Origin of the sequence: Lachnoanaerobaculum sp. MSX33 (genome assembly GCF_000512995.1) — a bacterium.
In the GTDB taxonomy this organism is placed as follows: Bacteria; Bacillota; Clostridia; order Lachnospirales; family Lachnospiraceae; genus Lachnoanaerobaculum.
The window spans coordinates 115,343-173,013 of sequence record NZ_AZXX01000062.1 but is presented as its reverse complement, the minus strand read 5'-3'; the positions used below and the strand labels follow the sequence as shown (position 1 = coordinate 173,013).

Here is a 57,671-nt window from a genome sequence, read left to right as displayed (position 1 = left end):
TCTTAAGAATCGTGAAATAGCGGAATTACTTGATATGTCCATAAATACCGTACTTTCAAAGTACAACAGGACTGTCAGGAAGATGCAGAAATACTTGGAAGAGGAGGGCTTTTGATGAAAAGAGAGGAAATTGAGAAGAAGCTCGACACTGCTGTATCGGGAATGATTCCCGAGGATATGTTTAAAAAAATTTCTGAAAATATCGTTTCTGTCGACGCAGAAAGGATTGAAAAAGGAATGAAGAAGAAATTTAATATATTCGGTAAGGGATTTGTAGGAGTGGCGGCTGCCGCTTGTGTGCTGTTTGCAGTAGGAGTTGTAGGAGTACCATATTACGGAAATAATTTTGTGCCGGATTCACATGTGGATATTGACGTAAATCCGGGAGTTGAAATTGTAACAAACAAAAAGAACAAGGTTTTGGAAGTTCAGCCTACAAATCAGGACGGAGCCGCTGTAATTGACGGTATGAATCTTAAGAATACGGAGCTTAAGGTTGCAGTTAATGCACTTATAGGTTCAATGGTTCAAAAGGGTTATATCCAAAATGACAATACAGGTATTTTGGTTACCGTAAGAAATGATAATGAAGATAAGGCAAACAAAGTTAAAGCAGAGGTGTTAAACGATATAAATACTGCGCTTTCAACAAATTCGGTACAGGCAACAGTTATAAATCAGACTGTAAAGAGTACTGTGGATGCTAAGAAGTTTGCCGCAGAAAACAATATATCCATAGGAAAGGCGGTATTTGTACTGAATCTTGCCGCTAAAGACGGTTCGTTGGATGCAAAAGAGCTTGCAAAGATGAAAGTAAGTGAGATTGCAAGTCTGGTTGTACAAAAGGGCATAGATATCAGAGATATAGTTGATTATGATTCTGATGACAGTATCTGGGAAAATATTGCAGATGCTATTGAAGATATAGATGAGGATGCAAGAGAAAAAGGAATCGCTACAAGTGCTGCTGTAGAGAACAATACTGCAGCCGCCACAACAGCACAGCCGGCAGAAACACAGCCTGCACCTGCAGCAACAACAGCGGCACAGACAGAAGTACCTACACAGCCGGCGGCACCTACACAGGCCGCTACACAACCACAGACGGCGGCACCTACACAGGCCGCTACACAACCACAGACGGCAGCACCTACACAGGCTGCAGCCTCAGGTATTTCGGCAGACAGAGCTAAGCAGATAGCACTTTCTCATGCGGGCGTAAGCGGTGCAAGCTTTACAAAGGTGGAGCTTGATACGGATGACGGCGTAAGAGTTTATGAGATTGAGTTTAAGGTCGGAAATGTAGAATATGACTATGATATCGATGCTGCAAGCGGTGCGATAATATCAAGCAGCTCTGAGATTGATGATTAAGTATATATTAAAAAGTTATAGTAAAATATAGTTATAAAAGTAACGATAGGATATATATTGACAAACAACTAAAAAGGATTTACATTGTATACAGATGCTCCTAACAGGGAAGACGGGATCTTTATATTGTATCTGACTTGGAAGGTGGTTTGTGAATGTATAAGATTGTGCGAAGGCACATTTATTTGAGTACCCAAAGCCACCGAGGCTTTGGGTTTTTTTGATACAAAAATCTATTATTTATAAAGGGGAAATATGGATAACAGAGTAGCATTGATGGCAATAATTGTGGAGGACAGGGATTCTGTAAAAGAACTCAATGATTTATTGCACGAGTACGGGGATCATATTATCGGAAGAATGGGAATACCATATCACAAAAGAGGTATAAGTGTGTTGTCGGTTGCTCTCGACGCACCTAATAATCTGATTTCAAGTTTGTCAGGTAAAATCGGAAAATTACCCGGGGTAAGTATTAAAACCGCTTATTCAAATGTGGGTGACGCAAATGGCTAAAGATATATCACTTTATAAGACGGACTTTAAAAATACCGAATATGACAGATATTTGGAAATCGATAAAAGCATTGCACTGATAGATAAGCTTGAAAAAGAAAGAAGCCTTGACCTTGAAGAATACAAATATCTTGTAGAAAATTTGAATGAAGAGGTATTTGACTATATCAGTAAAAAGGCAAGAATTATAGGCGATGAAAATTACGGTAAAGATGTTTATCTCAGAGGCCTCATAGAGATAAGCAATATTTGCAAAAACGACTGTTATTATTGTGGAATAAGACATTCAAACAGAAATTGTGACCGCTACAGGCTCACAGAAGAAGAAATACTTGAATGTGCGGATGAAGGATATAGGCTCGGTTATAGAACCTTTGTAATGCAGGGAGGTGAAGACGGAAAATTTGAACCGGATTATATATGTAGTATTGTAAAGAAAATCAAGGAAAAGTATAAGGACGTTGCCGTTACGCTTTCTTTGGGAGAATATGAGAAAGAAGACTATCAGAAAATGTTTGACGCAGGTGCGGACAGATATCTTTTAAGACATGAGACTGCGGATAAAGAACATTACGAGAAACTTCACCCTAAGCAGATGTCATTTGAACACAGAATGAACTGTCTTAAAGATTTAAAAGATATTGGATTTCAGGTAGGATGCGGATTTATGGTGGGTTCACCGTATCAAAGCTCTTTTACATTGGCAAAGGATTTAAAGTTTATAGAAGAGTTCGGACCGCAGATGTGCGGTATAGGACCTTTTATACCGCATCATGATACTGCATTTAAGGACGAAAAAAGCGGAAGTATTCAAATGACTTTATTTTTGATAGCCATACTTAGAATAATGAGACCGAATATGCTAATACCTGCAACGACTTCTTTAAGTACACTGGACAATCTGGGAAGAGAGAAGGGAATACTGGCAGGTGCAAATGTGGTGATGCCGAATCTTTCACCGTTAAAAACAAGAAAAAAATATGAACTATATGACGGAAAAGTATGTACAGGAGATGAAGCCGCTCACTGCATCGGATGTATTACCAACAGAATCAACAATATAGGTTACGGAGTTGCAAAAGTAAGAGGAGATTATAAATGTTTAAATACGATGTAAAATCAAGAAATGCCGAAGAATTTATAAACCATGAAGAAATATTGGAGACAATTAAGTTTGCCGAGGAAAATAAAAATAATATTCCTTTGATAGAAGAATATCTTGAAAAAGCAAGACCGAAAAAAACGGAGAAAGGTATTATAGCCAAAGGGCTTACTCACAGAGAGGCATCAGTACTTCTTGCCTGTGAGGACAAGGAAATCATAGAGAAGATTTATGCTCTTGCAGGAGAGATAAAGCAGACTTTCTACGGAAACAGAATAGTAATGTTTGCACCCCTCTATCTTTCAAACTACTGTGTAAACGGATGTGTATACTGTCCATATCATGCAAAGAACAAGAATATTGCGAGAAAAAAACTGACTCAGGAAGAGATAAAGAATGAGGTAATTGCACTTCAGGATATGGGACATAAGAGACTTGCCATAGAATCGGGAGAAGATCCTATAAACAGCCCTATTGAGTATATACTTGAATCTATAAAGACTATCTACAGTATAAAGCATAAAAACGGTGCTATAAGAAGAGCAAATGTAAATATTGCGGCTACCACAGTGGAAAATTATAAGAAGCTTCATGAAGCCGGAATCGGAACATATATACTTTTCCAGGAGACCTATAATAAAGAATCCTATGAGAGCCTTCATCCTACAGGACCTAAGCATAACTATATCTACCATACCGAGGCTATGGACAGAGCTATGGAAGGCGGAATTGATGATGTAGGCCTTGGAGTACTCTTCGGACTGGAGTCATATAAATACGAGTTTGCAGGACTTTTGATGCATGGGGAACATTTGGAAGCTACATTCGGAGTAGGACCTCATACTATAAGCGTACCGAGAATTAAAAGAGCCGATGATATAGATCCGGATACTTTTGATAACGGACTTGATGATGATATATTTGAAAAAATTATTGCATGTATTAGAATAGCGGTTCCTTATACCGGAATGATTATCTCCACAAGAGAGAGTCAGGAAGTAAGAGAAAGAGCTTTGAAGGTGGGAATATCACAGATAAGCGGTGCTTCAAGAACTTCAGTCGGCGGATATACTGAGGAAATCAGACCTACAGATTCGGAGCAGTTTGATGTATCCGATCAAAGAACTTTGGATGAGGTAGTGGATTGGCTTATGGGAATGGGACATATACCTTCATTTTGTACCGCCTGCTACAGAGAAGGCAGAACAGGTGACAGATTTATGAGCCTTTGTAAGAGCGGACAGATCATAAACTGTTGTCATCCGAATGCTCTTATGACACTCAGCGAATATATGACCGATTATGCATCCGATCAGACCAAAGAGCATGGAATGAAGATGATAAAATCGGAGATTGAAAAGGTAAGCAATCCGAAGGTGAAGGAAAGAGCGATTCAGTATATAAATGAAATTGAAACTACAAATGCAAGGGATTTCAGGTTCTGATATGAATAGTACACCGATGGGAGAGAGAGCGACTATTTGCCTTTTCGGTCGCTGTAATGTTGGAAAATCAAGCTTGATAAATGCTATAACCTCACAGGACATTGCAATAGTATCCGATATCAGCGGTACCACAACAGATCCTGTAAAAAAGAGTATGGAGCTTTTGCCTTTCGGACCTGTGGTACTTGTGGATACACCGGGACTTGACGATAAGAGCAGCCTTGGAAATTTAAGAGTGGAAAAGAGTCTGGAATATATTGACAGGGCAGATCTCATACTATTTGTGGTGGATGCAGGTAGTGAGTTCAGTGATGATGAACTTGAATTTTTAGAAAAGATAAAAGAAAAGAGATGTCTTGTTGTAGGAAATAAATGCGACTCTATAGCAGATGAAGAAAGAAAAGATGAAAAGATTGATATATATGTTTCAGCATTAAATAATATCAATATAGATAAGCTAAAAGAAATTATGTCTGAGGTTCTCGGCAAAGAAAAGAAAGAAAAGACCATACTTGGTGATATGATGAAGGAAGGTGATATTATAATGCTTGTAACACCTATAGATTCATCGGCACCGAAGGGCAGACTTATTTTACCGCAGCAGCAGGTAATAAGAGAAATTCTTGACAGACATGGTATTGCGGTTGTGGTTCAGGTGAATGAGATAGAAGCGACATTAAAAAAGTTTAATGATATTGCATTGGTTGTATGTGATTCACAGGTGTTTAAGGAAGTGGATGAATTGATACCGCAAAGCATACCTCTTACTTCATTTTCAATAATATTTGCAAACTATAAGGGCGCTCTTTACAATCTTTATAATGCCGCAAGAGTGATAGACACACTTAAAAAAGGAGATAAAATACTTATAAGTGAGGGCTGTACACATCACAGACAATGCGAGGATATCGGAAGTGTAAAGATACCGAGGCTGGTCAGAAAATTTACCGGACTGCAGGATGAAGATGAGTTGAAGTTTGAACTTTCAAGCGGAGGAGAGTTCCCAAAAGATCTTTCAGTATATAAGATAATAATTCATTGCGGTGCCTGTATGTTAAATGAAAACCAGATGAAGTCAAGGATGAAGTATGCAAATGAAGCTACAATACCTATGACAAATTACGGTATATCAATAGCTTATATGAACGGTATACTTGAAAGAGCGATGAAACCTCTTGAAGGAAAATTTTAGATAATAAAAACGGATGAGTTAACAGCTCATCCTTTTTTTATCTAAGGCTTAATAAAGAAAGCGAGTCTTCATTTCTGAATTGAAGAGAAATCTCCGTTAGTTCATCGGGAGTTTCCTTCATATCTCTGCTCATCCAGAATATCAGATTGTTGTAAATTCCGCCTATAATATAAGAAAGCTCATATTGCTTTGTGAGCGGAAACTGCGCGGCAAGTTCACTGAACTGAAATCTCTTTGAAAGCACATCCAAAAGCAGGAATGAGAGATTTGCATAATGAATAAGCAAAATTTCATTTTTGTAATTAAAAAAAGCGGTATATATTGAATGTATATACAGTGTAAAATCAATGCTTGAAAGGTTTGTATATCCGTCAAGCGATTCTTTTAAAACCATATCAAAAAAGAATGATATAATATCTTCCTTGGATTTAAAATGTCTGTAGTAAGATGATCTGTCCACACCGGCTTTTTTGGCAATCTCACCGATTGAAATTTTAGTATAATCTTTCTCAAGCATAAGTTCCAACAGTGCTGTAGCCATGTAGCCCATCATCATTTCATGTGTAGTATTTTTTCGTCTCATATATTTCTCCATAACAAAATACAAATGAATTATAATATCAGAAAAAATAAAAGGCAATATATATCCTTTATTTTGGATATATATTGCCTTTAAAGAGGGATGTATAAATATTTATCAGTCTTCTTTCTTCTTTGTAACTCCGGCAACCATTCCCATAGCTACGAGTGAGCCTAAAAGCATCATTACACTTCCTGTCATGTCTGAAACATCGGCAGTCTTAGGAACATTAAGTTTGCCTCTTGTGTTCTTTCTTGCAGAAGGACCTGTAGGTGAAGGTACCTTTGTAGCTTCGCCTGCTGTATTCTGAGTTGCAGGTGTTACACTTGGAGCCGCAGGTGTCTGGCTTGGAGTTGTAGCAGTGTAATTGTTGCTTGAAGAACGTCTGCCTGAACCGCCGCCTGAACTTGAACCGCCTGAGTTCTTTCTTGAGTTTGAGCCTGTAGCAATTACAGAATTAGATGGTGTTGCAGGCATAATTGTAGCTGTAGAAGATGTTGCTCTCGGTGTTGAAGGTGTAGCAACAACAGGTGCGGCAGGTGCAACAGTTGTAGTTGTAGTAACACTGTCTATTATAAAGATATACTGTGCATTTGAGTTCTTTGCTTTTCTTCTCACAAAGATTGCATCATTTGCACCGAGGTTTTGAACGCTCTTTCCTGAAGGAAGAGTAAGAGTAAAGTTTCCCGAAGCGTCAGGAGTAGCTGTTGTATTTGAAAGAGCTACTATATTTGAGCTTGCATTAAATATAGCATTTGCAGCTGCAGCTGTGATAGAACCTGATACCTTTGGAGCAACAGTATACTCATATGTATAGTCGTTTAAGCTCTGAGCAACTGTGTTGGAGTATAATGAGCCTCCTGTAACCTTTGCTGAAAGTGTAGTTGCACCTGCTGCAGGAATCTCAACAGTAATCTGTGTATCATTATTTATGATTTTGTTTGCTGTAGCGTTAAATGTTGAAGAGCCTACTGTTGAAGATACTTTAACACCCATCTGCTCAGAGTTGTGGAAAAGTGTCTGCCAGATTCAAATATTAAGTAATCTTTACATTTTTTGGTTATAATCTTATCTTTTTTTTATAACAATATTGGGATATAATAAGATAAGTAGTGCAAATTTACTATTTTAACAATGGGGGTCAATATGTCAAAAAATAAAAATGCTCTCGGAGTACTTATGCTGTTGCTCGCGGCTTTGATATGGGGATCGGCCTTTTCAGCACAGAGTATAGGAGCAAGATATGTAAATGCTTATACATTCTTGGCAATAAGGAGTTGGATATCCTTTATTGCGATGATTCCTGTGGTATGTTTTTTTAAGAGTAAAAAAAATTCAAACATACATACAATAAATAAGTCTTATAAAAAGACATTAATTATAGCTTCACTATGCTCAGGATTCTTTCTTTTTATTGCAAGCGCTATGCAGCAGATAGGTATAAAAGAATCCAATGCGTCAAAAGCCGGATTTATCACCGCATTGTACGTGATTTTTGTTCCGATTATTTCAATTATATTCTTTAAGATGAAAGAAGGAATTAGACTTTGGATAAGTGTTGTACTGAGTGTTGCAGGACTGTTTTTACTATGTATACATGACGGATTCAATTTAGAGTACGGAGACGCAATTCTTTTATTCTGTGCATTTTTATTTGCCCTTCAGATAATAACGGTGGCTCATTTTGTAAAAAAAGTGGACGTCTTGGATTTGTCTATATTTCAATTTTTGGCGGTGGCAATTTTTTCAAGTATTGTGATGATTGCCGCCGAAATGCCGTCAGCAGATATGATACTTAAGGCAATACCGGCACTTTTATTTGTAGGAATTTTCAGCGGAGCATGCGGATATACATTGCAAAATGTAGGGCAGCAATATGTAAGACCAAGTATTGCAAGTCTTTTGATGAGTTTGGAGAGTGTTTTCAGTGCGATATTCGCATGGATAATATTGGGGGAAATGTTGGGAAGTCGTGAGATGCTTGGAGCAATACTTATGTTTTCCGCCATAATCTTGGCACAGCTTCCTGTAAAGGGTAGAGAATAATGGATATCTATGATTTGATAAAGGATGAAGAAAGAGTCTCTTTCATCGGAATGTGTAAGAATGCAGGAAAGACCACGGTATTAAATGAGGTAATAAAAAAACTTCATAATAATAAAGAAAGTATTCTGCTTACATCCATAGGAAGAGACGGCGAAGAACTTGATCTTGTGACCAATACCAAAAAGCCTGAGATATATGTTTATAAGGATGATTATATTGCAACGGCAAGAGATTTGATAAAATATTGTGATATAACAAAAGAAATAGTGGAAAGTACGGGAATATATACTCCTCTCGGTGAGATAATAATAATCAGAGCCATGAGCGACGGCTTTGTACAAATAGCCGGTCCGTCCATTGCAACACAGATGGCAACGATTTGTAATAAATTCAAAGAACATAGTTCGGGAAAGATTTTAATTGACGGAGCACTTGAGAGAAAGAGTATTGCGACAGGAAAGGTAAGTAATGTGGCAATACTTTCAAGCGGTGCTTCATACAGTGCGGATATGGAAAAAACTGTAAGAGATACCGCATATACCGCAATGCTTTTTTCACTTCCGGAATATAAACTCAAGCTGCCTGAAGATTTTAACAGAGAAAATTACAGTGAGAAGTACTATATAATAGAAGAAAATACTATAAAAAAGACTGATAAAAAGATTGAGTTAAGAGAAGTCTGGGCAAAGGAAAGTGATATAGAGAGTATATTTGTAAACGGTGCTCTAAGCGATGCCATGATTAATTCTTTGCTGCTATCAAATGCCAAACTTGAGGGAAAAAGACTTGTATTTTTTGACGGTTCAAGAATTTTGATAAAATATGAAAATTTTGAAAAACTCAGACAAAGAGGTTTGATATTTTCATGTATTGAGGCAATAAATATAGTGGCGATTACAATAAATCCTTTTTCAGCCTACGGACATCACTATGACAGTGAAAAATTTCTGGAATATATGCAAAAGTGTACAGATTTACCGGTTATAAATATTGAAAGCAAGCATAGGGGGTAGCATGGAATTTTGGCAAAGAGAAAATATCGGCTTTGAATATATAAAAAGCAAGATGTTGCCTGCCACTCCTTTCGGAGCGGAGCTTATAAAAAACATAACTCCGTTTGGAAGGGGTGAAAAGGATTTACTGAATGAAGAACTTGAAAATCTGAATAAACTGTATCAAAAATATGATACTGTCAAATCAGATGTTAATGCCATAAGAAGAATTTTTATGCAAATAAAAGATGTAAGGGGTTCCGTTAAATTCGGCAGAGATAATACATTGTCTGATATAGAGCTCTTTGAGATAAAAACACTTTTGATGCATATGGAAAAACTTAAACCTCTTATCGAAAGAGTATCAGGAGAAATAGGATTAACAGGTTTTAATATAGAGTCTGTAAGTGAGGCGGTGGACATACTTGATCCGGATAAAAGAAGAATACCTACATTTGCAATCTATGACGACTATTCGGATGAACTGAAAGCAATCAGAAGAAAAAAACGTGATATAGAAATTAAAATGCAGGAGAGCGATAAAGCTTTCGAAGAACTTAAGGAAAAAAGACTTGCCGCAACTGTGGAAGAGGAAAGAGAAGAAAGAAAGATAAGAGAAGTTCTTTCTGCAAACTTAAGGCCGTATTTTGACAATGTAATAAAGAATATAGATGTAATCGGAAGATTTGATTTGCTATTGGAAAAATACAGAGCGGCAAAACTCTACCCCTCCTGCCTTCCGAAGATTACAGAGGATATACTTATACTGGAAGATACGATAAATCCTTATATATGTGATATACTTGAAGAAAAGGGACTGAAATTCACACCGGTAAGCATAGATATGACAATAGGAACAACAGTACTTACAGGTGCAAATATGGGCGGAAAGAGCGTTACATTAAAGACGGTAGCGCTTAATACATATCTTGCATTATGTGGATTCTTTGTGTATGCAAATGTTGCAAGTATTCCTTTATTTGATGAAATAGTTATAATATCCGAAGAGTCACAGTCGGTAGATAAGGGATTATCAAGCTTCGGTGCACAGATAGTGGAGCTTAAAAATCTTTTGAATGAGATAGAAGGTAAATATATATTTGCAATATTGGACGAGTTTGCAAGAGGAACAAATCCTAAGGAAGGTGAGAGTATAGTAAGAGGACTTGTAGCGCTTTTAAATAAAAAAAGAGCAATAAGTCTTTTGGTAACACATTTTGATCATGTTGCGGAGCTTTCAGGAAGTCACTATCAGGTAAGGGGCTTACAGGGAGCTTCGGAGGAGAGAATATCCAAGGCACTTATTACAAAATCAAGTGATGATGCAAAAATCACGGCGATAGCGGAGTTTATGAACTACGGTATTTTTAAAGTAGAAAAGTATGCACAGCCTCCGAAAGAAGCACTGATGATTTGCAGACTTTTGGGATTACAGGAAGAACTTATGGAGATTTTAGTTGAAATTAATTAGAAAGGCAGACTTATGCCACTTACTGTAAGAGACATCATTGAGAACAATTTCTTCCCGGGAACGGAACTTATAACAGGAAGAGAGAGTGCGGGAAATATAATCAGCTGGGTAAATGTTCAGGAAATTTTGGACTCCGTTGATATGGTTGGAAGCGGTGAACTTCTTATAACAACCGGATTTGATCTGGCCGACTATACAAGATATTTTAATTTGATAAAGAGACTGAAAGCCAAGGGAGTGGTCGGACTTATGGTACAGACAGGATATTATGTTGAGAGTATACCTGTTTACATACTTGAGTCTGCCAGAAAATATAAATTTCCGGTACTTGAATTGCCGGCAAGTTTTTCCTTTTCGGAAGTTTTAAAGACATTGATAAGTGAGATAAACAGGGAGTCGGTACTCGGAAATCAAAGCTATCTGGACTATAATTATTTTTATCCGAAGCTGAAAAAGAAACTTAAAGAAAGTCTCCTTCGAGGTATCGGAAATGAAAATGAAATTGCAGTTTTGACTGTTTCATCGGTAAATGTATATAATGAAGTGGGTCCTGATATAGAGGAGGCCTTTGAAAATATAAATTCATTGGTTGTAATCAGATGTGATACTTATATTTGCCATTTTGAAAAGGGAGTGCAAATGACATTTTGTATAGGCCTTGAGAATATGACAAAACTTAAGGATCTGTTGGCTGAAATACAGGTATTACTTATAAGACTCTCAAATAAGATAGGATTGAATCTTTTTGTTGCGGCCGATATGCTTTCAGATGACAACGGACTTGATGTTTCGATGAAGCATTGTATGGAGGCGCTTCAGACCTTGCACAGTGTAAGAGCCATACGTGGTACATGTCTGTATGAGCATATGTCGTTCCTTAAAAAATTATATTCAATATACAGAACAAACACCCTCTATTCTAAGGAGAATAAGGTATTAAGGCTGCTTCTTGATAAAGACAGAGAGTCGGACAGTGATTATATAAAGACTGTAAGATTTTTCCTGGAGGAAAACGGAAATGTAACAAGAGCCGCCAAAAGACTTTTTATACACAGGCATACTCTTATAAATCGAATGGACAGTATTAAGGATTTGACAGGCTTTAACTTTGATGATTACTATGAGAGACTGGATTTGTCCATGGCCTTGATACTTAATGATTATTTTGATTGATATTTTAAGAGAATAAAGATATAGATTACATAAGAAAACACATGTGGTCTATATCTTTTTTTGTGCAAATATACACTTTGTCCACTAACTTGTATTTTTTTATATACATTTAGTCAGTAATAAATATATTAATTTTATTGTAATATATAGACATAAAAAAGGATAAGAAGACTTATCTACGTGAGGAGGAAAATATAATATGGTTAAATCAACTATCAGACTTCGTATGAGCGCTCATGATGCACATTATGGCGGTGAATTGGTGGACGGAGCAAGAATGCTTGGTTTATTCGGAGATGTGGCAACAGAGCTTTTGATTATCAATGACGGTGACGAGGGACTTTTCAAAGCTTATGACAGTGTAGAGTTTTTGGCACCTGTTCATGCAGGAGATTTCATCGAAGCAACAGGTGAAATCGTTTCTGTAGGAAATACATCAAGAAAGATGGTATTTGAGGCAAGAAAAGTTATTACACCGAGAACCGATATAAACGATTCCGCATGTGATGTTTTGGAAGAGCCTGTAGTGGTATGCAGAGCAAGCGGAACCTGTGTAGTATTAAAAGACAGACAAAGAAACAATAAATAGAGAATATATTATGGATAAACTTATTATTACGGCATGTATATGCGGTGCCGAGGTTACAAAAGAGCAAAACCCGAATGTACCTTATACGGTGGAAGAGATTGTAAGAGAAGCAAAGTCCGCTTATGATGCGGGAGCAGCTATTATACATCTTCATGTAAGAGAGGATAACGGCACACCTACACAGAGCGCGGAAAGATTTAAAGAATGTATTGACGCTATAAAGAAAGAATTGCCTGATGTTATCATTCAGCCTTCAACAGGCGGAGCGGTGGGAATGAGCAATGAAGAGAGGCTGGCACCTACCTTGCTTCGTCCCGAGATGGCAACACTTGATTGCGGAACATGTAATTTCGGCGGAGACGATATCTTTGTAAACACTGAAAATACAATTATAGAATTTGCCAACAGAATGAATGAGCTTGGTATCAAACCTGAGGTTGAAGTATTTGACAAGGGAATGGTGGATATGGCTATTCGCCTAAATAAAAAAGGTATTATAAAATCACCTATGCATTTTGACTTTGTAATGGGTGTAAACGGCGGTATCTCGGGAACTGCAAGAGATTTAAACTTTATGGTGGAGAGTATACCTGCAGGCTCCACATGGACGGCATCGGGAGTCGGCAGAGCGGAATTTCCTATGGTGACCATGGCTATACTTATGGGTGGTCATGCAAGAGTGGGATTTGAAGATAATGTATATCTCAGTAAAGGTGTTATGGCAAAGTCAAACGGTGAACTTGTAGAAAAGGTCGTAAGACTTGCAAAGGAACTTGACAGAGAGATAGCAACACCGGCTGAAGCAAGAGAAATATTGGGTTTGAAATAATGGAGGACTTATGTTAAAGGGAAACAAGTACGGTATTCACAGAGTTATTGAACCACAGGGAGTTTTAACTCAGGCGGCAAAGAAGATAGACAATGATATGACAAAGAGATATTCAAATGAGATTATCTGTGATGTTATTTCATTAAATATCGACTCCGCATCATTTACACAGATTGAAGAAGTTTGCAATAAAGATGTTGAAAAAATCGGGCAGATGATTCTTGATATAGTAAATGAAAGAGGAAAAATGCAAAATCCTGTAACCGGTTCAGGCGGTATGTTTATTGGAACCGTAAGCTATATCGGTGAAGAGCTTGATACTGATATCAAGGTTGGAGATAAGATTGCATCTTTGGTATCACTTTCAATGACACCTTTAAAGATTGATAAGATAAAGGCTATTCATCCTGAAATCGACAGAGTGGATATCGAAGGACAGGCAGTATTATTTGAAAGCGCATTATATGCAAAACTTCCTGAAGATCTTCCTGAGCCGCTTGCACTTGCAGCTTTGGATGTAGCAGGAGCTCCTGCACAGACAGCAAAGCTTGTACAGTCGGGACAGAGTGTACTGGTACTCGGAGGAGCCGGAAAGAGCGGAATGCTTGTTTGCTATGAGGCAATGAAGAGAGTAGGACCTACAGGTAAGGTAGTTGCTATGGACTACAGCAAAGAAGGTGTGGAAGAGTTAAAGAAGATGGGACTTTGTCATGAAGCATTCCGGGCAAGTGCCGCACTTCCTGTAGAAGTACTTGATAAGGCTTTGGAGCTTAATGACGGAAGAGAATATGATGTTTCAATATGCTGCGTAAATGTAAATAACTGTGAGATGAGCGCAATCCTTCCTGTTCGTGACGGCGGATGTGTATACTTCTTCTCAATGGCTACAAGCTTTACAAAGGCTGCACTCGGAGCGGAGGGTGTAGGAAAAGATATTGATATGATCATAGGAAACGGATATACAAAGGGACATGACAAGATAACATTGCAGGAAATTCGTGAAAATCCGACAATCAGAGAAGTTTTTGAGAAAAAATACGTGTAATTTACAGTATGTAAGGGGAAATAAAGATGAGAAACAGTAGAGAAAACGGATTGTTCGTAGATGTTCCCGATAATGAGTGGAACGACTGGAAATGGCAGCTTAGAAACAGAATAACAAATGTAGAGAGCTTAAAAAAGTATGTAAAGCTTACCGAAAAAGAAGAAGAAGGTGTAAAGAGATGTCTGGAAAACCTTAGAATGGCTATCACACCATACTATCTTTCACTTATCGATCTTGAGGATGAGAACGACCCTGTAAGAAAGCAGGCAATACCTACAGTGTCGGAGCTTCATATAGCTGAAGCGGATCTTGCGGATCCTTTACATGAGGATACTGACTCACCTGTACACGGTCTTACACACAGATATCCCGACAGAGTTTTATTCCTTGTAACAGACCAGTGCTCAATGTATTGCAGACATTGTACAAGAAGAAGATTTGCAGGACAAAACGATACAAGTGTACCTACATCACAGGTGGATGCATGCCTTGACTATATCAGAAGACATCCTGAGGTAAGAGATGTACTGCTTTCAGGCGGTGATGCACTGCTTATAAGTGATGAAAAGCTTGAGTACATTATCTCCGAGCTTAGAAAAATAGAGCATGTTGAGATAGTAAGAATCGGTTCAAGAACACCTGTTGTTATGCCGCAAAGAATTACACCTGAGCTTGTAAATATGTTAAAGAAGTATCATCCGATCTGGCTCAATACACATTTCAATCATCCGAGCGAGATTACAAAAGAGTCTGCAGAGGCTTGTGCAAGACTTGCGGATGCAGGTATTCCTCTTGGAAACCAGACAGTGCTTTTGGCAGGAGTAAATGACTGCGTACATATAATGACCGATTTGGTTCATGAGCTTGTAAAGATAAGAGTAAGACCTTACTACATTTATCAATGTGACCTTTCACAGGGACTTGAGCATTTCAGAACACCTGTATCAAAGGGTATCGAGATAATAGAAGGACTTAGAGGTCATACTTCAGGATATTGTGTTCCTACATTCGTAGTTGATGCACCGGGAGGTGGCGGAAAGACACCTGTTATGCCGAATTATGTTATTTCACAGAGCCCCGGAAAGGTTATACTCAGAAACTATGAAGGTGTTATCACAACATATACGGAGCCTGAGCATTATGAGAACAATTGCAATTGTGATATCTGCAGGGGAAAGAAAGAAAAGCATTTAGGAGGAGTGGCAGCTCTTGAACAGGGACTTGCCATGACAATTGAACCGGCTGATTTGGCCAGATTCAGAAGATCACATGATAAGAAATAGGAGATATACACATGAGTAAACTTGGACTTGATAAAAGTTTAATCTCTAAAGCCAGAAGCAGTGCTAAGAATGTTGCACTGGATGTCCAAGCCTTTATTGATGATCATACTACAGTAGCTGTAGAGAGAACGGTATGCAGACTTTTGGGGATTGACGGAGTAAACAGCGTGGAAGTACCGCTGCCTAATGTGGTGGTTGATCACCTTGTAGAAAATAAACTTCTTCCGATGGGTGCGGCATTTATGCTTGGAAACGCAATGCTGGAACTTTCGCTTTCACCTATTGAGATAGCACAGGGGATTGATAAGGGTGAGATAGATTTATCAAAACTTAAGATTCATTCATCTAAAGAGATAGAAGAAGCAATTGCACCTGTAGCAAAAGCTATGGTGGAAAGAATCCAAAAAAATGTCGACAAGAGAAATGAATATCTCGGAAAATTCGGAGACAAGGAAGGACCTTATATATATCTTATAGTTGCGACAGGAAATATATATGAGGATATAACACAGGCCGTGGCTGCGGCAAAGCAGGGTGCAGATATAATCGCCGTTATAAGAACTACAGGACAGAGCCTTCTTGACTACGTTCCGTACGGTGCTACTACAGAAGGCTTTGGCGGAACATATGCGACACAGGAAAACTTCAGACTGATGAGAAAAGCTTTGGATGAGGTTGGAGAGAAAGAAAAAAGATATATCAGACTTTGCAACTACTGTTCGGGACTATGTATGCCTGAGATAGCGGCAATGGGTGCAATGGAAAGACTTGACGTAATGCTCAATGACGCACTCTACGGAATTCTTTTCAGAGATATAAATATGCAAAGAACTCTGGTTGATCAGTATTTCTCAAGAGTTATAAACGGATTTGCAGGAGTTATTATAAATACGGGTGAGGATAACTACCTTACTACTGCAGATGCTATAGAAGAGGCACATACCGTACTTGCATCACAGTTTTTAAATGAGCAGTTTGCTATAGAGGCAGGTCTTCCGCCTGCACAGCAGGGACTCGGACATGCATTTGAGATATCACCCGATGCTGAAAACGGATTCTTATTTGAGCTGGCACAGGCACAGATGGCAAGAGAAATTTTCCCGAAAGCACCGCTTAAGTACATGCCTCCTACAAAGTTTATGACAGGAAATATCTTCCGCGGTCATGTACAGGATGCACTCTTTAATATGGTTACAATACTTACAAATCAAAAGATACATCTTCTGGGAATGATGACTGAGGCTATACATACACCTTTTATGTCTGACAGAGCGCTTGCAATAGAAAACGCACAGTATATCTTCAGAACAATGAAGGACTTTGGAGATGAGATAGAGTTTAAAGAGGACGGTATTATAAGAAACAGAGCAAATGAAGTTTTAAATAAGGCCGCAGCACTTCTTTCGGAGATAGAGACAAACGGACTTTTTGCTACACTTGAAAAGGGAACTTTTGCGGATATAAAGAGACCTTTTAACGGAGGTAAGGGTTTAGACGGAGTTGTTGTTAAAGATAATGTATACTTTAACCCATTTATTCCTCTTATGAAAAAGGAGGTGAAGGATGAGTAGCGGTTTATATAATCTTAATAAGGTTGAGTTTGATAAGACCCTTGACCTTACAAAGCTTAAAGCCTATGGCGATACCATGAATGACGGCAAGGTTCAAATCAGCTTTACACTCCCTGTCAAGAATGATGAAAGAGGTGAGGAAGCTGCAAGAATACTTGCAAAGAAAATGGGACTATCGGATGTGAATATTGCACACAGAATGTCACTTGATGTAGAGTTTACATTTTATGTAGTTTATGGTAGCCTTGTACACAGTGTGGATTATACAAATATTCATGTACAGACAGTTGAAGAAGAAACAATGAGCATGGAAGAAGTTAATGAGTTTATTAAAGAAAACTTCCACAGAAAGATAGTAGTGGTAGGAGCTTCTACCGGTACCGATGCTCATACTGTAGGAATAGATGCTATAATGAACAGAAAAGGTTTTGCCGGACATTACGGACTTGAAAGATATGAGATGATTGAAGCTTATAACCTCGGTTCACAGGTTACAAACGAGGAGTTCATTGAGAAGGCAAGAGAGTTAAAGGCAGATGTACTTTTGGTTTCACAGACGGTTACACAAAAAGATATTCATATAAAGAATCTTACAAATCTTGTGGAGCTTTTGGAAGCCGAGGAGTTCAGAGACAAATATGTACTTATCTGCGGAGGTGCAAGAATCACACATGAGCTGGCTAAAGAGCTCGGCTATGATGCGGGATTCGGAACAGGTAAGTTTGCAGACGATGTAGCTACATTTGCAGTTACGGAGATGTTAAGAAGAGGCTTAGGTAAGTAAAGGAGATTTTATGACAGGACTTGTTCATGTATACGAAGGCGACGGTAAAGGAAAGACAACTGCAGCTGTAGGGCTGGCGGTAAGATGTGCAGGTAGCGGCAGAAGGGTCCTGTTTACACAATTTTTAAAAAGTGATACTTCAAACGAACTTAAGGTTCTAAAAAATATAGAAAACATTGAACTGTATACAAAGAAAAACAGTTTCGGTTTTACATTCAATATGACTGATGAAGAAAAGGTTCTTGCTAAAGAGTTTTTCACCAATCATTTAAAAGAAATTGTTCATCTGGCTACCTACAAGCAGTTTGATATGGTAGTAATGGATGAGATAATAGATGCTTATAACCTTAATATGGTGGAGCATGATGTACTCACAGATTTTTTAAAATCCCGCCCGAAAAATCTGGAAGTGGTTATGACCGGAAGAAATCCTAAGGATGAGATAGTAGAACTTGCTGATTATCTGACACACTTTCAAAAGGTAAAGCATCCGTTTGACAAGGGTATAAGAGCCCGTGTCGGTATAGAAATGTAAAGAGAGGAAAAGGTATGAATAGTGGTAATGACACTTATAATCCCGGGTTTTTTAGAAATAAAAAATCATACTTGCTATGTTTAGCGATTTTCATTTTAGTTATGTGTCCGATGATAGTGTACGGAGCGGAAGCTGAAGCACCGAAGCCTGCGCTGTACGCAACATTCTGGTCACTTGTACCACCACTTGTAGCTATTGTACTTGCTCTTATAAGTAAAGAAGTATATAGCTCACTTGCAATCGGAGTTATCTTCGGAGGCCTTTTGGCATCGGGATTTAACTTTGAAGGAACAATGAAGACCATTTTTGAAAACGGATTTGTTTCAGTTTTATCAAGTGCCTATAATGTAGGTATTTTGATTTTCCTTGTTATTTTGGGAATGGTTGTTGCTCTTATGAATAAGACCGGCGGCTCCGATGCCTTCGGTAAATGGGCATCAAAAAGAATTAAGACCAGAGTGGGAGCACAGCTTACAGCAATCCTTCTCGGCTGTCTTATATTCATCGACGACTATTTCAACTGTCTTACAGTAGGTAGCGTTATGAGACCTGTTACAGATAAGCACCAGGTTTCAAGAGCAAAGCTCGCATATTTGATAGATGCTACAGCTGCTCCTGTATGTATCATTTCACCTATTTCATCCTGGGCTGCTGCCGTTACAGGATTCGTTGACGGTGAAGACGGATTTGCACTCTTTGTAAAGGCAATTCCTTTTAACTATTACGCACTCCTTACAATCGTAATGATGCTTGTTATTACACTTTGGAAGTTTGACTTCGGTCCTATGAAACTCCATGAAGAGAATGCAAAGAAGGGCGATCTCTTTACAACAGGAGAAGAAAAGTTTGAAGACCTTGACAGAGGAGAGCATAAAGACGGTAAGCTTATAGATATGCTTTTCCCTATCGTTTCATTGATTATTTGCTGTGTTATCGGAATGCTTTATACAGGTGGAATATTCAGCGGTGCAGGCATCGTTGAAGCTTTCTCAAACTGTGACGCTTCAGTAGGACTTTCAATGGGTAGCTTTATAGCACTTATTATCACATTGGTATTCTACATTGTAAGAAGATCACTTAAGTTCTCAGAATGTATGGATTGTTTACCTGCAGGATTTAAGGCAATGGTACCTGCAATACTTATTCTTACATTTGCGTGGTCATTAAAGTCTATTACAGATGTACTTGGAGCAAAGGAATTTGTTGCTACAATGATGGAGCACTCTGCAGCAGGAATGCAATTACTCCTTCCGGCAATTATCTTTGTTGTTGCGGTTTGCCTCGCATTCTCAACAGGAACATCATGGGGAACATTCGGTATCCTTATCCCTATAGTTGTTGCCGTATTTGCAGGAAAAGATTCACAGATGATGATCATTTCAATCTCAGCATGTATGGCAGGTGCTGTTTGCGGTGACCACTGCTCACCTATCTCAGATACAACCATCATGGCGAGTGCAGGTGCACAGTCAAATCATATCAACCATGTAAATACACAGTTACCATATGCAATGTTAGTTGCAGCGGTATCATTCGTAAGCTATATAATAGCGGCTTTTGTAAAGAATGTCGTTATATCACTTATAATAGCTGTAGCATTAATGGTTGGAGTACTCTTTATAATAAAGAAAGTTACATATAAAGAAGATTCAGTAAAAGCTGTTTAATTAATACGAAGGCACTCCCTACCTAAAGGTCGGGAGTGCTTTTTTAATTTTATATTAATATAAAGAGCATAATATTGACATAAAAAACATGCCTGTATATAATCGGCATATAAAGTTTGTTAAAAAGAAATATTATAAAATAGTCCTTTGTGTGAAAAATGTAGGTATGTGTAAGTAAGGACAAAATAAAGATCCAAAGTATATAATTGTATTCTATAGTTTTATAAACTATTAGAAAATATATTTTTTGGCTATATCACTTTCTTCTTCATAGATGTCTCAGTATTGACTTGTTTTAGTTACTAAGTAAGATATATGTATGAATAAGTAAGGCAGGTAGGGCTGAAAGGAGTATTTATGAAGAAACTATTTTTATTAACAGCTGCTTTTTCTGTGATGATGTGCTTTAATGCATTTGCTTTTACATCAAGCAATCCTGATGTCACAATAAAGAGCGGAGATACGGGAAGGACTTACACTTGGACCTCACCGCTTGGAACAGAGATAACCATGCCGGTTATTACGAAAGATGCTGTTCTTAGTATGAATAGAGGTGACTCAGATTATATGGATACATATTTCTATGATCCTTCAGGGGCAATTAATAAAGAAAATAATATTATTATGTTTAACTACAAAAAATCGTCTTTTGCACTTGCTCCATTGTCTCTCTACAAGGAAACAGAGTATTCGCCGCTTACAATACGCAGTTATAATATTGGTGATCCTATATTAAAAAGAAGTTCATATAAAGTATATACCGGACAGGATGTTATAATATCTTTTTCTAAGATTACAGGTAGTAACGCTGTACTCCCATATGAATTTGAGGGAAGCTACTTCAATGAAAAAAATGCAAATAGAGTGGGTTACTTTTATGTAGATATGGGTTCATCTTCAAATACATCATCTCAGGGTTGGGAAAACACTGATAGAGGATGGAAATATAAAGAGTCTAACGGAAGCTATGTAACTAATACATGGAAGCAGGTTGACGGCATATGGTATTTCTTTGACGGAGAAGGACATATTGCTACAAGCTGGAGACAAATAGACGGAGCCTGGTACTTCTTTAATGCAAGCGGAGCAATGCTTACAGGTTGGGTACAGTCAGGAAATGACTGGTATTACATGAATCCTTCAGGTGCTATGGCTACAGGCTGGGTACAGTCAGGAAATGATTGGTACTATATGAGTCCGTCAGGAGCAATGCTAAGCAATACAACTACCGCAGACGGCTATAGACTTGATGCTTCAGGAAGATGGGTAAAATAATTCGATACTTTATATCGAGGTAAAATATAAAATTATCGGGAGCAGGGGAAGGAAAGCTTCTCCTGCTCTTTTAATATAATCGGGAGGATGCCTTTTAGGCGAAAGTTAAGAAGATGAAGAATGTAAAAAAATGTTGCTTATTGGTGTATTGGCTACAGCAAGTATTATCGGAACCGGATGTGGCAAGTCTGATACAAGTACAGGAAGTACTGCAAGCAGTGAAACTACTTCAAAAGAAAGTAAGGTTGAAGAAACCAAACAAAAGTCTACTAAGAAAAAAGAGTTTGAATATGGTAAGACGCTTGGGACTATAGGCGGAATGGATCTTATGGCAGACCGTGAGTTTCCTAAGGCTGGGTATTTTCCTGCAGGTGCCGGTAGTATATTAGGTTTTGAAGAGAATAAGGGTGAACTTGCTTCCTGTTCTTATCAACGTGAATGTACTGATAAAACATCTGCGGAAGAAATATGGCATGTAGAATACAGTGAGGATTTGGAAAAAATCCCCGGAATATTAAAAGGGTTGAAGGGTGTATGGGATGATTTTGTAGTAGATCATAGATTTTTTTATATGTACTCTGCACAACAGTATGAATTGATTGTAGATAATACTGAAAAGGTTACCTATAACGGTGTAGACTTTATAAAAGAGGAAGGGCATATAGATGTAACAAGAAAAGATCCTTCTGATACTGATCACCCTGAACTGGTTAGGGGCAAATATATAGCATATTATTATTTCAGTCCTGAAGGTGCCGGTTCAAATCCTGCCGATGACCTTAATGGCTATGGAATGGGAATGGCAATCTGGGTTGTAAGACCTGTAGATATGTCGGATGAAGCTGAAGCAAAGACTATGGAAGAAAACTATGAGAAACTGAAAAAATCAACAACAGCTTCTATGGAGACATTGATAAGCTTAGATGAGTACTGGAAGATTCATAAAAAAGCCTATTAAAATATTCCGGATAAATAGTCTTGATTTAAGCAGTTTTATCTGACCACACTAAGGAGCAAACATACTTATGATTTTTTGCGGCGTATATAGCACTTCTAAGTATTATGAATGTATACAGGGCATATACTTGTATACAAAATGCTATAGATCAGACTGCAAAGCAGGTGTCCGAATATGCTTATATAGCCAAGAAATTTGGAGTATATAGTACAAAATAAAAATATCCTGACAAATACAAGGCATTTTAGCTTTGTGGTTTTGTCAGGATATTTTTTAAATAACATTTTGTAATATTCTCATAAATTGATAGTTTAGATTATAATTCAAAACTTTTCTTTTGAAATCTATATTATAGGATTTAATATAAATAAACAAATCAGTGGGTGATTGTAAATCAAAAGCAATATACTCAAAGTTTTCTCTCAAATCTCTGTCAGACTATTTAGATAGTTTTATTTCATATATCATAGACCATAATCTTTTCGAATATCGGCAAAGACTTCGTCCACATTTTTAGTTCTTCCGGCTTGCATATCCGCATATCCTTTTTCCAATTCATCATTGAAATGTGATTCTGCCTTCAAATTCTCCTCATAACTCTTATCCGCATCAAGTCCGAATGCTTTAAAAACTTTTCTTTTGAGTTCTATATAATCAGGATTTTTCAAATCAGGTACATTCTTTTTCTTATATTTCTCCCAAAACGGAGAATTTGATTTTGCTTCGATACATTCTTTTAATTTATAAGTATCTATTACAAAACCGATGCCTTCTCTTCTAAGAGTCTGAGGACCTATGTTTAATTCCTTGATAAGCTTCAGATAATTGGACAGAGGAATTTCTTTATAGATAAGTCCATACTGTAGGTATGCAATATCGGGATCTGTAGCGCTTATACTTTCGCTGACTGAAATAAACATATCATTTTCTTCCGGACTCAAAGGTAAATTTCCTAAAATAACGGCTTCACCATAGTAAAAAATGTTATCCATAACAGCCTGTGAAGGCAAAGCATGGCACCTTGATAATTCTTCCAAATCAATATTTTTAGTATCACTTATGTTATGATAGACTTTGATTATTAAAGGCTTTCCCATAAGATGTGCTAAGCCGTAATTTTTATTTTTCTTGAAATTTTCATCCTTGTGCAGCTTGGCGACATCAAGTAAAATTCTACCAAATCCCCACTCTCTTCTTGAGAGTTTAAAAGCAAAGAAATCACCTTCTTTGAACTTGCAATGCTTTCTTTTTGTGCTTTTAAATTCTTCTATTTCTTTTAAATCTTCTTCACCGGTTTCCTTTATCCATTTTTCAAGCCATTTCTTTAGTTTATCAATTGTTATATTTTCATTTTCCGGAAAACTTTCAGAATAGTAAGTCCTCTGTGTGGTATAGTTGGCAATAATAACCTGAGCTGTAGAAAAGGTAAAATAAGTTCCCAAAGGTGAAAAAGATTGAACTGCGGTATAATTAAACTTTTTGATTTTACCTCTTTTAGTTTTTGGAAGTATCATTGTACGGTTTTCTGCCGTCTTTTCATTTAGTTCAGATTCATGATAATAGTTTTCACTGACTGTTATCTCTTTTTTAATAGTATCACCTTCAAAATAGTGATAAATATTGTCATCAAACTTTACAAGTTCCCAGTGCTCTTCTACAGGATTAAGCCCAAGATATTTTCTTTGCTCATTAGTAAGTTCAAATATTAAATTCATTTCATCCTCCGTATTTACCTGTATTATAGCATATTAATAGATTGTAGAATGCAAAATAGGCAATATAAAAACACTCAACAATGTAATTGTATAGCATAATTTACTGTACTAATCTAGCGTTACATGTCAAAAATTATTAAGGTTTTCTTACGCCGAAGCGTAGTCTTTTAGAAGTTAGCACCAAAATTTACAATATATTTTTATATAGTATAGACAATGAATTAAGGTATAAGAAAAAAACATTCACAAAGATGAGAAAGCTATATTGACACTAAACCGTTAGGCCGATATAATCGTGGCATAAAGTTTTTTGCAAATTGTAGTTATTACGTAGAATGGATTAGATATAATTGTATATTATGTTTAAAGGAGAGCAGCATGAACGATTTGGAACGAAAAGCTTTTTTATATCAAGCGAGAGAATACATATCTAAATATTTCGATTTAAGCAGGTTAAAGGACGAAGAGCTTTATTCAAAAATAGAAAAGCTGGTCAGTGAGCAATTGGGCGATGTCTATATTTCAATCAGAGAAAGAGTAAATTTAACAGATGAGCTTTATTCATCAATAAGAGGTCTGGGGCTTCTTGATATGATCATAAAGGATGATGATATTACGGAGGTCATGATAAACGGTACAGACGAGATTTTCATTGAGAGAAACGGAAAGATTGAAAGATTAAATCAGAGTTTTGACAGCCAAAGAAAACTGGAGGATATAATACAGCGTATTGTAGGAAGAGCCGGTAGAGAGGTAAATCAATCAAATCCTATTGTAGATACAAGGCTTCCGGACGGATCAAGAGTGAGCGTGGTTTTACCTCCGGTAGCATTAAAAGGGCCTACTTTAACTATTCGTAAATTCTCAAAGACACCTATGACGGTGGAGCAACTCATAAAATATAAATCCATTACACCACAAATAGCCAAGGTTTTAGAAACATTGGTAAAAGCAAAATACAATATATTTATAAGCGGAGGCACAGGAAGCGGTAAAACCACTTTCTTAAATGCCTTATCAAACTATATCCCGAAGACGGAAAGAGTAATCACGATAGAAGACTCTGCGGAGCTTCAAATAGTTGGTATAGAAAATCTTGTAAAACTTGAGACTAGGAATTCAAACTCTTCAGGAAAGGGAATGATTACAATCAGAGATCTTATAAAGACATCTCTAAGAATGAGACCTGAAAGGATAATAGTCGGTGAAGTAAGAGGTGCCGAGACACTTGATATGTTGCAGGCAATGAATACCGGACATGACGGTTCACTTTCTACAGGACATGCCAATTCTACAAAAGATATGCTTAGCAGAATGGAAACTATGGTACTTATGGGTGCTGAAGGTCTACCTCTTGAAGCTATAAGGCAGCAGATATCTTCGGCGGTGGATATAATTATACATCTTTCAAGGCTTAGAGATCACAGCAGAAAGACTATGGAAATATCGGAGGTTATGGGATTAAAAGACGGTGAGATAGAACTGAATCCCCTGTATGTATTTGAGGAAAGTGAAGAAAGCACCATGGATAAGGTGGTAGGTGAGCTTAAGAGAACAAAGAATCCTTTAAAGAATACATTCAAACTAAAGCTCATGGGATATAAAGGAGTTATTTAATGATAAAAAGAATACTGAAAAGTAAGTCGGATACTTATATAGAAAATCACGGTCTTATGGGGAATGCCGATGACTATCATATATATCATATGAGATTGGTAGATTATCTTGTCGGATTTTCAATTGGATTTGCACTTGGTTTTGTAGTAATTATGGTCTTCTTTAGAATATTTGGCGTTTCTTTAATATCGGGAATTATCTGTGGAATCCCTGCTATACATTTTTTTAGAAAATACAGAAAAGAAAAAAGGCAAAGAGACTTGCTTGTTGAGTTTAGAGATCTGCTTGAGGCACTTACAACATCTTATTCTTCCGGAAAGAATACTATGGAGGCATTTGCGGAAAGTTATCAAGATTTACTAAGTCTTTACGGTGAAAAATCCGATATTGTAAATGAAACCAGAATAATAATAGCCGGGATGACAAATAATATAATTATCGAAGACTTACTAAAGGACTTTGCGGACAGATGTGGACTTGATGATGTTGCAAGCTTTGCGGCCACCTTTGAGTCGGGACTCAGACAGGGCGGAGATATCAAGCAGGTTGTATGGGACAGCAGAAAGATAATCAATGACAAGATAGAAATTGAGATGGAAATAAAGACCATTCTCACTGAAAAGGAAAATGAATTAAACATTATGATGGTAATGCCTATTGTAATAATGATTGCACTTAGCGGAATGGGAACTATGTCTGCGGCGGCAAATACGGCTTTTACAGTGATGGTAAAGATATTTGCAATAGGATTGTTTGCAGGAGCCTATATGATGGGAAGAAGAATAGTGAATATAAGGATGTAAAAATATGATAGTAATGATATTGGTAACAATATTTGCATTGTTTGTACTTTACTTACATTTCAGATTCAGTAAAAAGTTTAAAGATGTATTATCGGGAATACCGGAGGGTGAGTATCCCCTGTCTGACATATATTATATCGGATTTGGACTTATGGAGCTGATACATTTTGATATGAACAGTAAAAATTCAAGAGGAAAGATCAAGCTTATTTCGGAAATATACGGAAAACAATACGGACCTTATTATTTTTATATACTGCGAGGCGGACAGATTACATTCGGAATAGTGCTTACATTACTTATGTTTATGATAACGGGAATAAGCGGAAATTTTAAACTGGTAATAGCCGGAGTGGCGGTAAGCGCAATGATGATATGGTATTTGGATGAATTGTTAAATGACAAGATAAACTCAAGAAGGGATGAGCTTTTAAGGGATTATCCGGGAATGCTCTCAAAGCTTACATTGCTTGTAAATGCAGGTGTGCCTATAAGAGAGGCATGGATGAAGGTGGCAGCCACAAATGAAGGTATTTTATATCAGGAAATGAGAAACACCGCCTTGGAGCTGAGTAACGGAATTCAGGAGGTGGAAGCTTATAAGACTTTCGGAGAGAGATGCTCTATAAAGTCTCTTAGAAAGTTTTCAACGATGATGATACAGAATCTGCAAAAAGGAAGCGGTGAAGTGGTTGTTTTTCTTAGAGATATGAGCAATGAAGCTTGGGAAGAGAAAAAGCATGAAGTAAAAAGAAAGGGTGAAAAGGCAAGCAGTAAATTGATAATGCCGATAGGTCTTATATTTTTAGGAGTACTCATTTTGATAATGGTGCCTATGTTTGCCGGTCTTAGATTTTGATGTTTGAGCTGAAAGTCGACTAAAGCTTTTACATAACTAAAACTTTCAAAGAGAGGAGAAACAAGATGGAAAAAATGTTTGAACTTATTGATCTGTTTTTTATTACACAGACAATGAAACTTAACGGAGCTGTTGAGGCTTTTAAGAAAGAAGAGCGTGGAGCATCCGATATGGTTGCGGTTATGGTACTTATAGTTATCATAATAGCACTTGCAACTTTATTTCACGACAGGCTAAAGGATATAGTCGGTCAAATACTGGATAAACTTAGCGGTTTCGTCAGTACTAACAGTACACCATAAAATATTGAGCCAAGGAGGAGATATGCGAGGTGAAAACAATCGTGGTACTTTGATGGTAGAAGCGGCAATAATATATCCTTTATTCATATTTACTATAATTGCAATGCTTATCTTGGGGCTTTTAAAGCTTGAGCAGACTTTGGTACAGTTTGCCAGTGCAAAGATTGCTTCGCAAGCCGCAAGAGACGGAGCATATCCCGGATACGAAAAATATCTCGCACCGATAAGTGGCGGTATAGATATAGACGTAATGAGTTTTCCGGGTACGGACGGAGTTGACAGTTATTATAAGGAGAGGGAACTCTACGCGGGTTTTTTCAGAAGTAAGGATGAAATCGGAGACGGTTTTGAAGAAAAACTGAATACGCTTTTATATAAATATACCATGGTTAGCGGTTTGAGTGTAGATTCCGATATAGAGTTCACGGGGATAATAACACCTACAGTAAAAGTCAATATCAAGTACGGAATTAAATTGCCTGCCGGATTGGGTAAGGCACTTAAAAGTGTAGGTGTTCCGGAAAAAATTGAGCTTAAGGAATCAAGTTATGCATTCTCCTCCAATGCAACGGAATTTGTCAGAGACATCGACCTGGGAGCGGATCTCATAGATTTCCTTTTAGAGAAATTTAATTTAAAGGAAAGGGTCGATGTCTATGTAAATAAATTAAAGACATTAAGAGATAAACTGGGTGGAACAGGCAGGTGACAATATGAAAATCTTTTATAACAAACATGGTTCACTGACCATATTTATGTCACTTATCTTAACAGTGGTTATAATATTTACCACTGTTTTGGTTGATGGCGGCAGAATAATACTTGCCGGAAATATAGTATCAGGTGCCGGAGATATGGCACTCAATGCAGGATTAACATATTATAATTCGGTATTACAGGACACATACGGACTGTTTGCCATTTCTAAGAATATGACTGAATTACGAAATAATCTGGAAGTATATTTTGATGCCACATTAAAAAGCAACGGCCTGCATGATCAAGGCCTGGTAAAAGAGCTTGTTGATATTGCATTATCAGGAAGCGGTGGAAACGAAATTTCAGATATTATGCAAATGAAGCTGACTGACGGAAGTTTTGAGGTAAGTCAGGCGGCAGGTGCAAATCTTTCCAATGCAAATGTGCTTAGGGCACAGGTGCTTGATTATATGAAATTCAGAGCACCGGCGGTGATAGGGTATGGATTTTTAGAGAAGATGAATATCTTAAAATCATTACCGGACCAACAAAAGGTATTGGAAAACAAAAGAGATTATGAAAAAAAACTAAAGGACATTCAAGATCTTTGCTTAAGAATATATGCTCTTTCAAGAGAATATGAGGATTATTTGATAAATCCGACAGGAAATTTTAAGACTCCAAAGGAGATAAAGGATGATATTTATGTCTTGGGAGACAATAACTTTCAATATGCTACAAGAGATGCACTGGCATATGTACAGGTGGAAAAGCTGTCAAAACTTGAGCAGGATAAATATTGGCGTAACAGTAACAATAATGCACAAGGTGGTGATATTCATTATTCAATGGAAAATTTTGAAAATGATATAAGTGAATTGAAAACAGACTTTCATATGGTTACAAGTTCTTTGTCATATGTAGATTGGATGTCAACGCCAAGAGGGAATGCCACTTTAGAGTACAATAGATTCGGCAATTATGTAAATTATTATAATCGGTATAAGACTGAGGTATATGAATTTCAAACTGTAGTTAAAAGGTTTAATCTTGCACAGGAGCATTACGAAAGTGAGAAAATAAGAATAAACGGTGATATTGCAAGTTATATAAGTAAAAGTGATGAAGAGAATGACTACAGCTCGGAAATTACAAGATTAGAAGCAGAATTAAGAGATTTGGAGGCGGATTGGAAAAATATCAAGGAATGGTATGATAAAAAGTTCGTCGGTGATTGGGAACAAACAGGTGTAAATGAAGTTGTACCTGACAATTACGGGAGTTCGGAGCTCTCAAGCGCACCTCTCGGTCCAAACTATAATGTAAACAATCTGAGAGATAAGTACATGAAAGATCTTAGAAATGATATTAAACTTCTTGCCACACCTCAAATGAGGACTGCAAGAGAGTACTATCTTTGGTTTACAGGACTTAAAGAGAAAGCTGAAGGTGTTCGAGGTGAGCTCTTAAAACTTAAAACATCGGCTAAGGAACTGAAAGATATAGCCAATAACTGGGATATAAATATCGGCAATATGGCGGAGTCGGGTGTAAAAAATGATATGCGTCAGGACTATAATACCAAGACAAAGGCTGTTATTGAAGGTTATGTCACTGAAATGACAAAAATATTTGAGAGATCTATAGATTATTCAAATAAGGTTATAGCAAATTTGGAAAAATATGAATATGCGGGAATACATCCGGCTACTTCAGATGATACGGATGACGGTTGGGTAAACAACATAATATTATATGTATCCGGATTGACAAATACGGATACATTGACTACAAACAGTGAAATTGAGTCAAAGCAGGAAGCATTACATACATTGGGAGCTTATATTCCTACAGAAGACAGCAGACTTGTATTCCTGGATTTTGAGAACAGTATTCCTTCCAAGATACAAAAGGTGGTTGAAATTACCGAAGAGGAAAAGGGATATAAAGTAGTTGATTCGGAATTTGGATACATAAATCCAAGACTGCGAAACTATATTGGAGTAGAGTGCTATGATATGGATTCAGTAACTTCCGGTATGACAGATACAGACGGAAAGTACTATGTAGATCCGCTTTTTGCATTTCTTGAAAGAAACAGTGTTGCGACAAAAACTGAAGGTGATTCGGAGCAGAAAAACAAGAGAGATGAGATGATTAACGGCTCACATGTTGATAATACTCCGGAACCTGTGCAAATAAGTACGGTAAGAATAGCTGATGTAATGAATATAGGTGCTCAGGCGGCACAGATAATGAATTCAAATACAATGGAAACACTTCAAAGCGGTGGTGATAAGAAATTGGCTGACAATGCTTTGAAGGCCTCAAAAGAAGCTGTTTCGGGATTTGACAGAATCGGAGACATACTGGTAGGTGGAAGAGATAAGCTATATCTTATGGCATATACCACTACAATGTTCAGCTGCTATACGACAAACAGGGAAGAGAGTGGAATCACAAATGAAAAGACTTTGTCGGGAGTGCCTTTCAGTGAAAAGAACAATGAAGCTTACAGAGCTGAGCAGGAGTATATACTTCTTGGTAATCCTAAATTGAATGAAAATGTGTCTGGTGTACAAACAAGAATATTCGGTATAAGACTTTTGTTAAATTTAATATATGCGTATACAAGTGACAGTGCTCTAAGAAATGAGACATTTGCAATGGCTACGGCCATAGCAGGCTGGACAGGATTCGGAGTTCCGATAGTTCAGAATGTATTACTGATTGCGGCGGCATTGACTGAAAGTGCGTTGGATATCAATGACTTGGTGTCGGGAAAGTCGGTACCGCTTTATAAAAATCCGAATGTATGGAGATCAAGATTCAGCGGTATGGCTCAAGCTGTTGCACAGACTGCTGCAAGTCAGCTGTACAAGAAGATGAATGAGTATACGGATGATATGAAAGAGGATTTCAATACTACTCTGGAAGATTATGTAGACAATATGGTGGATACGTCTACAGATACTATTATTACGTCAATACAGACACCCATACAGGAGAAAGTATTATGGTGTATGGCACAGATAGGAGATGCAAGAGACGGACTGGAAGAAAGACTTAAAGCTGCACTAAAGGAAAGCTTTGATCAGATTCAGGCTGATATGGAAGCTGAGGTTTCAACCGGAGGTTTGGTTGCACAGGCAAAGCTTAAGGCATTTAAGACTATTAATACAAATGACAGCCGAGATAAGCTTGTAGAGGCTGTAATGCAGACATCAGGTATTACAAGTGAGAATGTCAATCAGTTAACAGATAGTATAAATGAAAATATCAAAGATTATTTTAAGAAAAGAAAAAAGGGATTAATTGATACCATAAATTCTGTTATTGATAAAACTCAGCTTGAAGAAAAGCTTAAGAACAGTGTAGGAAGTGCTTTGGATGCCGCAAACAGTAATGCACAGGAAGCTATAAATAATAAGATAAATGAGTTCAATAAAGAGTTTGAAGGTGCAGGTGGAGATGCTCTGAGTATAGGAGAGGGAAAGGATAAACTTGAGCTGAACGGTTTTGATAAGACGAAGGCAAGCACTTTTAACATGAGCTATAAAGATTATCTTATGGTTTTTCTGGCTATACAGTATTTATTGGATGAGCAGAGTGTGATTTGTAGAATGGGGAATCTGATACAGACTAATGCAAGTAAGGAAGGTTCACTCTACTATGCAGGAGAGGGATTTTCTATGCAGGAAGCCACAGTTCTTTTACAGGTAGAAGCTAAGACGCAGATAAAACCTATATTTATAAATTTGGATGCATTTAATTTAAAAAATGAAAAATTTAATTTAAAAGGGGAATTTGGATACCCTATAGATTATAAAGGTGTATTGGGATATTAAAAGGAGGTTGGCTATAAGCCAAAAAGAATATGCAGAATATAAAAAGAGTTTTACTTATAGGTGTATTGGCCACAGCAAGTATTATCGTAAGTGGATGTAGTAAGTCGAATACAAATACAGTTAGTACTGAAACCGCTGAAAGTACAACAAAAGAAAGCAAAGTCGAAGAGACAAGCAAAAAGCAGGAAAAGAAAAATAAGTTCGAACATCCTATAACATTGGGAACTATAGGTGGCATAGACCTTATGGCAGACAGTGAGTTTCCTAAGGCAGGTTTTTTTGAAACAAATTGGCTCATATTTGGGTTTAATGAGAATAAAGGCGAACTAGCATCATGCTTTTTTCAACAGCAATGTGTAAGTAAAGAAGATACTGAAATAATTTGGGACATAGAATATAGCGAGAACTTAGAAAAAATACCGCATATAATGAAAGGATTGACGACCCTATGGGATGCTTTTTTAGAAGATGGAAGAATGTACAAAATGTATTCAGATCAACAATATGAAGTAATCGTAGATAATACAGAGAAGGTAACTTATAACGGTGTCGACTTTATAAAAGAGGAAGGTCATATAGATGTAACAAGAAAGGATCCTTCAAATACGAGATTTCCTGAACTTGTAAGAGCCGGATATATAGCATATTACTATTTCAGTCCTGAAGGAGCAGGTGCATATCCTGCCGATGATAATCAGGGATATGGAATGGGAATGGCAATATGGGGTGTAAGACCTGTTGATATGTCAAATGCTGAAGAGGCAAAGACCATGGAAGAAAACTATGAAAAGCTGAAAGAATCAACAACAGCTTCTATGGAAACTCTTATAAGCTTGGATGATTATTGGAAACTGGATAAATAGTTTGAATTTGAGTAGCTTTATCCGGCCACACTAAGGAGCAAACTAATGGATAGATACAGGCAAAGAGGTTTTATTACGGTAGAAGCAAGTCTTATACTTATGATTTTTATTTCATCGTATATTGCCATTTTAAGTATGATTAATGTTTACAGGGCTTATACAAGTATACAAAATGCTATAGATCAAACTGCGAAGCAGGTGTCAGAGTATGCTTATATAGCAAAGAAACTTGGAGTACACAATATAGGACAGGGTGCATCAAGTGAGGCGGGTGAATTTACCGATAAAACAAAGAAAATGCTTAATACCGTACAGGTGTTTTTCAATGCCAGTGCAAACGGTCTGGAAAATGCAACTGATGTGACTTCAAATATATTGGATGAAGGAACTGAGCAATATCCTGAAGATATATTATCTCAAATGAACAGTGTGGGACAGAGTGCACAGGAGATATATGATGCAGGACAGGCTATGCATACTTACGTTACCGACTACTTTTCTGATGAAAAAGCAATTTTTAACGGAATATTGGCGGTTATAAAAGACGGTGCATATGATGCTGTGAAGTTGGCTGTTGCAATGCCTATAAGCAGAGCCGTTACAAATAAGTACTTACAGAGTTTTCCAAACGGATATTTGGAAAAGTTGGGAGTACAGGGTGGAAAAAACGGGATAAACTATTGGGGCTCGAGTTTCTTTCTGGATATGCAAAGCATTGAAATAAGTGCCACATATAAGATGAGAATACCGTTACCGTTTATAGATAAATTTGATTTTATATTGAAAAATACCGCATCCACCAGAGCTTGGATTGGAGACGGAAGCTTTAATGAGCCCAATGAGGCCGGAGGAGCCGTTGCAGGTGCAGCACTTGAAGACGGTGCTGATGAAATACCGGGTGAAGAAGATAATTTTGACAATGTAACTCCGGTAGTAACACCGAGCAACAGGCTGAATATACCGGCTTCAGTGTGGGATAAGAGTACCAAAGATAGAGGCGAGGAGATAAGCAATTACAATAATACAGTTGTAAAGAGAAATCTGGATTCAAGTATATACAAAAGTATAAGTATATTTAATGAAGAAGAGGGATATATAGCCAGAACTCATAGTATGGATACCGATTTGATAGAGTATCAGGACGGTAAGAAATTTTTAAGTGCGATAAAAAAAGATATGAAAAGACTTAAAAACTTCAGTTGGGAAGGAGATATTACATCTGATAAATATAATAAAAAGTATTATTATCTGGTAGTGAAAAACAAAGAATTGAGTATTGATCAGCAAAAGGCAATAATCCTTGCAACGGAATATGCAAGAGAAAACGGCATGGAGTTGAAATTATATACGACAGAATAGGAGATACAGGTGATGGTGAACTTGATTTTTTGCGTAGTTTTTATGTTGATAACATATGCTGTTACACTGTATATGTACAAGAAAAGGTATGGCAATATTTATTCAAGGCAAAATGTATTTTTGATAATTACATATTTGATTATAGGAATTACTATAGGTATCTTATATAGGATATATGCTTACGATATTTTTAAATCATTTAAGGCTTTGACTGTGATATCCGTCTCCTTAATAATTGCAGGAATTGATTACAGAGAAAAGGTAATACCGAATGAGGCGGTTGTATTTATATTGGGAATTTCCTGTATATTTATTTTGATAAATGTATTTACAAATACAATTGAGGCATTGGCTATATTTATAGATTCTGCTGTAGCAATGATTATCGGTAGCGGACTTTTTGCCATAAGTAAGGCAATCAGTAAAAACGGTGTCGGAATGGGGGATATAAAGCTTGTAGGAGCATTGGGATTTTACTTGAGAACTTATACTTTGATGGGAGTATTGATAGTATCACTTGTATCCATTGCATTATACGGTCTGTTTAAGGTGTTTACCAAAAAAGCAACTACAAAGGATGAAATACCTTTTGCACCTTTTATTGCTTTCGGTGTAACCGCTTGTATGTTACTGGGATTTTAGGAGCTGTATATGACAATGAAAAAAATATTGGTACCTGTAATAATCTTACTGTTGGTACTTGGCTGGGGAAATATAATAGGCGGCAACGCAAGTGAACGTAAAAAATACAATGAATACATTTCAAAAGCCAAAGCTTTGGATGAAAAAGAAATTTATATAGATGCTCTTGATCAGTATAAAAAAGCACTTGAATTTACCAAAGATAAGCTTCCGGTGGAAGAGGCAATTCTTGATGATTATCTTAATTTAAAGAAATATAAGGACTTTGAAAAGCAGGGAAGTATGATCTTGGAAAATTATAATTATCCGAGAGTAATTACAAAAAAGGTCATCGATTACTATATGGAAAGAAAGCAAAATGCAAATGCTCTAAAAGTTGTAAATGCTTATCTTGAAAGACAACCTAATGATGGTGATTTTTTGGAATTGCAGGGTAAGCTTAGAGGAATATATACCGAAATTTACTTTGCCGGAGCTTCTATAGATGAGTACTATAACGGATTTTATGTATTCACAAATGATGATAAAAAGGGCCTTATGAAGTCGGACGGCAGTGAAAAGATAAAGTCTCAATATGATGATATATTACCATATGGCAAGGAGCCCAATTATGCCGCCGTTTGTAAAGACGGTGATTGGTACTATATAGAAAAAAACGGATACAAGAAGCTTTTGCCTGACTTTAAAGTGGATTCACTTGGCGTATTTGGAAACAAGCTGGCTCCTTATAAGACAGGAGAAAAGTATTCTTATATAGACGAGTATGCAAAAAAAGCTACCGAGTTGACCTATGATTTTGCAGGAGGATTTGCAAATAAGAGGGCTGCGGTAAAAAAAGAAGACAAATGGGCTGTTATCAAAAATGATTTTTCACAGGTTACTGATTTTATATATGATGATGTGATAATGGATGATTTCGGATTTGCGACTTCACAGAATGTATATATTGCAAAGCTTGACGGTAAGTATCATATTTTTGATTTGGACGGAAATATGAAGGGAAGCGAAGGCTTTGATGATGCAAAAGCATTTGTATCGGATGATATGGCAGCAGTTAAAATGAAAAATAAATGGTGTTTTGCAAATAAGAACGGTGAAGTTGAGTTAATGACCGAATATAAGAATGCAAAATCTTTTTCAAACGGTTTTGCTGCCGTATATGACGGAAAAAAGTGGGGATATATTAATAAAAAAGCCACAGTAGTTATTGATTTCGGGTTTAGTGAAGCAGGCTGCTTTAACAGTGGCGGTGTGGCAGCTGTGAAGAAGGGAACTTGGAAATTTATTAAGCTTGTAGAATAGGAGGTTTTTAATGAAAATCAGACTGGCTTTAATAGACACAGATGAGGATTACAGAAAAAGATTGTCGGATTTTTATATTAAAAATTATCAGGACAGAATAGAAATATTGACCTTTTCTTCATTAGATTCATTTGAAAATAACAGAGGGAACAAGTCTATAGATGTTATGCTTGTATCTGAAAATATAGAAGATGACTTATCGTCATACAGTGAAAAGATGAGTATGGCATACCTCTCTGACAGGGATTTGATAGAGAGAAAAAACAATATAAAGACAATCAATAAATTCAAGAAGCCTGAAAATATATATAAGGAAATATTGAATGTATTGGCAGACGGTTCAAACGGTGATATTGCATATAAATTTAATGACGGAAATAATACTTTGGTTGAGGTGTTTATGCCGGTAAACGGAGGGGCGGGAGCTACTTCTCTTGCCATAGCCTATGCAAAGAGATTGGCAAGGCGAGGAATACCGACACTCTATTTGAATTTTGAAATACTTAATTCATCCGATATTTTCTTAAGCGGAGAGGGAAATATCGGCTTTGATGAAATCATATATGCAATAAAGAGTAAAAAGCAAAGTGTTTCATTAAAAATAGAAAGCAGTGTTTTAAAGACAAGTGAAGGGCTGAATTTCTTCAATAAATCAAGGACGGCTCTGGATATGCTTGAACTCAGTGATGAAGATATATCGGTACTTATTAAAGAAATAAAGGGAATGGGTAAGTACAGACATATAATTATAGATTGTAATTTCGATCCCGGAAGCAGATTGAATACTTTTTCAAAGTTTGCATATAAGATAGTGTTTGTTTTCGATGATACAAAGCATGGAATCAAGAAAATGTCCGAGTTAAATGAGGCATTACATATTATGGAAAATAATGGAGCTATTGATATAACAAATAAAATAACTCTTATATGCAATAAGGTAGAAGATATTAATAATATTTCAATTCCACAAAACTTGTCTGTAAGAGACTTTGTGAAAAATTATAGTGCAGATAGCAATGATTTGACTGAGATACTGTCAAAGGTTTCATTTTTGGAAAATTTGAGATAGGAGGACCATATGTTTAAGAGGAATGAGACTGAAAAGGATATTGAGCTTATATATTATGTTGCTGAAAATGAAAAAATTGATAATATAAGCATCGGTATGATGAGAAATAATAATATTAAAGGCTTGCTTCCCATAGATATAATCATGCATGATTCAATGACGGAGTTTAAATATAAAACTGAAAAGTTGAAAAATCTGGATGAATATTTGAGCGAAGAACTTACAAAGGAAGAATTGCTGAATGTATTTGAGAACATTTGTAAAGCTTTAACGGATATAGAAGAATATATGCTTGGTGAAGCACAGTTGGTTTTGGAAAATAAATATATTTTTACCGACAACGTAAATATAAAAATGATACTTCTGCCTTTGTATGACAGAAGAAATAATTTAAGTATACTCGAATTCTTTAAAAATTTACTGCTTTATATGATAGTTAAAAATAATAAGGCTGCAAATTTTGCGGTAGATGTAAGTCGGCAACTCTCAGATGAAGAATCATTTTCTATCGAAAAATTCTTACAATTAATATCCCAAATAAAACAAAAAAAACATATTGAAAACTTCGCTATCACAAAGCCGGAAATCAAATCCGAGTTTAAAAAAAGAAGGGTATACAATATTGAGGAGCAACTCGAACAGTTAACTCCTGATAATACCGGTTACAGCAGCGGAACACAGATTTCGGTAAATATGCAATCCCCTGTAAGTGCTTTCAATTCTGTTAATAATAAACCACTATCAAATATTGAATTGGATATGAAACCGGTAAATTCAGAAAAGAAAAAGGGTTTGTTTGGCTTTGGAAAGGTTGAAAAGAAAGAGGAAATTTCAAAAACTCGAGAAAATGATTACCATAAACAAAGCAGTTTTCTTATTCCGGGTAGAGAAGAACCGGTAAATATAGCTACAGTCAACCGGAAAGAATCCAATGATAAAAAAGGATTTTCTCTTTTTGGGAAAAAGAAGGAAAAAGAAGTTTACGTTGTTGATAACAAGACGGAAGCATCAAAATTACATTCAAATAATTTTGCGGAAACCACTGTTTTACAAAATTCAGACCGCTTTGCTGAGACGACATTACTTGGACTTTCTGTAAACGTATTAAACGCATTTCTGATATGGAAGAGAACAGGTGAAAAAATTCTTATAGATAAGTCAAGCTTTAGAATCGGAAGAGAAAAAAGCTATGTTGATTTTTGTATAAATTACAATTCTTCAGTCGGTAGGAATCATGCGGAAATTGTAAGAAAAGACGGATTATTTTTTATAAGAGACTTGAAGTCACTGAATTTTACAATGGTAAACGGTGAAAAAGTATCATCAAGTGTTGAAGTTGAACTTTGGGATAATGACATTATAAGTTTATCAAATGAAGAATTTGAATTTCACATGGTATAAAATATGAATTATTTTTTGGCGGCACAAACCGAAGTCGGATTAAAAAATAGTTGTAATCAGGACAGTGTAATATTAAAGAGAGCCAAATTTAAAGGTGAGGAAGTCTGTATAGGCATAATTTGTGACGGAATGGGTGGACTTTCCTGTGGTGAGTTGGCCAGCAAGAGCATAGCGGAAGCATTTTCAGACTGGTTTTTGTACAGTTACAGTAAATATGAAAGTATCTGGGATGAAAGCAGAATGAGGGAAGATATAGGAAGTATCATAAGTTCTGAAAATGAGGGATTGCTCTATTATGGGAAAGAGCATGGAATATATCTCGGTACAACAATAACTGCTTTTCTTTTGGCAGGAAACAGATTTTTTGTATGGCATGTAGGAGACAGCAGACTATATAAAATATCTTCATCTAAAATAGAGAGACTTACAAATGACCATACGGTTATTGCAAAAGAGGTGGCAGAGGGAAGACTTACAGAAAAAGAAGCAAAAAATGATCCGAAAAGAAATGTACTTTTGCAATGTATCGGAGCATCAGAACGTGTAAAGCCTGATATGTTTTGCGGAGAAGTGAAAAAAGGCGATATTTTACTGCTTTGCAGCGACGGATTCAGGCATGAGATATCTGAAAAAGAGATGTTGAGCTTACTTGGCAGATGCGAAAGTAATAAACTTAATGAGATGATTAAGAGGCTGATATCATTGAATCTTAGGAGAAATGAACAGGATAATATATCGGCGGCATTGGTCAAAGTTCAATAATAGGGGTAATATGTTGGAAATAGGCAGCCTTTTAGACGGAAAGTATAAGATTTTAAATAAAATCGGACAGGGCGGTATGAGTGTTGTTTATTTGGCGATGAATGAAAAGGCAAATAAACAATGGGCCATAAAGGAGATGCGAAAAGAGAAAAACAAAAATTATGAGATTATGAAACAAAGTCTTATAACTGAAACGAATCTCTTGAAAGAATTAAAGCATCCTTACCTACCAAGTATCGCAGATATAATTGAAAATGACGATACCATAATAATAGTAATGGATTATGTGGAGGGTAGGCCTTTATCCGATATTTTGTCTGAGGAAGGAGTTATAGAAGAAGATAAAGTGGCGGATTATGCAATACAGCTTTGTGATGTGCTGGATTACTTGCATTCACAGAATCCTCCGATAATATACAGAGATTTGAAGCCGGCAAATATAATGTTAAGACCTGACGGTAAAATCACTTTGATAGATTTCGGAACGGCAAGAAAATATAACTACGACAGTGTATCGGACACAACATGTCTCGGTACTATAGGGTATGCCGCACCTGAGCAGTTTGCGGGAGAGACTTTAAGACAAACAGATGCCAGGACGGATATATATAATCTTGGTGCAACTATGTATCATCTTCTTACCGGTGTGAATCCTTCAGAGCCGCCATATGAGCTTTATCCGATAAGAAGATGGGATGAGAGTTTGTCAAACGGTCTTGAAAAGATAATTCTCAGAGCCACAAGAAAAGATCCTGACAAAAGATTTAACGATTGTAAAGAAATGTCATATGCACTGCAACATTTCAGAGATTTGGATGATTCATACATAGCAACACAAAAAAAGAAAATATATTTGTTTGCGGTAAGCCTTATTCTCTCTTTTACATTTTTCTCTATGGCTATTGTTGTAAACGGAATGGAGAAAAGGGAAATCTCAAAGGTCTATAACAATTATTTATCTGAAGCGGCTCTTAAAATTGCTTCAGCAGGAAGTGAGAATGTAGTTGATTCTGATATTTTAAAACTTTTCCGAGATGCGATAAATATATCCCCAAACAGTACGGAAGCATATATAAGAATGCTTGATTATTACTGTGATCTTGGGCAGACAAGGAACGGACTTATGGCGATTTCTGCAATGATTGCATCGGGAACAGGTAATTTGGGTAATAATGACGATCTTATGATGAGAATGGGACAGATTTATTTTCTCGGCAACAGTAAGGATACAGAGTTTGATATTGACTATGGAACGGCCGCAAGATATTTTGACAAAGTAAATATAAAGAAATATCCACAGGCAAAATATTATTCTTCTTTAGCAAGATCCTTATCGGAAATAGGTACGGACTGGAACATTATAGTCAAAGATATGAAAAATGTTGATGAGTACCTGAATACAGAAGTAAATGAGGAAGAAAAGGCCGAAATATATATTACATTGTCAAAGATTTACAGAGCAAATGCTTTTGCCATACAGAAGGTGGGTGAAAAACCTTTTGATAAAGCGATAGAACTTTTAAATAAATCCGGTGAGATATTAAACAGCTCCTATATAGACAAGGATTTAAAAGAAAAATATTTACCGGAATTGTATTTCGGATTTGCGGATGCCTACTATAGAAGAGCAAATATTGAACCGGATGAAAAAGAATCAAGAAATGATTTACATGAAGCAGTATCATATTATGAAAGATTTCTGATATTCGCTATGCCTGAACAGACGGTTTTATTTAAAAACAGGGTAGGAGATATTCATAGATCTCTTGGGGAATACAAAAGGGCAGCTGAAGAGTACGAAGATATTATAGAAAAATATCCTGAAGATGCTACGGCTTATATAAGTCTTTCGACTATGTTGTTGATAGATATGAAAGACGTGAATACATCAGCTATGATTTATATGAAGGCGGGGGAATTACCTGATATAGAATTTAATTCCAACTTCGTTTCTTTAAAGAATAAATTGAAAAATATCGGAGGTATCTGATGCATAGAATACTATATTTTAGCGGTTTTTTTTCAGGTGTCATCATGTTGTTTATAAGTATTTTGTTGTGGTTTAAAATGGGAGTAAGAAAGGCATTTAGTGATATTTTAAGTTATGGTTCAAAGAAAAAGTGGGTAGTGGATCAGAAGATGCAAAACACAACCATGCCTCTTAGAAAAATAAACTCAAGGAAATTACCGGCAAAAAGAGGAACACATGATTTCGTTAAAAATAATAAAGATATGGATGAAACAATTCTTTTAGAAAATTATCATGGTCAGATTCTAAATAATCACAATAAAAATACAAATTTTGAAATTATCGAAGAAATTAATTTAATTGCGGGAGGCAGATAGTATTATGAATATTAGAGGCATAGAAAAAAAGTTAATTGCAGTAATCATTTGTTTTTGTTTTTTATTTCAAATTATTTTCAGATCTTTTATTATTGATTCCATGGCAGCGTCTACAAACATTTTGATAGGATTGATTTTCAGAGACGGTGAAGGATACCATATCAGGAATGTTTCATCATTCTTAGATTCGGAAGGGAAGTTAACCCTGCCTACACCAAGAGATTTGGGTGATACAAATGATGAAAGTTATTTTAACTGGAGTCCTGTTTTGGTAGAAAATTCTTTTGAAAATATAAAGAATGTTATTTTAAACAGTGGGAATATTGAGATAGAAGATTATGATGTTTCAAGACCTCCGACTCTTGCTACATCATCTGTTGCGACTTCTTCAATTGCAACACATTCAAACACAAATAGAGATGATTTGGTAATCAGAACAGGATTTTCAAATTTAAGTGATACCGAAAGTAGAAATGCAAGTATTACTCTTTATAGAAGCAATGTATACTTTGAGATAGGACGCAGTGTACAGATCACAAGGACAAACAGCTTAAACACGGTTAATACAGATATGAGAAGGTTTGTTTCAAAAAACGGTAATAAGAATCAGATATTCTTTTTGGCGGCTCAGCCTGTTATAGAGCCCGAAGTACCACATGAAGTACATGAAAATATACAGCTTACAGAAAGATCAAGAATGTCAAACAGCATTACTGTAGATACCATAGATACGAACAGGAGCAATACGGAAGATACAGGTGCAGGAAGAACAGATAGTGCCCGAAGAACGGATAGCGTCGACAGTAATGTAAATACCGACAGAAATATATCCGGTTCAGTGATAAGAAATAATATTACACACAGAGATATTGTAGATAATAATACAAGTCAAACTACTGAGACGGAAATACAAGACACGCCTCAACCTGTTCAAACAGGAGAAGTAACAGATGTATCAAATGAAGTGCCTCAATTTTTCCAACCTGTTGGAAATGGAAATGCCGTAAGCGAAAGAACAGATACCGGCAGAAGTATAAATAATGTCAGACATACAGTAAGTATAAACAGAGATATAGTAAATAACAGGTTGAACGGATTCTTGAATACTAGATCGACATATGTAAATGTTGACGACAACGACTTTAATGAGAATAATTATTCGGTATCGGTTTACAAAAATGTGAATGGAAAAGAAGTACTGTCAAATACAAAATATACCTGGAGTTCGGACGGTGTAAATCACAGAGCTAATATAGTGTTTGATGATGACGGAGAGTACAGAATCGCAGTTGTTAAAAACAATCCGGGTTCAGAGTCGGAAAGAGTAAGATTTGAAGAAAAGCTTAATGTTGATGCTACAGCACCGTATATTACGATTACAGGAGTGGAAGATTTGACTGCAAATGCAAGAACAGTTTCACCTGTAGTAAAATATAGCGATGTAAATATAGATTTACTAAAGTCAAAGATTACTCTTACAGCCGTGGCGGACGGAAAGTCAAGAGACCTTATATATAAGGCAAAGAAACAGGACGGAGGATATATATTAAATCTTGATCCTATATATATTGACGACAATTATATACTTACCGTAACCATATATGATATGGCAGGAAATGTTACCGAGAAGAAGGTGAATTTCTCGGTAAATAAAAAAGGAGCCACTTTTAAGTTTAAGCCTGAAGAACTTGTAGGACAGTATACAAACAAGCCGTTTAAACCCGGTATTGAGGTATGGAACACCGATGAAATTTCTATTGTGTCGGCAACTATAAACGGAATGGATGAGCCGTTTGAGTTTGTAAACGGGGAGTTAAAGTTCTTAAAATCAATAGATAAAGACGGAAAATATACTTTCAATCTTGAAGTAATAGATACGGCAGGAAATAAGTCTTCAATGAAGCCGGTGGAAGTTATATATGATGCTACAAAACCTGTAAGTATGATTCTGGGCGCCGAAGAAGGAGAAATCTATGAGGGCAATGTAAATATTATTTTAAGTACGGAACTTCCCGGAGATTTTATTGAATCGGTTTGGCTTGATGATAAATTACTCGATAAGAGTGAGTATACAATCAAGGATGACGGTACAATAAACTTAAGTATTTATACAGAAGGTAAGCACACCATAAAAGCACAGGGAAAGGATAAGGCAGGTAATTTAAGCGATATCGCTTCTGTAAGCTTTGAAATAAAAGCACCGCAGGCAAAACTTTTATCAGCAGGCTATATTCCTTTGGCAGTTATAACTTTAGGCATTGCACTGGGCTTGGGAATAGTTTTTGTATACAAAAAGAGAGAAGAAGAATAGATTAGTGTAATGGGGCTGTTACAAAAGTGACGGCCCTTTTACTTAAAATTTATAATAAAAAACAGCCTAATAATAATATTTTTGGTATAATAGGGGGAAGAGATATGAAAGATAAGGACATAACTCAAAAGATGCTTGAAAAGTACAATGATGTATTTGCTGATATCTTAAATGTACTTTTATTTGACGGCAAAGATGTAGTTGATGAATCTTCATTGTCGGATGCACTGCCAATGAGTATGCTTAAGATAGGAAGTAATGTCAGATTACAGGAGAGAGATATTGCAAAATACTGGCAAAACAGTAAAATAAATATATCACTGTTTGGATTAGAGAACCAGACAAGACCTGATAAGTTAATGCCTCTTAGAGTGTTCGGATATGACGGTACAGAGTATGTAAATCAGACAAGAAAAGAAAACAGATATAAGGAAAAGTATCCCGTGATTACTTTAGTCTTATATCTTGGGTATGATAAAAGATGGAATTATCCTACTACACTTTTAGAAATATTGAATGTACATAATGATATAAAATCTTATGTAAATGATTTTAAGATTAATCTTTTTGAAATTGCATATCTGGACAGAGTAAAAATTGATTTATTTAAAAGTGACTTTAAAATATTGGCGGATTATCTGTATCAAATGCGAACAAAGAGAGACTATACTGCTGATAAAACTACAATTGAGCATGTTGAAGAGCTACTTTATCTGATGAGTGCGATGACCGGAGATAACAGATTTGAAGAAACTATAAATGAGCTGAAGGGAAAGGAGAATGTTAATATGTGCGAAGTACTTGATAGAGTTGAAGCAAGGGGAGTAGAGAGGGGAAGGCTTGAAGGAATAGAAAAAGGAAGACTTGAAGGAATAGAGAAAGGAAGAATCGAAGGAATAAAAAAAGGCAAGCTTGAAGGTGCTGTAACTACTCTTGCATCCTTAGTAAAAGACGGAATATTAAGCATTGAAGATGCCGCAAAAAGAGCAAATATGAGTGTTGAAGTGTTCAAAAAATATATTTATTGAAAAAGATATTTACTTATGCTAAAATGAGTTAGCATAAAGCTTGTTGTCGTAGTACGACATAGAAGGAGAATGTATATGAAGCATGTTGTTACTTTAAATGAGAAAACTCTTAAAGAGAGCTTAAAGCGTGGTGGTTGTGGCGAGTGCCAAACTTCTTGTCAGTCAGCTTGCAAGACATCTTGCACAGTTGGAAACCAGGGTTGTGAGAATCCTAACAGATAAGACGCTTGTATCAAAAACCCCCCTTCGCGGTCATAGACTGTTAAGGGGGCTTTTCATGTTGTAAAATTTGCTTCATGATAGAAAGAGGAATAATTTGTTACACCAATATAAGAATAACGGATATAATATAGTTTTAGATGTCAATTCAGGTTCTGTTCATGTAGTTGATGAGCTTATGTATGATGCAATGGAACTTGGTGAAAAGCTTATTGGAGAGATAGATGCTCCGATAAACTTAAGTGATGAGATAAAAGCTGATATTAAATCAGGTTTGAAGGATAAGTACAGTGATGAGGAAATAGATGAGGCCATATCCGATATACAGGAGCTTATAAATGCGGAAGAGCTTTATACCAAGGATACTTATGAGCTCTACATCAATGATTTTAAAGAGAGAGAAACAGTTGTAAAGGCACTCTGTCTTCATATTGCTCACGATTGTAATCTTGCATGTAAATACTGCTTTGCCGAAGAGGGAGAGTATCATGGCAGAAGAGCTCTTATGAGCTATGATGTCGGAAAGAGAGCACTTGATTTCCTTGTAGCCAATTCGGGAAACAGAAGGAATTTGGAAGTAGACTTCTTTGGCGGTGAGCCGCTTATGAACTGGCAGGTGGTAAAAGACCTTGTAAAATATGGCAGAAGCCTGGAAGAAGCTAATAATAAGAAATTCAGATTTACAATTACTACAAACGGAATGCTTTTGAATGACGAAATTATGGAATTTTGCAATCAGGAGATGTCAAATGTAGTACTCAGCTTGGACGGCAGAAAAGAAGTTAATGATGCTATGCGTCCTACCAGAGGAGGCAAAGGCAGCTATGATGTTATAGTTCCTAAGTTTGTTAAATTTGCAGAAAGCAGAGGCACAAAGGATTACTATATCAGAGGTACTTTTACAAGAAATAATCTTGAGTTTTCAAAGGATGTATTGCATTTTGCAGACCTTGGATTTAAGCAGACAAGTATGGAGCCTGTAGTAGGTGAAGACGGTGAAGCTTATGCAATCAGAGAAGAAGATATTCCAAAGATTATGGAAGAGTATGATAAACTTGCTGTAGAGTATATCAAGAGGAAGAAGGAGGGAAGAGGATTTAATTTCTTCCACTTCAATATAGATTTGACTCAGGGACCATGCGTTGCAAAGAGACTTTCAGGATGTGGTTCGGGAACGGAATACTTGGCGGTTACACCTTGGGGTGACCTGTATCCATGTCATCAATTTGTCGGAAAAGATGAGTTTTTACTTGGAAATGTCTTTGACGGGTTGAAGAGAAAAGACATCAGTAATGAGTTTAAGCTGTGCAATGTTTACGCTAAGCCAAAGTGTAAGGATTGCTATGCAAGATTTTATTGTAGTGGAGGATGTGCGGCTAATTCTTATAGCTTCCACGGCTCTATTACAGATACTTATGATATCGGTTGCGAACTTCAAAAAAAGAGAATTGAGTGTGCAATAATGATAAAAGCAGCGTTAGCTGGGTAAAATAGGAGAAGATAATGAAGGACAATAAGCAAAAGGGCTTAGCCTCTCTGTTTATCACAGTTGTGGTTTTGGTATTTTTCGGTTTTCTTGCTTACAATGTTTTATCTGCAGGTAAGGGTAATACCGGTGCTGTAGCAACAAGTGAGACTACCATATCAAATGAGAGTGGTGAAGTGACCGGAGATGAGGCAACAGACAGTGATGTGGCTGATGAAACAGGTAAAACTTCCAAATTCAGTACAGGTAAAATAAAACTCGGACTTGATTTGGCAGGTGGTGTAAGTATTACTTACCAAACAGTTGAGCCGAATCCGTCAGATGAGGATATGGCGGACACTATCTATAAGTTGCAGCAGAGAGTACAGAATTACTCAACAGAAGCTGAAGTTTACAGAGAGGGTGGCAATAGAATTAATATTGATATCCCGGGTGTATCTGATGCCAATGCAATACTTGACGAACTTGGAAAACCGGGTTCTTTGATCTTTGTAGATCCACAGGGTAATACCGTACTTACAGGTGATCAGGTGGCAACAGCAAAAGCCGGTATTATAGATAATAACGGTAACAGTGAGTATGTTGTATCACTTACATTTACAGATGAGGGTTCAAAGGCTTTTGCAGAGGCTACTGCAAGACTTATCGGACAGAGAATTGCTATTATATATGACAATGTTATTTATTCAAATCCTACAGTTCAGACTGCTATAACAGGCGGAACGGCACAGATTACAGGTATGACTTCATACGATGAAGCAAAGAATCTTGCTTCAACTATACGTATAGGTTCACTTTCACTTGAGCTTGAAGAGCTTAGAAGTAATGTGGTAGGAGCAAAGCTTGGACAGGAAGCCATATCCACAAGTATGAAGGCTGCTGCAGTAGGATTTGTAATCCTTGCAGTATTTATGGTGGCGGTATTCTTACTTCCGGGATTTGCATCGGTACTTGCACTTTCATTATATGTTATACTTGAGATTTTACTCTTGTCTGCATTTGAAATTACACTGACACTGCCGGGTATTGCCGGTATCATACTCTCAATCGGTATGGCGGTGGATGCAAATGTTATTATCTTTACCAGAATAAAGGAAGAAATCGGACTTGGTAAGAGCGTAAATGAAGCTATCAATTTAGGATTTAAGAAGGCTTTGTCAGCTATCGTTGACGGAAATGTTACTACACTTATAGCCGCAGCTGTACTTTATCTTAGAGGTTCAGGTACCGTAAAGGGATTTGCACAGACACTTGCACTCGGTATTATACTGTCAATGTTTACAGCACTTTTTGTTACAAGATTTATAATGAAGGCTTTCTACAATATAGGGCTTGATAATCCTAAGCTTTATGGTAAGAAACTTGCGGCAAAGCCTATAAATTTTGTTGGAATGAAGAATATAACGATTGCAGTTTCAGTAGTTGTTATACTTGCAGGTATTGTAGGTGCAGGAGTAAATAAGGCAAAATATGGTGATCTGTTCAACTACGGTATAGACTTCAGAGGCGGAACATCTACAAATGTTACATTTAATGAAGATTATTCACTTGACAGAATCTCAAAAGAGGTTGTGCCTGTAGTAGAATCAGTAACGGGTGAAGCCGGAACACAGACACAAAAGGTTGAAGGTTCGAATGAGGTTATCATAAAGACACGTACACTTTCAGTAGACGAGAGAGAGAAACTTAACAGCGCTCTTGCTCAAAATTTCGGTGTGGATGCCGAGAAGATCACAGCAGAGTCAATATCAGGTGCTGTAAGTTCCGAGATGAAGAAAGATGCTATTGTAGCTACAGTTATTGCTACAATACTTATGCTTCTTTATATCTGGTTCAGATTTAAAGACTTCAGATTTGCAACAAGTTCAGTGCTTGCGCTTGTACATGATGTTTTAGTTGTAATTGCATTCTATGCACTGCTTCGTTGGAGTGTAGGCTCAACATTTATTGCATGTATCCTTACAATAGTAGGTTACTCTATAAATGCTACTATAGTAATATTTGACAGAATAAGAGAGAATAAGGCATTATTGTCAAAGGCTACAAAAGAAGAGATTATAAATACAAGTGTAACCGAGACTCTTACAAGAAGTATTTATTCATCACTTACTACATTTATCATGATTTTCGTACTCTTTATAATGGGAGTTTCTTCTATCAGAGAGTTTGCATTACCGATCATGGTAGGTATCGTAGCGGGTACATATTCTTCCGTATTCTTATCAAGTATCTTCTGGTACATCTTCAGTAACAGATTTGATAAAAAAATCGAGCAGAAGAAGGAAGAGCAGAAGGCCGAAAAAGCCAAGAATAAGAAGAAAAAAGATAAAAAGGTTGAAATAAATAAAGACAGCAATGGTGCTGTAGTTTAGGTATTTTATGAAATATGAAATAAAGGCTGTGGACAATAGAGCAAAAAGCGCTACTATGGAAACAGTGCATGGTACCGTAGAGACACCGCTTTTTATGAATGTCGGAACTGTAGCCGCTATAAAAGGAGCTGTCTCGACGGATGACCTTAAGGAAATAGGTTGTCAGGTTGAGCTCTCAAACACCTATCATCTGCACGTAAGAACAGGTGACAAGCTTATAAAAGAGTTTGGAGGTCTACATGAGTTTATGCATTGGGACAGACCGATACTGACAGATTCGGGCGGTTTTCAGGTGTTTTCACTGGCTAAACTCAGAAAAATTAAGGAAGAGGGCGTCGCTTTCAATTCACATATTGACGGAAGAAAGATATTCATGGGACCTGAAGAGAGTATGCAAATACAATCAAATTTGGGCTCTACAATAGCAATGGCATTTGATGAATGTCCTCCGGCACTTGCGGAGAGAAGATACATAGAGGAATCTGTGGCACGTACTACCAGATGGTTGCAAAGATGTAAGGTGGAGATTGACAGGCTCAATTCATTGGAGGATACCATAAATAAGGAGCAGCTGCTCTTCGGTATAAACCAAGGCGGAGTTATTGACGACATCAGAATTTCACATGCAAAAGAAATAAGCGAGATGAATCTTGACGGATATGCAATAGGCGGTCTGGCTGTCGGTGAGAGCCATGAAGAGATGTACCATATACTTGATGTAACTGTTGAACATCTGCCAAAGGATAAGCCTACATACCTTATGGGTGTAGGTACACCTATAAATATTCTTGAAGCTGTAGACAGGGGAGTGGATTTCTTTGACTGTGTATATCCGAGCAGAAACGGTAGACATGGACATGTATATACAAACTATGGAAAGCTGAACCTTTTCAACAAGAAATATGAGCTTGATAAAAGACCTATAGAAGAGGGATGTAGCTGTCCGGCCTGTAGATCATATTCAAGGGGCTATATCAGACATTTGCTGAAGGCAAATGAAATGCTTGGTATGCGTCTTTGTGTATTGCACAATTTATATTTCTATAATACAATGATGAGTGAGATTCGCACAGCTATACGCGAAAATAGATATACAGAATATAAAAATAACAAAATAAGAACCATGCTTGAAGGTTCTAAATAGGAGGACTATGAATATTTTGGCAACTGCGAATGCAGGTGGTGGTTTTGGAGTAGGTGCGATTGCAATGTATGTAGTGTTTATAGGAGCTATATTTTATTTTATGGCCTATAGACCTAATAAAAAAGAAAAAGCTAAGCAGGCTGAGCTTTTTGCAAGTTTAGAAGTTGGCGATACGGTAGAGACTGCATCAGGATTTTATGGTGTATTGATTGATATTACAGATGATACTGTGATAGTGGAGTTTGGAAACAATAAAAATTGCCGTATTCCGATGAGAAAAGATGCCATTGTAAAGAACGAAAAGATGACATTATAAAATAAGACAAAATTAAAGCACATCTTCGGATGTGCTTTTTTGGAAAGGTGGATATGGATAGTTATATAGTGCTGGATTTGGAATGGAACCAAAGTCCTAACGGCAGAGAATACAGCAATAAAGATCTTCCCTTTGAAATAATAGAAATAGGAGCGGTAAAGCTTGATTCAAAGCTTAAAAAAGTCGATGAATTTCATAGAGTAATAAAGCCCACAGTTTATAAAAAGATGCATTTTAAGGTACATGAGGTGGTACAGATAGGTATCGGAGAGCTGAAGAAAAAAGGAGTTCCTTTTACAGAAGCTATAAAGGATTTCTTTGAGTTTTGTGAGCTTGACAATAAGCAAAAAAAGACCATACTCTGTACATGGGGAAATCTCGATTTGGTGGAACTTCAAAGAAATATGAAATTTTACGATGTGGAAAATAAATTTGAGTATCCTTTGTTTTACTATGATATTCAAAAGCTCTTCAACATAAGATACCCTAACGGAGAACAGGACAGAATACCTCTTGAAAGAGCTGTGAATATGCTGAATATTGAGAATAACAGACCTTTTCATCATGCTTTAGATGATGCCGTATATACAGCCAAAGTAATGCAAAATATGGATTTCGGACCTGTAAGTGAATATTATTCACTTGACTATTATCGTGTACCGAGAAGCAGTGAAGAGGAAATATATTTGCATTTTTCCGGATATTCAAAGTTTGTATCCACTCTGTTTCCTACAAAGGAAGAGGCGATAGCGGATAAGCATAATTCCGATCTTATTTGTGACAGATGCAACAGAATGTTAAAGAAAAAAATAAAATGGTTTTCAACAAATCAGAGGAATTACTACTGTATAGGAATCTGCCCTGAACATGGAATTGTGAAGGGGAAAATAAGAGTAAGAAAAAATAATGACGGTTACTATGTAATAAAGATTACAAAGGTTGTAGATACGGCAACCTTTGAAGAAATCAGAGAAAAGTACGAAGAGAGTAAGCAAAAGAAATTGATTAAGAGCAAAAGAAGGTTTTTAAAAGATTCGGAAGAGGTATAATTGGAGCAGGAAATAAAAGAAACTATTGTAAAAAAGATAGATAAAAAAGATATTGATGAATTATATAGGGACGGAGATATTAAAGAGGCCGCAATCATAATAAAAAACGGTGGGCTGGTGGCGTTTCCTACAGAAACGGTTTACGGACTGGGTGCAAATGCTCTGATGCCTGAAGCTGCAAAAAAGATTTATGCGGCAAAGGGCAGACCGAGCGACAATCCGTTGATAGTGCATATTTCAAAAACGGAAGACGTAAAAGATATTGCAAATGATATACCTGAGCTGTTTTATACTTTGGCAAACAAGTTTTGGCCGGGACCTATGACTATGGTATTAAAAAAGAAGAGCATTATACCGGATGCTACAAGCGGAGGCCTTGATACGGTTGCGATAAGACTTCCTGAGAGTAATATTGCAAGAGCTTTGATAGAAGTTGCAGGAGTACCGATAGCCGCACCGAGTGCAAATACTTCAGGCAGACCTTCTCCGACAAAAGCCTCTCATGTATTTGAAGATATGAATTTCAAGATAGAGATGATAATAGACAGTGGTGAAGTCGGAATAGGTGTGGAGTCCACAATAGTGGATTTGACAGAAAATACTCCGACACTATTAAGACCCGGTGCAATTACTCTTGAAATGCTTAGAGATGTATGCGGCAATGTAAATATAGACCCTGCCATTGAGCATCTTTTATCAACAGGAGAGGCTCCTAAGGCACCGGGAATGAAATATAAGCACTACGCACCGAAGGCTGATATGAAGATATTAAGAGGAAGTGAAAGTGCGGTATCGGATTATCTGAGGTCACAGATAATGGAATCGGATATCGATACGGCGATACTTACAGTGGATGAACATAAAAGTGTTTTATTACGGCTTATAAACGAAAATAAAAAGGATAATATAAAACTTTTGAGCCTCGGAAGTATAAAAGATATGAGCAGTATTGCCCACAATCTCTTTGATGTACTCAGAAAATGTGATGACCTTGGGGTAAAGAATATAATATCCGAGTCATTTGATGAGAGCGGTATCGGAAGAGCGGTAATGAACAGACTAAAGAAAGCTGCAGGCTTTAATATAATAGATTTATAGGTGGATTATGAGCGAAAAGAGAGAAGATTATATAAACTGGGATGAATATTTTATAGGTGTTGCAAAGCTCAGTGCAAGAAGATCAAAGGATCCGAACACTCAGGTAGGCGCCTGTATAGTAAGTGAGGATAATAAGATACTGTCTATGGGATACAACGGATTTCCAAGAGGTTGCTCCGATGAAGATTTTCCATGGGGAAAGGAATTTGAACTTACAGATCCTTATAATGCAAAGTATCTGTATTCCACACATAGTGAGTTGAATGCAATATTAAACTACAGAGGCGGTTCTTTAGAGGGAAGTAAAATATATGTGACTTTATTTCCATGTAATGAATGTGCAAAGGCAATAATTCAGGCGGGGATAAAGACTATAATATATGAGGAGGATAAATATGCCTCAAGCCCTTCCGTAAGAGCCAGTAAAAGAATGTTGAATGCGGCAGGCGTAAGATATTATGAATATCAGCCAAGCGGAAGAAAAATAGAGATAACGGTATGATTGATAAAAGACTTGAAAGAATTTTAAAAAAGCTGGATGAAACATATGGTACGGAAAAAATAATTTATTTGGAGTATAATACTCCGTGGCAACTTCTGTTTGCAACCATACTCAGTGCTCAATGTACAGATGCCAGAGTAAATATGGTGACAAGAGATTTGTATAAAAAATATGACAGTCTGGAGAAGTTTGCCGATGCAGATTTGTCTGAAATGGAGAAAGATATACATTCCATAGGTTTTTATCATAATAAGGCTAAAAACTTGATTGCCTGTGCAAGAAAGCTTTTGACCGACTTTGGAGGAGAGGTGCCAAGCGATCTGGATGACCTTTTAACTCTTCCGGGAGTGGGCAGAAAGACCGCCAATGTAATCAGAGGAAATATATTTGATTTGCCAAGTATAGTGGTAGATACACATGTAAAAAGGATTACAAAAAAACTCGGGTTTACAGAAAGTGACGATCCGGTAAAAATAGAGTTTGAACTTATGGAGATACTTCCAAAAGATCACTGGATAGTCTGGAATACGGACTTGATAACTCTTGGCAGGACCATATGTATTGCAAGAAGAGAAAAATGTGATATTTGTTTTTTAAGAGACGACTGTCCGAGTGCCAAAGTATGATGATCTCCGATTATATAGTAATTGATCTTGAAACTACCGGAATAAGGTTGTCAAAAGATAAGATAATTGAAGTTGGACTTTTAAAAGTAAAAGATTCACAGATAATTGATACTTTCTCCTGTGTTATAAACCCGGATATGCCGGTGGATGACAAAATACTTGAATTGACAAAAATCAGTGAAAACGAGCTTGAGAATGCAAAAAGGATATATGAGGTTATAAATCATATAGTGGACTTTTGTGAAGACTATGTTCTACTTGGACATAACACAATTTTTGATTACAGCTTTGTAAAAAAAGAAGCAAACAGAGCAGGCTTGGAATTTGAGAAAAGAGGTATTGATACATATAAATTATGTAAGAAGGTACTTCCGGATAATGTGAGAAAAAATCTTACTGATGCATGTGCCTACTTCGGTATTGAAAGAAAAAACTCTCACAGGGCGTTCAGTGATGCATACTATACTCATGTCTTATTTCAGGAAATTATGAAAAATTTTAAAACTCTTGAAATAAGCCCGGAGGCTATGAAGGTTAAGATAAAAAAGTTCGTTCCGATCAGAAAAAGAACAAAAGAGGACTTGCAGAAATTACTAAACTGTCATAGAATTGGATGCAAGGTAAATATTGACTTGCTTTCAGAATCCGAAGCTAAAAGGTTGATGGATAAAATAAAATCAGGAAGCTTTGATTTTACCTGATAAAGCGCAAATATTACAGTCTGCATTCTGTAGACTGAAAACATTTCACTAAAATCATAAAAGTATAGTTTATCCCATAAAGAAAAGAGGTTTATATGAAGAATAAGAAAAGACAGATTATATCAATAGTTATAGTTACAATTTTAGTTCTGGCTATGGTGGTACCTGTAGTAGTGTCAGCATTGTCAATATAGGTATGCCGGTCTAGAGAGGACAAGGGAAAGTTGAAGAAGAATATAGGAAATATAACTGCAGCAATGGCTGTGTTTATGGCTGTTGCAGGATTTGGAATAGGTAGTAGAGCGGGAAGTTTTGAAGTTAGAGCCGAAAAGCAGGAGGCAAAAGCTGACGATAAGAAGTCTACAGACAGTGATGCTAAAGAAGAGGAGACAACCAAAGAACAGGAGAGCACACAGGAGGCTGTAACTGAAGATGAAGGAATAAAAGCTGAGAGAAGACTGCCTGAAGGATTCAGTGTAAGCGGATTGGATGACAGCGTTAAAACAATGACTGCACTTAGTGAAGCTTTGGAAAAACTTCAGACTAAAGTTGATGAGAAGAAGTTTATCTTATCTGTAAACGGAGAGCAGATAGAGAGCAGCTTTTCGGATCTTGGTGCAAGCATAGAAAATAAAGAGTATATACTGTCTGAAGCGGGCAAATATACATCAGGAAATATGATTGAACGATTTGCAAAAAGTGCAGGTCTTATAGAAAATCCTGAAAGCATTACTCCGGATATTGAATTTAATGAAGAAGCTTTAAATGCATTTTTTAAGAGAGCCAACAGTAAGAATCCGGATGCACCTGTTAATGCAACTATAAAAAGAGTCAACGGTGCATTTGAGATAACACCTGAACATGACGGATATGAAATAGATAAGGACTCTACTGTAGACAAGCTTAAGGAAGCGATTCTTAAAAGCGGAGAAGAGACAATAGAAGCACAGGTGACGAAGCAGGCCGCTGCCGTTAAGGCTGAGGATTTAAAAGATATAAAGGATGTGCTTGGTACATTTACAACCAACTACTCGTCTTCCACATCCGAGAGAGCCACAAATATTGCTGTCGGAACCGAAAAGATGGACGGTGTGCTTTTGATGCCCGGTGAAACAATATCGGGTTATGAAAGAATGCAACCGTTTACAATTAAAAACGGATATAAGATGGCAAAGGCTTATCAAAACGGATTGGTTGTAGACAGTGTCGGCGGTGGTGCATGTCAGATTGCAACAACATTATATCAGGCCGCGCTGAGAGCTGAAGTAAAAATTACAGAAAGAAAAAATCACTCAATGATAGTAGGTTATGTACAGCCAAGCGGTGATGCGGCGATTGCCGGAGATTATAAGGATATAAAGGTTACAAACAACAGAAGTACTCCTATATATGTAGAGGCTGTGACATCCGGAAGAAATGTTACATTCACTATCTGGGGTAAGGAAGACAGATCTACAAACAGAACAATTGAATTTGTTTCTGAAGTAATCAATGAAACACCTAAGGGAAAGACTTATAAAGACGATCCTTCAAAGCCTGTAGGATATGTCAGAAAGGAATCTGACGGACATAAGGGAAGAGTTTCAAAGCTTTGGAAGGTTGTAAAGGAAAACGGAGTTGAGGTAAGCAGAGAATTGGTATCAAGTGATACTTACAGAATGGCTGACGATATTTATATCAGAGGTACCAGAGTGGATGCCCCTGCTCCTACAGCCGCACCGGTAGAAAATACCGAGGGTGGCGAAACTGTGAATGATGCTCCTGCAGATAACGGACCTGCAGATAATTCTGTTGATGTCAGTCAAGGTCCGGGTTTTAATCCGAATATTAATGACGGACAGTAATGAAAAAATATATAATATTTTGCGGATATGCCGGACTTAAGGGCTCTTTGATATTGATAGAGAATTACCGTGAAGAATTAAACGGATATTTTAATAAAGTATATATAGAGAGTATAGAAAAGCATGTTAAAGAAAACGGTTATTATGGGAGATATTTATCTCCCATAAATAATGACAGACCTGAATGTGCTCCTGTAGATATAAACGGTATATTCACAGAGGTCGATGGTGAAACGCTGGATGTTTCGGAAGGTGGAATCCTAAAGGCATTATATAATTTTGCAAAGTCTCGTGGCCGCGGTTTTGAGATAGAAATAAAAAAAATAAGTACAATACAGATTTGTATTGAGATTTGTGAATATTTCGGAATAAATATATATAGACTTTTAAGCGAAGGCAAGATAGTTCTGAGTGAGGACCCTATATCTGCCTGTAAATACTTTGAGGAAAGAGGGATTGCTGCACAGGTAATAGGTTGTTTAACAGACAGCCTTGATAAGGTGATTACAGATAAGGAATCTGTAGAATATGTGAACAGGCCTTTGCAGGATGAATTTTTTAAGGTGATAAAAGATGAGAGAGAAGATATTATCGGTAATTGAAAAAAATTCCAGAATTGATATTGCGGAGTTGGCTATTTTATTGGGTGAAGATGAGGTAGCCGTTGCAAATGAGATTTCCGATATGGAAAAAGAAGGTGTGATATGCGGTTATCATACATTGATCAATTGGGAAAAAACAGCCAATGAAAAGGTGAATGCACTTATTGAAGTAAGAGTTACACCTCAAAAGGGTATGGGCTTTGATAATATTGCTGAAAGAATTTACCAATTCTCTGAAGTAAGTGCAATATATTTGATGAGTGGAGCATTTGACTTTACTGTTTTTATTGAAGGAAGAACAATGCGAGAAGTGGCACAATTTGTCTCTGATAAATTGGCACCTATGGATTCAGTGCTTT

53 protein-coding genes (2 of these 53 running past the window's edge) are annotated in these 57,671 nt (G+C 36.8%); 50 read left to right on the top strand and 3 right to left on the bottom strand.

The window, feature by feature from the left end; all coding sequences use genetic code 11:
• The 6 genes from HMPREF1495_RS06715 to hydF all read left to right on the top strand — a co-directional run.
• Positions 1 to 115, top strand: partial view of an RNA polymerase sigma factor gene (locus HMPREF1495_RS06715; protein WP_034213112.1) — the end only. 458 nt of this gene lie to the left of the window's left edge; only the last 115 of its 573 coding nucleotides appear in the window; the start codon falls outside the window, past its left edge; it ends in the stop codon at positions 113 to 115.
• Positions 115 to 1,374 carry a PepSY domain-containing protein gene (locus HMPREF1495_RS06710; RefSeq protein ID WP_034213110.1) on the top strand — a complete coding sequence of 420 codons (1,260 nt, stop codon included), beginning with the start codon at positions 115 to 117 and terminating at the stop codon, positions 1,372 to 1,374. Before HMPREF1495_RS06715 ends, HMPREF1495_RS06710 begins: the two co-directional genes overlap by 1 nt.
• A gap of 255 nt (positions 1,375 to 1,629) precedes the next feature.
• Positions 1,630 to 1,890: a TM1266 family iron-only hydrogenase system putative regulator gene (locus HMPREF1495_RS06705; RefSeq protein WP_007593290.1), complete on the top strand. Its 261-nt coding sequence runs from the start codon at positions 1,630 to 1,632 to the stop codon at positions 1,888 to 1,890.
• Positions 1,883 to 3,007, top strand: coding sequence for a [FeFe] hydrogenase H-cluster radical SAM maturase HydE (hydE, locus tag HMPREF1495_RS06700; protein WP_084544502.1), 1,125 nt, complete (start codon positions 1,883 to 1,885; stop codon positions 3,005 to 3,007). Before HMPREF1495_RS06705 ends, hydE begins: the two co-directional genes overlap by 8 nt.
• Positions 2,989 to 4,437: a [FeFe] hydrogenase H-cluster radical SAM maturase HydG gene (gene hydG / locus HMPREF1495_RS06695; RefSeq protein WP_007593287.1), complete on the top strand. Its 1,449-nt coding sequence runs from the start codon at positions 2,989 to 2,991 to the stop codon at positions 4,435 to 4,437. Before hydE ends, hydG begins: the two co-directional genes overlap by 19 nt.
• On the top strand, positions 4,415 to 5,629 hold the full coding sequence (hydF, locus tag HMPREF1495_RS06690; RefSeq protein WP_034213108.1) for a [FeFe] hydrogenase H-cluster maturation GTPase HydF: 1,215 nt from the start codon (positions 4,415 to 4,417) through the stop codon (positions 5,627 to 5,629). The genes hydG and hydF overlap by 23 nt, the downstream gene beginning before the upstream one ends.
• A 37-nt stretch (positions 5,630 to 5,666) precedes the next feature.
• Here hydF and HMPREF1495_RS06685 read toward each other — a convergent pair whose 3' ends face one another.
• Both HMPREF1495_RS06685 and HMPREF1495_RS06680 read right to left on the bottom strand, forming a co-directional pair.
• Positions 5,667 to 6,212, bottom strand: a complete 546-nt coding sequence (locus HMPREF1495_RS06685; protein ID WP_034213106.1) for a TetR/AcrR family transcriptional regulator — start codon at positions 6,210 to 6,212, stop codon at positions 5,667 to 5,669.
• 114 nt (positions 6,213 to 6,326) lie between these two features.
• Positions 6,327 to 7,205, bottom strand: a complete 879-nt coding sequence (locus HMPREF1495_RS06680; protein ID WP_242832871.1) for a hypothetical protein — start codon at positions 7,203 to 7,205, stop codon at positions 6,327 to 6,329.
• Positions 7,206 to 7,355: 150 nt separating this feature from the next.
• Here HMPREF1495_RS06680 and HMPREF1495_RS06675 point away from each other — a divergent pair, with 150 nt between their 5' ends.
• The 14 genes from HMPREF1495_RS06675 to HMPREF1495_RS06610 all read left to right on the top strand — a co-directional run bounded on the left by HMPREF1495_RS06675 (position 7,356) and on the right by HMPREF1495_RS06610 (position 22,427).
• Entirely contained in the window at positions 7,356 to 8,255 is a 900-nt protein-coding gene (locus tag HMPREF1495_RS06675) for a DMT family transporter (protein ID WP_034213104.1), read from the top strand.
• Positions 8,255 to 9,268, top strand: coding sequence for a hypothetical protein (locus tag HMPREF1495_RS06670; protein ID WP_034213103.1), 1,014 nt, complete (start codon positions 8,255 to 8,257; stop codon positions 9,266 to 9,268). Before HMPREF1495_RS06675 ends, HMPREF1495_RS06670 begins: the two co-directional genes overlap by 1 nt.
• A 1-nt stretch (position 9,269) precedes the next feature.
• Positions 9,270 to 10,718 carry a MutS-related protein gene (locus HMPREF1495_RS06665; RefSeq protein WP_034213101.1) on the top strand — a complete coding sequence of 483 codons (1,449 nt, stop codon included), beginning with the start codon at positions 9,270 to 9,272 and terminating at the stop codon, positions 10,716 to 10,718.
• 12 nt (positions 10,719 to 10,730) lie between these two features.
• Entirely contained in the window at positions 10,731 to 11,891 is a 1,161-nt protein-coding gene (locus tag HMPREF1495_RS06660) for a PucR family transcriptional regulator (protein WP_034213099.1), read from the top strand.
• Positions 11,892 to 12,090: 199 nt separating this feature from the next.
• Positions 12,091 to 12,480 (top strand): hotdog fold domain-containing protein, encoded by a 390-nt coding sequence (locus tag HMPREF1495_RS06655; RefSeq protein WP_007593276.1) that lies wholly within the window; start codon positions 12,091 to 12,093, stop codon positions 12,478 to 12,480.
• 10 nt (positions 12,481 to 12,490) lie between these two features.
• Complete coding sequence (locus tag HMPREF1495_RS06650; RefSeq protein WP_034213097.1) at positions 12,491 to 13,309, top strand: 3-keto-5-aminohexanoate cleavage protein; 819 nt, start codon at positions 12,491 to 12,493, stop codon at positions 13,307 to 13,309.
• Between the two features lie 10 nt (positions 13,310 to 13,319).
• The gene (locus HMPREF1495_RS06645; protein WP_034213095.1) at positions 13,320 to 14,354 is read left to right on the top strand and encodes an L-erythro-3,5-diaminohexanoate dehydrogenase; all 1,035 of its coding nucleotides are present in this window, start codon (positions 13,320 to 13,322) and stop codon (positions 14,352 to 14,354) included.
• Positions 14,355 to 14,380: 26 nt separating this feature from the next.
• The gene (gene ablA, locus HMPREF1495_RS06640) at positions 14,381 to 15,637 is read left to right on the top strand and encodes a lysine 2,3-aminomutase (protein WP_034213093.1); all 1,257 of its coding nucleotides are present in this window, start codon (positions 14,381 to 14,383) and stop codon (positions 15,635 to 15,637) included.
• Positions 15,638 to 15,648: 11 nt separating this feature from the next.
• A complete protein-coding gene (locus HMPREF1495_RS06635; protein WP_034213091.1) occupies positions 15,649 to 17,208 on the top strand; it encodes a lysine 5,6-aminomutase subunit alpha in 1,560 nt (519 codons plus the stop codon).
• Complete coding sequence (locus HMPREF1495_RS06630) at positions 17,201 to 17,992, top strand: OAM dimerization domain-containing protein (protein ID WP_034213090.1); 792 nt, start codon at positions 17,201 to 17,203, stop codon at positions 17,990 to 17,992. Before HMPREF1495_RS06635 ends, HMPREF1495_RS06630 begins: the two co-directional genes overlap by 8 nt.
• A gap of 10 nt (positions 17,993 to 18,002) precedes the next feature.
• Positions 18,003 to 18,527 (top strand): cob(I)yrinic acid a,c-diamide adenosyltransferase, encoded by a 525-nt coding sequence (locus HMPREF1495_RS06625; RefSeq protein ID WP_034213089.1) that lies wholly within the window; start codon positions 18,003 to 18,005, stop codon positions 18,525 to 18,527.
• A gap of 14 nt (positions 18,528 to 18,541) precedes the next feature.
• Entirely contained in the window at positions 18,542 to 20,194 is a 1,653-nt protein-coding gene (locus tag HMPREF1495_RS06620) for a Na+/H+ antiporter NhaC family protein (RefSeq protein WP_034213088.1), read from the top strand.
• 357 nt (positions 20,195 to 20,551) lie between these two features.
• Positions 20,552 to 21,469, top strand: a complete 918-nt coding sequence (locus tag HMPREF1495_RS06615; RefSeq protein ID WP_034213087.1) for an N-acetylmuramoyl-L-alanine amidase family protein — start codon at positions 20,552 to 20,554, stop codon at positions 21,467 to 21,469.
• A 130-nt stretch (positions 21,470 to 21,599) separates the two neighbouring features.
• Positions 21,600 to 22,427, top strand: a complete 828-nt coding sequence (locus HMPREF1495_RS06610) for a hypothetical protein (RefSeq protein WP_034213086.1) — start codon at positions 21,600 to 21,602, stop codon at positions 22,425 to 22,427.
• A gap of 464 nt (positions 22,428 to 22,891) precedes the next feature.
• Here the strand turns inward: HMPREF1495_RS06610 and HMPREF1495_RS06605 are convergent, their stop codons facing one another.
• Complete coding sequence (locus HMPREF1495_RS06605; RefSeq protein WP_034213084.1) at positions 22,892 to 24,142, bottom strand: immunity 26/phosphotriesterase HocA family protein; 1,251 nt, start codon at positions 24,140 to 24,142, stop codon at positions 22,892 to 22,894.
• Between the two features lie 378 nt (positions 24,143 to 24,520).
• Between HMPREF1495_RS06605 and HMPREF1495_RS06600 the strand changes: the two genes are divergently transcribed.
• The 30 genes from HMPREF1495_RS06600 to HMPREF1495_RS06455 all read left to right on the top strand — a co-directional run.
• The gene (locus HMPREF1495_RS06600; protein ID WP_034213082.1) at positions 24,521 to 25,759 is read left to right on the top strand and encodes a CpaF family protein; all 1,239 of its coding nucleotides are present in this window, start codon (positions 24,521 to 24,523) and stop codon (positions 25,757 to 25,759) included.
• Complete coding sequence (locus HMPREF1495_RS06595; RefSeq protein WP_034213079.1) at positions 25,759 to 26,562, top strand: type II secretion system F family protein; 804 nt, start codon at positions 25,759 to 25,761, stop codon at positions 26,560 to 26,562. Before HMPREF1495_RS06600 ends, HMPREF1495_RS06595 begins: the two co-directional genes overlap by 1 nt.
• Positions 26,563 to 26,566: 4 nt before the next feature.
• The gene (locus tag HMPREF1495_RS06590; RefSeq protein ID WP_009662341.1) at positions 26,567 to 27,421 is read left to right on the top strand and encodes a type II secretion system F family protein; all 855 of its coding nucleotides are present in this window, start codon (positions 26,567 to 26,569) and stop codon (positions 27,419 to 27,421) included.
• A 65-nt stretch (positions 27,422 to 27,486) separates the two neighbouring features.
• Entirely contained in the window at positions 27,487 to 27,723 is a 237-nt protein-coding gene (locus tag HMPREF1495_RS06585) for a Flp1 family type IVb pilin (protein WP_007593238.1), read from the top strand.
• Positions 27,724 to 27,745: 22 nt separating this feature from the next.
• The gene (locus tag HMPREF1495_RS06580) at positions 27,746 to 28,432 is read left to right on the top strand and encodes a TadE/TadG family type IV pilus assembly protein (RefSeq protein WP_034213077.1); all 687 of its coding nucleotides are present in this window, start codon (positions 27,746 to 27,748) and stop codon (positions 28,430 to 28,432) included.
• A 4-nt stretch (positions 28,433 to 28,436) separates the two neighbouring features.
• Entirely contained in the window at positions 28,437 to 32,270 is a 3,834-nt protein-coding gene (locus HMPREF1495_RS14075) for a DUF5702 domain-containing protein (RefSeq protein WP_034213075.1), read from the top strand.
• Positions 32,271 to 32,299: 29 nt separating this feature from the next.
• Entirely contained in the window at positions 32,300 to 33,133 is an 834-nt protein-coding gene (locus tag HMPREF1495_RS06570) for a hypothetical protein (RefSeq protein ID WP_034213073.1), read from the top strand.
• Between the two features lie 45 nt (positions 33,134 to 33,178).
• Positions 33,179 to 34,492, top strand: coding sequence for a hypothetical protein (locus tag HMPREF1495_RS06565; protein WP_034213071.1), 1,314 nt, complete (start codon positions 33,179 to 33,181; stop codon positions 34,490 to 34,492).
• A 12-nt stretch (positions 34,493 to 34,504) separates the two neighbouring features.
• On the top strand, positions 34,505 to 35,134 hold the full coding sequence (locus tag HMPREF1495_RS06560) for a prepilin peptidase (protein ID WP_034213070.1): 630 nt from the start codon (positions 34,505 to 34,507) through the stop codon (positions 35,132 to 35,134).
• Positions 35,135 to 35,143: 9 nt separating this feature from the next.
• Positions 35,144 to 36,436, top strand: a complete 1,293-nt coding sequence (locus HMPREF1495_RS06555) for a WG repeat-containing protein (RefSeq protein ID WP_034213068.1) — start codon at positions 35,144 to 35,146, stop codon at positions 36,434 to 36,436.
• Between the two features lie 10 nt (positions 36,437 to 36,446).
• On the top strand, positions 36,447 to 37,505 hold the full coding sequence (locus tag HMPREF1495_RS06550) for an ATPase AAA (RefSeq protein ID WP_034213066.1): 1,059 nt from the start codon (positions 36,447 to 36,449) through the stop codon (positions 37,503 to 37,505).
• 9 nt (positions 37,506 to 37,514) lie between these two features.
• A complete protein-coding gene (locus HMPREF1495_RS06545; protein ID WP_034213064.1) occupies positions 37,515 to 38,906 on the top strand; it encodes a DUF6382 domain-containing protein in 1,392 nt (463 codons plus the stop codon).
• Positions 38,907 to 38,909: 3 nt separating this feature from the next.
• Entirely contained in the window at positions 38,910 to 39,668 is a 759-nt protein-coding gene (locus HMPREF1495_RS06540) for a PP2C family protein-serine/threonine phosphatase (RefSeq protein WP_034213062.1), read from the top strand.
• A 10-nt stretch (positions 39,669 to 39,678) separates the two neighbouring features.
• Positions 39,679 to 41,658, top strand: coding sequence for a protein kinase domain-containing protein (locus HMPREF1495_RS06535; protein WP_034213060.1), 1,980 nt, complete (start codon positions 39,679 to 39,681; stop codon positions 41,656 to 41,658).
• Positions 41,658 to 42,014 (top strand): hypothetical protein, encoded by a 357-nt coding sequence (locus HMPREF1495_RS06530; RefSeq protein ID WP_007593218.1) that lies wholly within the window; start codon positions 41,658 to 41,660, stop codon positions 42,012 to 42,014. The genes HMPREF1495_RS06535 and HMPREF1495_RS06530 overlap by 1 nt, the downstream gene beginning before the upstream one ends.
• A gap of 4 nt (positions 42,015 to 42,018) precedes the next feature.
• Positions 42,019 to 44,325 (top strand): Ig-like domain repeat protein, encoded by a 2,307-nt coding sequence (locus HMPREF1495_RS06525; RefSeq protein WP_034213058.1) that lies wholly within the window; start codon positions 42,019 to 42,021, stop codon positions 44,323 to 44,325.
• Positions 44,326 to 44,429: 104 nt separating this feature from the next.
• Positions 44,430 to 45,353, top strand: a complete 924-nt coding sequence (locus HMPREF1495_RS06520; protein WP_034213056.1) for an Rpn family recombination-promoting nuclease/putative transposase — start codon at positions 44,430 to 44,432, stop codon at positions 45,351 to 45,353.
• 75 nt (positions 45,354 to 45,428) lie between these two features.
• Complete coding sequence (scfA, locus tag HMPREF1495_RS06515; RefSeq protein ID WP_007593215.1) at positions 45,429 to 45,575, top strand: six-cysteine ranthipeptide SCIFF; 147 nt, start codon at positions 45,429 to 45,431, stop codon at positions 45,573 to 45,575.
• Between the two features lie 94 nt (positions 45,576 to 45,669).
• Positions 45,670 to 47,061: a thioether cross-link-forming SCIFF peptide maturase gene (gene scfB / locus HMPREF1495_RS06510; RefSeq protein WP_007593207.1), complete on the top strand. Its 1,392-nt coding sequence runs from the start codon at positions 45,670 to 45,672 to the stop codon at positions 47,059 to 47,061.
• Between the two features lie 14 nt (positions 47,062 to 47,075).
• Complete coding sequence (locus tag HMPREF1495_RS06505; RefSeq protein WP_034213054.1) at positions 47,076 to 49,430, top strand: protein translocase subunit SecDF; 2,355 nt, start codon at positions 47,076 to 47,078, stop codon at positions 49,428 to 49,430.
• Positions 49,431 to 49,437: 7 nt separating this feature from the next.
• Positions 49,438 to 50,574, top strand: coding sequence for a tRNA guanosine(34) transglycosylase Tgt (gene tgt / locus HMPREF1495_RS06500; RefSeq protein ID WP_034213052.1), 1,137 nt, complete (start codon positions 49,438 to 49,440; stop codon positions 50,572 to 50,574).
• A gap of 7 nt (positions 50,575 to 50,581) precedes the next feature.
• Positions 50,582 to 50,890 (top strand): preprotein translocase subunit YajC, encoded by a 309-nt coding sequence (yajC, locus tag HMPREF1495_RS06495; RefSeq protein ID WP_007593197.1) that lies wholly within the window; start codon positions 50,582 to 50,584, stop codon positions 50,888 to 50,890.
• A gap of 53 nt (positions 50,891 to 50,943) precedes the next feature.
• The gene (locus HMPREF1495_RS06490) at positions 50,944 to 51,939 is read left to right on the top strand and encodes a 3'-5' exonuclease (protein WP_242832870.1); all 996 of its coding nucleotides are present in this window, start codon (positions 50,944 to 50,946) and stop codon (positions 51,937 to 51,939) included.
• Positions 51,940 to 53,037, top strand: coding sequence for an L-threonylcarbamoyladenylate synthase (locus tag HMPREF1495_RS06485; protein ID WP_034213048.1), 1,098 nt, complete (start codon positions 51,940 to 51,942; stop codon positions 53,035 to 53,037).
• A gap of 7 nt (positions 53,038 to 53,044) precedes the next feature.
• On the top strand, positions 53,045 to 53,539 hold the full coding sequence (locus tag HMPREF1495_RS06480) for a deoxycytidylate deaminase (RefSeq protein WP_007593190.1): 495 nt from the start codon (positions 53,045 to 53,047) through the stop codon (positions 53,537 to 53,539).
• Positions 53,536 to 54,165, top strand: coding sequence for an endonuclease III (gene nth, locus HMPREF1495_RS06475; RefSeq protein ID WP_007593188.1), 630 nt, complete (start codon positions 53,536 to 53,538; stop codon positions 54,163 to 54,165). The genes HMPREF1495_RS06480 and nth overlap by 4 nt, the downstream gene beginning before the upstream one ends.
• Positions 54,162 to 54,866: a 3'-5' exonuclease gene (locus HMPREF1495_RS06470; protein ID WP_034213046.1), complete on the top strand. Its 705-nt coding sequence runs from the start codon at positions 54,162 to 54,164 to the stop codon at positions 54,864 to 54,866. Before nth ends, HMPREF1495_RS06470 begins: the two co-directional genes overlap by 4 nt.
• A gap of 224 nt (positions 54,867 to 55,090) precedes the next feature.
• The gene (locus tag HMPREF1495_RS06465) at positions 55,091 to 56,710 is read left to right on the top strand and encodes a VanW family protein (RefSeq protein WP_034213044.1); all 1,620 of its coding nucleotides are present in this window, start codon (positions 55,091 to 55,093) and stop codon (positions 56,708 to 56,710) included.
• Entirely contained in the window at positions 56,710 to 57,312 is a 603-nt protein-coding gene (locus tag HMPREF1495_RS06460) for an AIR synthase-related protein (protein WP_034213043.1), read from the top strand. Before HMPREF1495_RS06465 ends, HMPREF1495_RS06460 begins: the two co-directional genes overlap by 1 nt.
• Positions 57,284 to 57,671, top strand: partial view of an Lrp/AsnC family transcriptional regulator gene (locus HMPREF1495_RS06455; protein WP_007593174.1) — the 5' portion only. It continues 95 nt past the right edge of the window; 388 of the gene's 483 nt are visible here — the first part of the coding sequence; it begins with the start codon at positions 57,284 to 57,286; the stop codon falls past the right edge of the window. Before HMPREF1495_RS06460 ends, HMPREF1495_RS06455 begins: the two co-directional genes overlap by 29 nt.

Coding starts and splice junctions, on each gene's coding strand:
- HMPREF1495_RS06680 (WP_242832871.1), bottom strand. CDS start 7,205: ATGGGTGTTAAAGTATCTTCAACAGTAGGCTCTTCAACATTTAACGCT.
- HMPREF1495_RS06610 (WP_034213086.1), top strand. CDS start 21,600: ATGTTGCTTATTGGTGTATTGGCTACAGCAAGTATTATCGGAACCGGA.
- hydF (WP_034213108.1), top strand. CDS start 4,415: ATGCAAGGGATTTCAGGTTCTGATATGAATAGTACACCGATGGGAGAG.
- HMPREF1495_RS06675 (WP_034213104.1), top strand. CDS start 7,356: ATGTCAAAAAATAAAAATGCTCTCGGAGTACTTATGCTGTTGCTCGCG.
- HMPREF1495_RS06530 (WP_007593218.1), top strand. CDS start 41,658: ATGCATAGAATACTATATTTTAGCGGTTTTTTTTCAGGTGTCATCATG.
- HMPREF1495_RS06705 (WP_007593290.1), top strand. CDS start 1,630: ATGGATAACAGAGTAGCATTGATGGCAATAATTGTGGAGGACAGGGAT.
- HMPREF1495_RS06615 (WP_034213087.1), top strand. CDS start 20,552: ATGAAGAAACTATTTTTATTAACAGCTGCTTTTTCTGTGATGATGTGC.
- HMPREF1495_RS06710 (WP_034213110.1), top strand. CDS start 115: ATGAAAAGAGAGGAAATTGAGAAGAAGCTCGACACTGCTGTATCGGGA.
- HMPREF1495_RS06635 (WP_034213091.1), top strand. CDS start 15,649: ATGAGTAAACTTGGACTTGATAAAAGTTTAATCTCTAAAGCCAGAAGC.
- HMPREF1495_RS06470 (WP_034213046.1), top strand. CDS start 54,162: ATGATGATCTCCGATTATATAGTAATTGATCTTGAAACTACCGGAATA.
- HMPREF1495_RS06505 (WP_034213054.1), top strand. CDS start 47,076: ATGAAGGACAATAAGCAAAAGGGCTTAGCCTCTCTGTTTATCACAGTT.
- HMPREF1495_RS06580 (WP_034213077.1), top strand. CDS start 27,746: ATGCGAGGTGAAAACAATCGTGGTACTTTGATGGTAGAAGCGGCAATA.
- tgt (WP_034213052.1), top strand. CDS start 49,438: ATGAAATATGAAATAAAGGCTGTGGACAATAGAGCAAAAAGCGCTACT.
- HMPREF1495_RS06670 (WP_034213103.1), top strand. CDS start 8,255: ATGGATATCTATGATTTGATAAAGGATGAAGAAAGAGTCTCTTTCATC.
- HMPREF1495_RS06560 (WP_034213070.1), top strand. CDS start 34,505: ATGGTGAACTTGATTTTTTGCGTAGTTTTTATGTTGATAACATATGCT.
- HMPREF1495_RS06545 (WP_034213064.1), top strand. CDS start 37,515: ATGTTTAAGAGGAATGAGACTGAAAAGGATATTGAGCTTATATATTAT.
- HMPREF1495_RS06590 (WP_009662341.1), top strand. CDS start 26,567: ATGATAGTAATGATATTGGTAACAATATTTGCATTGTTTGTACTTTAC.
- HMPREF1495_RS06645 (WP_034213095.1), top strand. CDS start 13,320: ATGTTAAAGGGAAACAAGTACGGTATTCACAGAGTTATTGAACCACAG.
- HMPREF1495_RS14075 (WP_034213075.1), top strand. CDS start 28,437: ATGAAAATCTTTTATAACAAACATGGTTCACTGACCATATTTATGTCA.
- HMPREF1495_RS06605 (WP_034213084.1), bottom strand. CDS start 24,142: ATGAATTTAATATTTGAACTTACTAATGAGCAAAGAAAATATCTTGGG.
- HMPREF1495_RS06650 (WP_034213097.1), top strand. CDS start 12,491: ATGGATAAACTTATTATTACGGCATGTATATGCGGTGCCGAGGTTACA.
- HMPREF1495_RS06655 (WP_007593276.1), top strand. CDS start 12,091: ATGGTTAAATCAACTATCAGACTTCGTATGAGCGCTCATGATGCACAT.
- HMPREF1495_RS06620 (WP_034213088.1), top strand. CDS start 18,542: ATGAATAGTGGTAATGACACTTATAATCCCGGGTTTTTTAGAAATAAA.
- HMPREF1495_RS06550 (WP_034213066.1), top strand. CDS start 36,447: ATGAAAATCAGACTGGCTTTAATAGACACAGATGAGGATTACAGAAAA.
- HMPREF1495_RS06525 (WP_034213058.1), top strand. CDS start 42,019: ATGAATATTAGAGGCATAGAAAAAAAGTTAATTGCAGTAATCATTTGT.
- HMPREF1495_RS06600 (WP_034213082.1), top strand. CDS start 24,521: ATGAACGATTTGGAACGAAAAGCTTTTTTATATCAAGCGAGAGAATAC.
- HMPREF1495_RS06460 (WP_034213043.1), top strand. CDS start 56,710: ATGAAAAAATATATAATATTTTGCGGATATGCCGGACTTAAGGGCTCT.
- HMPREF1495_RS06660 (WP_034213099.1), top strand. CDS start 10,731: ATGCCACTTACTGTAAGAGACATCATTGAGAACAATTTCTTCCCGGGA.
- HMPREF1495_RS06535 (WP_034213060.1), top strand. CDS start 39,679: ATGTTGGAAATAGGCAGCCTTTTAGACGGAAAGTATAAGATTTTAAAT.
- HMPREF1495_RS06595 (WP_034213079.1), top strand. CDS start 25,759: ATGATAAAAAGAATACTGAAAAGTAAGTCGGATACTTATATAGAAAAT.
- HMPREF1495_RS06520 (WP_034213056.1), top strand. CDS start 44,430: ATGAAAGATAAGGACATAACTCAAAAGATGCTTGAAAAGTACAATGAT.
- HMPREF1495_RS06480 (WP_007593190.1), top strand. CDS start 53,045: ATGAGCGAAAAGAGAGAAGATTATATAAACTGGGATGAATATTTTATA.
- scfA (WP_007593215.1), top strand. CDS start 45,429: ATGAAGCATGTTGTTACTTTAAATGAGAAAACTCTTAAAGAGAGCTTA.
- HMPREF1495_RS06570 (WP_034213073.1), top strand. CDS start 32,300: ATGCAGAATATAAAAAGAGTTTTACTTATAGGTGTATTGGCCACAGCA.
- HMPREF1495_RS06585 (WP_007593238.1), top strand. CDS start 27,487: ATGGAAAAAATGTTTGAACTTATTGATCTGTTTTTTATTACACAGACA.
- nth (WP_007593188.1), top strand. CDS start 53,536: ATGATTGATAAAAGACTTGAAAGAATTTTAAAAAAGCTGGATGAAACA.
- HMPREF1495_RS06540 (WP_034213062.1), top strand. CDS start 38,910: ATGAATTATTTTTTGGCGGCACAAACCGAAGTCGGATTAAAAAATAGT.
- ablA (WP_034213093.1), top strand. CDS start 14,381: ATGAGAAACAGTAGAGAAAACGGATTGTTCGTAGATGTTCCCGATAAT.
- HMPREF1495_RS06555 (WP_034213068.1), top strand. CDS start 35,144: ATGACAATGAAAAAAATATTGGTACCTGTAATAATCTTACTGTTGGTA.
- yajC (WP_007593197.1), top strand. CDS start 50,582: ATGAATATTTTGGCAACTGCGAATGCAGGTGGTGGTTTTGGAGTAGGT.
- hydE (WP_084544502.1), top strand. CDS start 1,883: ATGGCTAAAGATATATCACTTTATAAGACGGACTTTAAAAATACCGAA.
- HMPREF1495_RS06490 (WP_242832870.1), top strand. CDS start 50,944: ATGGATAGTTATATAGTGCTGGATTTGGAATGGAACCAAAGTCCTAAC.
- HMPREF1495_RS06665 (WP_034213101.1), top strand. CDS start 9,270: ATGGAATTTTGGCAAAGAGAAAATATCGGCTTTGAATATATAAAAAGC.
- HMPREF1495_RS06630 (WP_034213090.1), top strand. CDS start 17,201: ATGAGTAGCGGTTTATATAATCTTAATAAGGTTGAGTTTGATAAGACC.
- HMPREF1495_RS06565 (WP_034213071.1), top strand. CDS start 33,179: ATGGATAGATACAGGCAAAGAGGTTTTATTACGGTAGAAGCAAGTCTT.
- HMPREF1495_RS06685 (WP_034213106.1), bottom strand. CDS start 6,212: ATGAGACGAAAAAATACTACACATGAAATGATGATGGGCTACATGGCT.
- hydG (WP_007593287.1), top strand. CDS start 2,989: ATGTTTAAATACGATGTAAAATCAAGAAATGCCGAAGAATTTATAAAC.
- HMPREF1495_RS06625 (WP_034213089.1), top strand. CDS start 18,003: ATGACAGGACTTGTTCATGTATACGAAGGCGACGGTAAAGGAAAGACA.